This window comes from Massilia sp. Masssp93, from assembly GCF_059491295.1.
In genome coordinates, this window is the sequence record NZ_CP168502.1 from 3,499,922 (window position 1) to 3,556,379 (window position 56,458).

Below are 56,458 nucleotides of genomic sequence, written 5' to 3' on the forward strand. Positions count from 1 at the left end.
ATGAGGCGGTGGGGCTTCAATCGTCGGCCTTCGGGTCGAGATCGGGGAACATCACTTCGGTGAAGCCGAAGCGGGAAAAATCGCGGATGCGCATGGGGTACAGGATGCCGAGCAGATGGTCGACCTCGTGCTGCACGACGCGCGCATGGAAACCGTCGACGTCGCGGCTGATCGGCCGGCCGTACTGGTCGACGCCCTCGTAGTGCAGGCGCGTGTAGCGCGGCACGCTGCCGCGCAGGCCCGGCACCGACAGGCAGCCTTCGAAGCCCTCTTCCATCTCGTCCGACAAGGGCTTCAGCACAGGGTTGATCAGCACCGTCTCCGGCACGGCCGGCGCGTCCGGATAGCGCTGGTTCTTGCCGAAGCCGAAGATCACGAGCTGCAGGTTGACGCCGATCTGCGGCGCGGCGAGGCCCGCGCCGTTCACGGCGTGCATCGTCTCGAACATGTCGGCGACGAGCGCGTGCAGCTCGGGCGTGTCGAAGTCGCGCACGGGTTCGGCCACGCGCAGCAGGCGCGGGTCGCCCATCTTGAGGATATCGCGGATCGTCATGTCGGCAGGCCCGCGCACAACTGCGTCAGGAATTCGCGGTAGCCTTCGGCCGTCTCCGGGTGCTTCATGCCGATGGCGGCGGTGGCCTTCAGGTAGCCGAGCTTGGAGCCGCAGTCGTAGCGGGTGCCGGCATAGCGGTACGCGAGCACGCGTTCGCGCGTCATCAAGGAGGCGATGCCGTCGGTCAGCTGGATCTCGCCGCCGGCGCCCGTGCCCAGGTTTTCCAGGTGCTCGAAGATCGCGCCCGACAGCACGTAGCGTCCCACGACGGCCAGGGTCGACGGCGCGTCCTCGGGCTTCGGCTTCTCGACGATGCCGGAGACGAGCTCCAGGTCCGGCCGGTAGGCGCTCGCGCTGACGACGCCGTACTGGCGCGTGTTCGCGCGCGGCACGTCCTGCACCGCGAGCACGCTGCATTTCTCGTAGCCGTACAGGTCCGTCATCTGCGCCAGCACGGGCTTGTGGCCCTCGGCCGTGTCCATGAAGTCGTCGGCCAGCAGCACGGCGAACGGCTCGTTGCCGATCACGGGACGCGCGCACAGCACGGCGTGGCCCAGGCCCAGCGCGGCCGGCTGGCGGATGTAGATGCAGTTGACGTTCTTCGGGATCACCTGCTGCACGAGCTTCAGCAATTCATTCTTGCCGGCCGCTTCCAGCTCGGATTCCAGTTCGTAGGCCTTGTCGAAATGGTCTTCGATGGCGCGCTTGTTCCGGCCCGTGATGAACACCAGTTCCGTGACGCCGGCGGCGACCGCCTCCTCGACCGCGTACTGGATCAGCGGCTTGTCGACGATGGGCAGCATTTCCTTCGGCTGCGCCTTGGTGGCCGGCAGGAAGCGGCTGCCGAGGCCTGCGACCGGGAATACGGCTTTCTTGATTACGGTCATTCGTGCTCCGTCAAATTGATTGGGTTGAATTCTGTGCGCCGCCCAGCAGCGCGAGCAATCCGGCTTCGTCCAGCACGGTCACCCCGAGCGCCTCGGCCTTTTCCAGCTTGCTGCCCGCCTCCGCGCCCGCGACGACGTACGACGTCTTCTTCGACACGGAACCGGACACCTTGCCGCCCGCCTGTTCGATCAGCGCGCCCGCCGCGTCGCGCGACATCGTCGGCAACGTCCCCGTCAGCACGAACGTCTTGCCTGCCAGCGGGCCGGCCGCATCGGCGGCCTCCTGAGGCAGCAGCGCGAGCAGCTCGGTGCGCAGGCTGGCTATCGCGGCCAGCAGGTCGCGGTTGGCGGGCAGCGCCATCCATTGTTCGAGCGCCGTCACCACGGTGTCCGGCAGGCCGAACACGCTGAAGATCTTCAGGTGCGCGAGGTCGTCCAGGGTGCGGCCGTCGGCCAGCAGCTGGCGCGCGCGCGGCTCCGTCAGTTTCGGGATCGCGAGTGCCGTCAACAGGCCCACGTCGTCGAGTTTTTCGCGCAGTTGCGCGCGCGGCGCGTGTTCGCCCTGCGGCGCGACGCCGGCCGCCAGCAGGTCGTTCAACGCCTGCTGGTTCTTCGGCTCCGCGAAGAAGTCGGCGATGGCTTCCGCGACCGTGCCGCCGATGTCGGGCAGCACGCGCAGCAGCGCGGCCGGCGCGCGGCGCACGAGGGCCAGGCTGCCGAGCCAGTCGGCCAGCGTCTTCGCCGTCGATTCGCCCACGTGGCGGATGCCCAGTGCGAACAGCAGGCGTTCCAGCGGCGGGTTCTTGCTCGCGGCGATGGCGGCGAGCAGGTTGTCGGCCCACTTGGTCGCGACCTTGCCCTGCTTGACCGTCTCCGGCGTCGTGCCGTCGCGTTCATCCGCCAGGCGCTTCATCTTGAGAAGGTCGTCCAGCGTGAGGCGGTACAGGTCGGCCACGCCGTGAATCAGGTCGCATTCGACGAGGCTGTCGATGTAGCGGTCGCCCAGGCCTTCGATGTCCATCATGCGGCGGCCCGCGAAGTGGCGGATCGCTTCCTTGCGCTGCGCGGCGCATGTCAGGCCGCCGGAGCAGCGCGCGATGGCCTCGCCCTCTTCGCGCACCACGTGCGAGCCGCACACCGGACACGTCTTCGGCAGCACGTACACGGCGGGTTCCGGCGCCGGACGGCGTTCCAGCACGACGGACAGCACTTCCGGGATCACGTCGCCGGCGCGGCGCACGACCACCGTGTCGCCCACGCGCACGTCCTTGCGGCGCACTTCGTCCTCGTTGTGCAGGGTCGCATTCGTGACGGTGACGCCGCCGACGGAGACGGGCACGAGGCGCGCCACCGGCGTGATCGCACCCGTGCGGCCCACCTGCACGTCGATGGCGGACACCGTCGTCAGCGCTTCCTCGGCCGGGAATTTATGGGCCAGCGCGAAGCGCGGCGCGCGCGACACGAACCCCAGTTCGCGCTGGTCCGCGAGGCGGTCGACCTTGTAGACGACGCCGTCGATTTCGTACGGCAGCGATTTGCGGCGCGCGCCGATGTCGCGGAAATAACCCAGCATGCCTTCGCACCCGGTCACCACGGCCCGTTCCTTCGACACGGGCAGGCCGAGCCTGTCCAGCCAGTCGAGCGCCTTCGAATGCGACTCGGGCAGCGCCGCGCCCTCCAGGAGGCCGATGCCGTAGGCGAAGAAGCGCAGCCGGCGCTGCGCCGTGATGCGCGCGTCGAGCTGGCGCAGGCTGCCCGCGGCCGCGTTGCGCGGGTTCGCGAATTCCTTCTGGCCAGCGTCGCGCTGGCGCTGGTTCAGGCGTTCGAAGTCTTCCTTGAACATCAGGACCTCGCCGCGCACTTCCAGCACGTCCGGCACCTCCTCGCCACGCAAGCGCAGCGGGATCACGCGCACCGTGCGGATGTTCGCCGTGACGTCCTCGCCCGTGTAGCCGTCGCCGCGCGTGGCGGCCTGCACGAACACGCCGTTCTCGTACCGCAGGCTCATCGCGAGACCATCGAATTTCAGTTCGGCCGCATAGGCGACGTGCGCGTGGCCCAGGCCGTCGCGCACGCGGCGGTCGAAGTTGTCGATGTCGTCGTCGCTAAAGCCGTTGTTCAGCGAGAGCATCGGCACGGCGTGCGTGACCTGCTTGAATTCCGGGATCGGCGCGGCGCCCACGCGCGACGTCGGCGAGTCCACCGACACGGCCTGCGGATGCTGCGCTTCCAGCTCCTGCAGCTCGCGGAACAGGCGGTCGTACTCGGCGTCCGGGATCGTCGGCGCGTCCAGCACGTGGTAGTTGTAGATGTGGTGGTTCAGTTCCTTGACCAGCCACGCCATCCGTTCCAGCGCATTGTCCAAATCGCCCATCGTCACCTCAGCTGAACAGGCGCAGCGCGCGCGTGGAACCGGCCGCGATGTCGGCCGCGTCCATCTCCTGGTAGAACTCGCGCACCTGGCCCGCGATCTCTTCCAGCGCCTCGTCCGTCAGCGGCTGGTCGAAATCGTCGACGACGGCGGCGTCCAGGCGCTGCACGAGGTCTTTCGCACAGGCGACCATCTTGCCGAAGCCGTCGCGGGCCGGGGCCACGCACGGCACGTCCAGCAGCAGGGTGAGGCGCGAGGTGGTGTCGGCGCCCAGCGTCACGTTGGTCGACAGCGTGAACAGGGTGCCGCTGCCCTCCTCCTTGTCCGCCATGACGAACTTGCCGTCCGGGCGCACGTCGAAACCCGCGTTTTCCAGCGCGCCGATGAGGGTCGCCATCGCCCACGGCGCGCCTTTCGACGCCAGGTTCACGCCCAGCTGGGCGTCGTGGCCGGCGACGAAGCGGTGCAGCGTCTTCGCCTCGCTCATCACTTCGATCATGTCCGGCACTTCCGGCTCGGCGCCAATCTCGTCGGCGACGGCGCGCAGGCGCGTGACCATTTCCGAGTATTCCAGTTCGTTCAGGGCCGTCGTGCGCGTGGCCAGCTGGACGCCGGCCTGCAGCTTCGTGTACACGCCGCCGTGCACGATCGGTTCCCAGTCGCCGTTCACGGCCAGGCCGACGAAGTGCACCGGCTTGTTGCCCACGCGGCGCAGTTGCAGCAGCGCCGGCAGGATGCGGTCGCCGCGCAGCGGGCCTTCCGAATTCAGCGGGATGAGGCAATCGATCAGCGGATCGACGAGGTTCTCGGCCAGTTGCGCGGGCGGCGTGTCCGGTTTCACGGCCGGCAGCTCGGCGACGGGGTCCAGCGCGGCGGCCGCCGCCGGCACCGGCGCGGCGGCCGGCGCGGGGCCCGGCGCCGCATGCTGCAGCGGCTCCGCGTAAATCGCCGGTTCGGTCAGCACGTCGTGACTCGGTTCCGGCGCGCCGTCCAGCACAGGCTCCTGGCGCAGGGCGTCCGGCGAAAAATCGCGCTCGGGCGCGGCGCCGCCTTTCATCAGCACGTCGTCGTGGTCGTGCGCGAACGCGCGCTCGACGCTCTTGCGGGCCTTGTATTCCTGCCACTTGTTGTAACTAATGACGCCGACGACGAAGACGCCGCCGGCCGCGATCAGGCTCATTTGAAAGTCTGTCATGCTGCTTGTGCCTCAGTAGCGAAATTCGCGGCGGACTCCATGTCCACCGCCACGATGCGCGACACGCCCTGCTCCTGCATCGTCACACCGATCAGTTGGTTGGCCATCTCCATCGCGATCTTGTTGTGCGAGATGAAGAGGAATTGGGTATGGTCCGACATGCGCTTGACCATGCGGCAGAAGCGCTCGGTATTGGCGTCGTCCAGCGGCGCGTCGACCTCGTCGAGGAGGCAGAACGGCGCCGGGTTCAGGCGGAACATCGAGAACACGAGCGCGGTCGCCGTCAGCGCCTTTTCGCCGCCGGACAGCAGGTGGATCGTCGCGTTCTTCTTGCCCGGCGGCTGGGCCATCACCTGCACGCCGGCGTCGAGGATCTCTTCGCCCGTCATCACGAGCTTCGCCGTGCCGCCGCCGAACAGGATCGGGAACAGTTCGGAGAAGTTCGCGTTGACGCGGTCGAACGTATCCTGCAGCAGGTCGCGCGATTCGCGGTCGATGCGGCCGATCGCGCCTTCCAGCGTGGCGATCGCCTCCTGCAGGTCGTTGTTCTGGGCGTCGAGGAAGCGTTTCCGCTCCGTCGCCTGCGCCAGTTCCTCGACCGCGGCCAGGTTGACCGCGCCCAGCGCCGCGATGGCGTTCGTCAGGCGCGTCACCTCGCCCTGCAGGTACGACGGCTTCATTTCGGGATCGAGCTTTTCCGCCAGCACCGCCTCGTCGGCGCCGGTGGCGGACAGCGCTTCCGCGAACTGTTCCTGGTTCAGGCGCGCGGCCTGCTCCTTGAGCTGCATCTCGGTGATGCGCTCGCGCTGCGGCTGCAGGCCGCGCTCCGCCTGCATGCGGGCTTCTTCCGCCGCGCGCAGTTGCTGCGTGAGCTGGTCCAGTTCGTGGCGCGCATCGGCCAGGGCCTTTTCCTGTTCGGTGCGGCGCGCCAGCAGGCCCTGCAGGCCCTCGGCGGCCGCGCCGGATTCCAGCGCTTCCAGTTCCAGCTTGCCGGCGCCGATGCTCTCCAGGACCTGCGCCGCCTGCTGCTGCGCCGTGGCGATCGTGCGGCGCAATTCCTCGATGCGCGTGCGCTGCGTCTTTTCCGCGAACACGGCTTCCTGCGCGGCGCGCTCCAGGTCGCGCAGGCGCTGGCGCGCTTCGGCCAGCACGCGCTCCTGTTCCTGGAACTCGACCTGGCCATCCTCGTGGGCGCCCTGCAGCTCGGCCAGTTCCATGTCCAGCTCTTCGAACTGCGCTTCCGCTTCCGCCTTGGCCTGGCGCTGCTCCGCTTCCTGCGCGGCGATCTCGTCGAGGTCCGCCGCGATCTGGCCGCTGCGCTGGTTGAAGCGCGCCTCGACCTCGGCCTGTTTCACCACCTCGATCTGCAGCGCATGCACTTCGCGCTGCAACGTCGCGACCTTCTGGCGGCCGTCCTGCAGGCGGCGCTGCAGATCGCTCACGGCAGCGTCGGCGCGGGTGGCGCGGGTGCGGGCCTCGTCCAGCAGCAGCACCTGCGCGCGCAACTGTTTGCCGATGTTGTCGATCTCGTGCTGGCGCGCGAGCACGCCGTCCTGCTCGGCGTCGGCCGCGTAGAAGCGCACGCTGCCGCTCGTGACCATGTGGCCTTGCGGCGTGACGAAGCAAGCGCCCGCCGGCAGCTTGCCGCGCTGGGCGAGCGCCGTGCCGGGATCGTCGGCCGCGTAGACGCCGAACAGCCAGTCGTCCAGCAGGCCGCGCAGGCCCGGGTCGTTCAGCTTCAGCAGGCTCGCGAACGGCTTCAGGCCGTGGTGGTCGACCGCCGCGCCGCTGCCCGCGGCCGGCGAATACAGCGCGAGGCGGGCCGGCGGCGCATCGCCGAAGAAGCCGCGCGCCCAGTCGAGGTTCGACACTTCCAGCGCGCCCGTGCGCTCGCGCAGCACGGATTCCAGCGCGGTCTCCCAGCCCGTCTCGATGTCGAGCTTCTGCCACAGGCGCGGCAGCTTGTCCAGTTCGTGCTTCTGCAGCCACGGCTGGACCTTGCCCTGCGTCTGCACGCGTTCCTGCAACTGGCGCAGCGCGGACAGCCGCGCTTCCAGCTTCGCGTTCGATGCCGACTCCTGCTGGACCTGCGCATGCGCGTCGCGCCGTTCCTGCTCGACGGCTTCCTGGCGGCTCGCCGCCTCTTCCAGCATCAGGTTCTGCTCTTCCAGCGCCAGCTGCTTTTCTTCGAACTGCAAGCGCAGGTTGTCGAGGTGGCCGGCGTCCGGCAGATTCAGGCCGCCGCGTTCCTGCTGCAGGCGCTCGCGCCGGGTGGCGAGGTTCGCGAGGATGTTCGACGCGTTGCGCTGGTGCGCGGACGACAGTTCGATGCGCTGCTGGATCTGCATGATGCGGGCACGCGATTCGGTCGACTTGTTCTGCGCCTCGCGCCACGCGGCTTCCAGGTCGGGCAGGCGTTCGTTCTGGGTTTCAGACGCGATCTGCGCGCCTTCCACGCGCGCGGCCAGTTCTTCGAGGCGGAATTCCGCTTCCTCGATCTGTTCCTGCGTTTCGTTGGCCTGGTTCAGCCACTGCTCGCGCTGGGCGGTCAGGGTGCCGATCTGGTTCTGCAGGCGCGTGCGCGACTCGACGACGAACTTGATCTGCGCTTCCAGGCTGCCGATCTCGGAATTGGTCTGGTACAGCGCGCCCTGCGCCACGTGCAGGCGGTCGCCCGTGTCGAAGTGCGCCTGGCGCATGCGCTCGAGGTCCAGCTCCAGGCTGCGCATCTTCGCGTTCTGCTCTTCCAGCCCGGTCTGCGCCTGCTCCATCTCGAGGAACCAGCGCGTCTGCTCCGCCTTCGCCTCGTTGCGGCGCAGGAGCCATAAGAGTTTCTGCTTTTCTTCCTGGTCGGCCTGCAGCTGGTGGAAGCGGTTGGCGACGGCCGCCTGCGCTTCCAGCTTGTCCAGGTTGGCGTTCAGCTCGCGCAGGATGTCTTCGACGCGCAGCAGGTTCTCGCGCGTGTCGGACAGGCGGTTCTCGGTCTCGCGCCGGCGCTCCTTGTATTTCGACACGCCGGCCGCCTCCTCGAGGAACACGCGCAGCTCTTCCGGGCGCGATTCGATGATGCGCGAGATCATCCCCTGGCCGATGATGGCGTAGGCGCGCGGTCCCAGGCCCGTGCCGAGGAAGATGTCCTGGATGTCGCGCCGGCGCACGGGCTGGCCGTTGATGTAGTACGTCGACGTGCCGTCGCGGGTCAATGTGCGCTTGACGGCGATCTCGGCGTACTGGCTCCACTGGCCGGCCGCCTTGCCGGCGCTGTTGTCGAACACGAGTTCGACGGACGCGCGGCCGGCCGGCTTGCGGTTGGTGGAGCCGTTGAAGATCACGTCCTGCATCGACTCCCCGCGCAGCTCGGACGCTTTCGATTCGCCCAGCACCCACCGTACGGCATCGATGATGTTCGATTTGCCGCATCCGTTCGGGCCGACCACGCCGACCAGCTGCCCCGGCACCTGGAAATTGGTGGGATCGACGAAAGACTTAAATCCCGACAATTTGATGGAGGATAGACGCACGTTCGCTTACGGTAAGGGGGAAGTCGATAAAGGCTGCATCATACCATCTGTGCCTTGCTTTTCGGCCAAGTTTTGGCCGTCGCGCGCGCGGCTTCAGGTGCAGAGGACGGCGAAGCGCACCCGGTCCGGCGCGCACGGCGGCACATACGGCCCCTGCGCCGGTTGCCAGTCGTTGCGCAGGTACACCCGGTCGCGCCCGGACAGCGCCAGCGCGGCGGCCGTCAGCCACTGGTGGGAATAGGCCGGGTCGGCGCGCGGCAGCAGGATCGTCGCCGCGAGCAGCCCCAGCAGCAGCGGCCTGGGCGAGCAGTCCTGCGCGGCGCGGGCGCGCGCGAGGAACAGCGCGGCCGCACCCAGCCCGAGCATGCAGCCGGACAACGCCTCGCTGGGCGCATGGGCGCCCACCCGGACACGCGCCAGCGCGACGGCCGCCGCCAGCAGGCCGCCCGCCGCCACGGCCGCCACCCGCACCCGCCGCGGCTGGCGCTCGACGAGCAGGAACAGCGCGACGGGAAACACGGCGGCGGCCCGCGCGGCGTGGCCGGAGAAGCCGGTGAACGACAGCGCGCGCACGCCGATTCCCCAGCCGATGAACGCCACCTGGCTCGCGGCCGCGACGAGCATGGCGCCGGCGAACACGAGGCACCAGGCGAGCGCCAGGCGCCAGCAGCGCGCGGCGACGAGCCAGGCCGTCACGCCGGCGGCGAGCAATGAGGTGACGTTGAGTCCGCCCAGCGCGGAGAGATGGGACCACCAGAGCATGATACGTGGGACGAGGGATGCGACGGCTCGACTATAACCCGGCAGCCGGATGAGCACCAACACGCGCGGACGGCGCGATCGACGCGTCGTTGACGGCTCCCTGCGCCATCGCTTCGGACAATACCTGCCCCACGACGCCGTCGATCGCCAGCACCCGCGCGCTGCCGTCGTCGAGCGCCGCGGCCAGCTTGTCGGTCGCCAGCGAAAACGCTTCGCGCCGGCCCGCGCCCGAGAAAATGAACAAGGTCCGCAGCGGACTCACCCATGCCAGCTTGACCTTGCGCACGCCTTCGCCCAGGCGGAATTCCAGCCACATGCCGCGCTCCAGGCCGTCGACGGCGGACACCTCGGCCGCCCGCGCCGCGGCCTGCAGGGCGGCCGCATTTTCCAGCTCGACGCGGCGCAGCGCATCCTGCTGGGCCGCCTCCACCGCCAGTTCCAGCTGGCGCTCGGGCGCCAGCTCGATGGGCGCGCGCACGATGGACGCGTGGTATTCGGCCAGGCGCGCGAAGAATTGCAGGCGCTCCGCGTCCTGCCATTTGATGGCATCGAGCCATTTGTTCAGCGTCGCGAGCAGGCGCGGCAGGCGGGCGATCAGGGCCTTGCGCTGCTCCGGCGTGGCCTTGGGCTTGACGCTCCAGATCAGGTCATCCATGGCACGGGTGGCGTTGCCGACGGCGCCCGGGCGCGCATCCTCGATCGTGTGGGCGAAGGTCAGCACGGTCGTCCAGCGCTGCTCCAGGAAACCGCTGACGACGTCGATGACGTCGCCCGCCCGCACGCGCAGCGCCACGGCGTCGCGCGCGTGGCGGCCCGCGACCTCGTGTTGTTCCTGCTTGATGGCCGTCGCGACGGGGGCGGCCAGCGCCGCCTCTTGCGCGGATTCGTCGGCCGCGATACCCGCCTCCAGCTCGGCGACGGCGCTGGCGAAGGCATCCGGCTTGGCTTCACCGGCACGCGCGACGCTGCGCTGCATGGCCTGGAACAGCGGGTCGTTCACGTTCTGGCGCTGTTCCCAGCCGACGCGCGACACGAGGTCGACGAGGCGGCGCGCCGGGTGCGCTTCCTCGAAGAAGAAATTCTTGTCGAGCAGCGCCGCCTTGAGCACCGGGACCTGCAGCAGTTGCAGCAGTTCGCGCGTACGCGGCGGGATGCCGTCGTCCAGCAGTACGGTCTCGAACACGCGCGACAGCAGGTCCAGCGTGTGCTCGTCGCCGCGCGGCAGGCTGCCCTGGGGCAGGCTCTGCTTCAGGCGCGGCAGGTAGAACACGTTGTGCGGCTGGGCGCCGGACGCGCCCGTGTGCGGCGCCTGCGCCAGCGCCGGCTCGATGCGGGCCAGCAGGTCCAGCAGCGGCGCCGCGCCGCCGTACTGCGCCAGCGTGCCGTGCAGGGCGGCCGACCAGCCGGCCGGCGCGGGGTCGCCGGCCCCCATCGGCACGCCCGGCCCGGCTTGTGCGGTGGACGGCGCGAAGCCGGCGGCGGGATGCGCAGCGCCCGTCACCGCCTGCGCCAGCGCGGCGCCGGCAGCGCCATGGGCGGGAGCCATCGAAGCGCCGTGGACGGCGGGAGTCGGCACGCCATGGGCGGCAGATGCCGTCGCGCCGTGAGCGGCGGATGCCGTCGCGCCATCGGCGGCGGCCACCGGCGCGCCCTGCGCCGCCGGCGGCAGCGCGGTGCCGGGCGGCGCCGCAAACGCGCCCGCCCCGCTGGGCCGCCAGCCGCCGCCGCTGGACGGCAGGTCGGGCAGATCGGGAATCAGCGGCACGCCATCGTCGCCGCCGTCGTCGCCGAACAGCTTGCGCAACTGGTCGGCGAGGGCCGCGCGCTGGCCGGCGCGGGCCGCCTTCGCGGCGGCCGCGTCATCCGTCTTCTGGATGCGGTAGGCGTCGACGGAGCCCGGCTGGCCGCCCTTGCGCAGCGCGCCGATGAGCGCGTCGAACAGGGGCGCGAAATCGAACACGATGTCCGGACGCAGCAGGGGCAGGACGAGGCCGTGGGCATCGGCTTCCGGCTCGAATTCGCGCCACGCCGCCTCGATCGCGCCGAGGAAGACGTCGGGACGGAAGGGATTGCTGTCGGCGCGCAGCACGCCGCGCCCGAGCAGCATGCCGAGGCGCACGGCGAGGGTCGCGAGGGCGTCGGAATGGGCAATGTCGAAGGGTCGCGCGAGCGCGCCCAGGGCGAGCCGGCTGTCGATTTCCTCGAGCGGGACGAGGCTCAGCGCGGCGGCCGGCGTGCGCTTCGCAGCGGCCTCCGGCGCCAGGCGCCCGAGTTCGCGGCGCAGCGCCAGGTCGATCGCGCCCGATGCGACGTGGAAGAAGGCGTAGGCGTTGTCCTTCAGCAGCCGGGCCGCCTTCACGCGCCGGTAGATGTCCTGCGGGTCGCCCTGCTGCTGGCCGACGTCGCCCAGCGCCGCGGCCATGCGCGCCGTCATCGCGGTGAGCTGTTCCTTGACGTAGTCGCCGGCGATACCGGCGAGCGCATCCAGCGTCGCCTGCTGCGGCGACGCGGCCTTGCTGGCGGCCGGCATCTGGACTTGGCTGGAGGACATGATGGCAATGGAAACGAATGCCACGTATTGTGGCACATAATTTCCAACTGGCAATGAAAATCGATTCGCTCTTCCGTTTCGCCACATGGACGCGCCGCCGCCAGTGCCGGCGAAAGGAAAATGCTTATGCTATTGACGAGCCATCTCGACAGCGTAAAACGCTATGCTGCGCCGCAAAATACGCTTGCCGACGAATAAGAATATGCGAATGCCCCGCAAGCGGAGAAGATTATTGCTCTCGAAATGCGTCCAGTCCTACAAACGCTCAAGGGGTGATCCGATACCCGTTTAATTGCCGGGCTCGCATCATTGCGATACCGAAATCGCTACCAAATATCAATGTTTGGATGCAACTATCGGCAAGCAAGACATCTCCACTATCGAAAGGAATGATCATGGCTTCGAACAAAAAATCGCGCTCGGGCAAGCAGGGCGGCACCCACGAACAACACGTCAAGGCCGGCCAGCAAAGCCACAAGAACGACGGCAACCTGCAGTCGTCGTCGCAGTCGTCCGGCAACCAGCAGTCGGGCTCGCAGTCCGGCTCGCGCTCGGGCGGTTCGGGCGGCAGCCGCGGCGGCACCCCGGAGCAACATGCCGAGGCTGGCCGTCAAAGCCACAAGAACGACAACAAGCGCTGATCGCAGCGCACGCCGGGCGGCGCCGGTTTCCGGGCGCGGCCGCGAACGGTAGCGGCACAGGAAGTACGAACAGAGCCTGGGGCGGGAAGACCGCTGCGGGCTCTGTCTGTTTTTGCGGGCGCGCGACGGATCAGATATTGCGCAGGTACGCGCCCTTGGGCGGCGCGAAATCGACGACGTCGTCGACCATGCCTGCCGCCTTCGCGTCGCGCGCGTTCAGGTGCAGGTCGCCGTACTGGTGGATGCCCCACTGCTCCGGGGTCAGCTCGATGTGCTTGCGCAGGATCGACTCCGTGCGCGCATCGTCGGCGCGCAAGCCTTCGACGATGATGTTGAGCGCATCCGGACGCGACCCCGGCGACGCCGTCGCATGCGATTTGTGGATCATGAAGCGTGCCGTCTCGCTCGCATAGCGCTGCTTGCCCGACAGGAACAGGATCACCGCGATCGACGCCACGGCGCCGCCGTTGTACATGATGCAGTCGACGGGGGCGTTGGCCAGGAAGTTGTACAGGCACAGGCCGTCGCTCACGTAGCCGCCGTTCGACTGCAGGAGGATGTGCGCCGTCTCGATCCCGTCGTCGTTCATGCCGGCCACCGCCTCGAAGACGCGATGCACCATGTCGCTGTTCACGTCGCCGGACAGGGTGAAGTACCCCTCCTTCTGTTTTGCTTGATCTTCGCTCATAGTGGGTCTCTTCTGTCACAAGGGGGTCGTGAGGCAAGTGTAACAAAACACGTCCGCAGGCCCATGTAGCCTTGCCGCAATCGTGTGCGCACCCTCTTCCGCACCCGGACCGGCAGGCCTTCGGATTGACTTCCCGTCACCACTGACATAGACTTCGCACTCTTGATCGGGAGAGCGCAGCACAGGCTGCCGCCGAAGGGGCATCACCCAAAAACTCTCAGGCAACCGGACCGGTCGGGGGCTGCCGCGCATGGCGCGGCGGACCAACTCTGGAGAGCGGCCGTATGGCCCACCGAAGGGGCAGGCGGAACGCAACCAGAATGCGCCGCTATCTCTCAGGTACCGAGGACAGAGGGGTGTGAGAGCATGCGGGCATCCGCATGCGCGACCCCATTTTCTGCCGAGGATCCACCCATGACGCTCAAAGCGACCCCGCTCAATTCCGTACACCGTGCCCTCGGGGCCAAGATGGTCGACTTCGGCGGCTGGGACATGCCCGTCAACTACGGTTCCCAGATCGAAGAACACAATGCCGTACGCGGCGACGCCGGCATGTTCGACGTGTCCCACATGTGCGTGGTCGACTTGCGCGGCGCGAACGTGCGCGCATTCCTGCGCGGCCTGCTCGCGAACAACGTCGACAAGCTGCAGGCGCCGGGCAAGGCCCTGTACTCGTGCATGCTCAACCACCAAGGCGGCGTCATCGACGACCTGATCGTCTACTACTTTGCCGAAGACTGGTTCCGCCTCGTCGTCAACGCGGGCACGGCCGAAAAGGACATCGCTTGGATCCGCCAGCAGAACGACGCCACCGCCAGCGGGCTCACGATCACGCCGCGCCGCGCCGACCTGAGCGATGACGGCATCGCCCTCGTCGCCGTGCAGGGGCCGAACGCCCGCGCGAAAGTCTGGCAGGTCGTGCCGCAGACGCAGGCGCCGTCGGAAGGTCTGAAGCCATTCAATGCGGTCATCGTGAACGACACGCCGTTCGGCGAACTGATGGTCGCGCGCACCGGCTACACGGGCGAAGACGGCTTCGAGATCGGCGTGCCGGCCGCCCAGGTCGCCGCGCTGTGGAACGCCCTCGCCGCCGCCGGCGTCAAGCCGGCCGGCCTCGGCGCGCGCGACACGCTGCGCCTGGAAGCGGGCATGAACCTGTATGGCCAGGACATGGACGACAACGTCTCGCCGCTGGACGCCGGCCTCGCCTGGACAGTGGACCTCGTGTCCGAGCGCGCCGGTGCCCCGGACGGCTTCATCGGCAAGGCGGCCCTGCAGCAAGCCGGCCAGACGCAGCAGTTCGTCGGCCTGATCCTGCGCGAAAAAGGCGGCATCCTGCGCGCCCACCAGAAGGTCGTAGCAAGCTCGGGCAATGCCGGCGAGATCACCAGCGGCACCTTCAGCCCCTCGATGCAGCAGGCGATCGCGCTCGCGCGCGTGCCGCTGGACGTGGCCGTCGGCGACACCGTCCACGTCGAAATCCGCGACAAGAAACTGGCCGCGTCGGTCGTCAAACTGCCGTTCGTGCGTAACGGCAAGATCCTGGCATCCTGATCGAACAACACTATACTTACCGCACCATCCATCACTACGGAGTTACGCACATGAACATCCCAGCCGACCTGAAGTACACCGAGTCCCACGAGTGGATCCGCCAGGAGGCCGACGGCACCCTGACCGTGGGCATCACCGAATACGCGCAGGACGCCCTGGGCGACATCGTGTTCGTCGAACTGCCGCAGGTCGGCAAGGCCTTCACCGCCGGCGATGACGCCGCCGTCGTGGAATCCGTCAAGGCAGCCAGCGACATCTATGCGCCGGTGTCGGGCACCGTGACCGCCGTGAACCAGGCGACCGCCGACGCGCCGGATTCGATCAACGCGGATGCGTATGCCGCCTGGCTGTTCAAGCTGCAGCCGTCGGATCCTGCCGCCTTCAACAACCTGCTCGACGCGGCTGCGTACGGCAAGGCCACTGAAGGTTGATCTGATTGAACGTCATTCCCGGACTGGCCGTCCGCCTTGCCGGGAATCCAATTTCGGGCTGCCGCGCACGCTGAACTTGGGCCCCCGCCTGCGCGGGGGCGACGGTAAGTAACGCTTATCAGTAGCTCTTCACGCTGACTCTCTTTTTTGGCTTCTACCATGACCCGCACCAGCCTGACCCAACTCGAAGCACGCGATGGCTTCATCCCGCGCCACATCGGCCCGTCCGCATCCGAAGAGGCGGCCATGCTGTCCGCCCTCGGCTACGCCACGCGCGCCGCGCTGATCGACGCCGTCGTTCCCGCCAACATCCGCCGCAAGGACAAGCTGGACCTGGGCCAGTTCTTCGAGCCGCTGCCCGAGCAGGCCGCGCTCGCGAAGCTGAAAGGCATCGCGGCGCAGAACAAGGTCATGAAGTCGCTGATCGGCCAGGGCTACTACGGCACGCACACGCCGCCCGTCATCCTGCGCAACATCTTCGAAAACCCGGCCTGGTACACGGCGTACACGCCGTACCAGCCGGAGATCTCGCAGGGCCGCCTGGAAGCCATCCTGAACTTCCAGCAGGTCATCACCGACCTGACCGGCATGGGCATCGCCAACGCATCGATGCTGGACGAAGGCACGGCCGCGGCCGAAGCGATGACCTTGATCCAGCGCGTCGGCAAGTCGTCGTCGAAAGTATTCTACGTGGCCGACGACGTGCTGCCGCAGACGCTGGAAGTCATCCAGACCCGCGCCCTGCCGATCGGCGTCGAAGTGCGCACCGTCGCGGCAAGCGACATCGAGAACCTGACCGAATCGTGCTTCGGCGTGCTGCTGCAATACCCGGGCGTGAACGGCGACGTGCGCGACTACCGCGCGGCGTGCGAGAAGCTGCATGCGGCGGGCGCCATGGTCGTCGTCGCGGCCGACCTGCTGTCGCTGGCCGTGCTCACGCCGCCGGGCGAATGGGGTGCGGACGTCGTCGTCGGCAACAGCCAGCGCTTCGGCGTGCCGCTGGGCTTCGGCGGCCCGCACGCGGGCTACCTGGCGACGCGCGACGAGTACAAGCGCAGCATGGCCGGCCGCCTGGCCGGCGTCACGATCGACGCCCAGGGCAACCCGGCCTTCCGCCTCGCGCTGCAGACGCGCGAACAGCACATCCGCCGCGAAAAAGCGACCTCCAACATCTGTACGGCGCAGGTGCTGCTGGCCGTGATGGCGTCGATGTACGCCGTCTACCACGGCCCGCGGGGGCTGGAACAGATCGCGCGCCGCGTGCACCGCTACACCGGCATCCTGGCGGCCGCGCTCCAGCAGCTGGGCTTCCAGCTGGCCAACGACACCTACTTCGATACCATCACCGTCATCGCCGACAACGCCGACGACATCCACCGCGCGGCCAATGACAACGGCGTCAACCTGCGCCGAATCGACGCGCGCCACGTGGGCATCTCGCTGGACGAGACCATCACCCGCGACGACATCGCGCTGCTGGTAAGGATCTTCGGCGGCGCCGACGTCGACGTCGACACGCTGGACAAGGATGCCGCCGACGCCTGGCCGTCCGCCCTGTCCCGCACGAGCGCCTACCTGACGCACCCGACGTTCAACCGCTACCACGCCGAGCACGAGATGCTGCGCTACCTGCGCGCGCTGGCCGACAAGGACCTGGCCCTCGACCGCACGATGATCCCGCTCGGTTCGTGCACGATGAAGCTGAACGCGACGTCCGAGATGATCCCGGTGACCTGGCCCGAGTTCTCGAACATCCACCCGTTCGCGCCCGACGAGCAGACCGTCGGCTACCGCGAGATGATCGGCCAGCTGGAAGCGATGCTGTGCGCCGTGACGGGTTACGCGGGCGTGTCGCTGCAGCCGAACGCCGGCTCGCAGGGCGAATATGCCGGCCTCCTGATCATCCAGAAGTATCACCAGTCGCGCGGCGAAGGCCACCGCAACATCTGCCTGATCCCGTCGTCGGCGCACGGCACGAACCCGGCGTCCGCGAACATGGTCGGCATGAAGGTCGTCGTGACCGCGTGCGACGCCAACGGCAACGTGGACCTCGCGGACCTCAAGAAGAAAGCAGAGGAACACAGCGCCAACCTGGCCTGCGTGATGGTCACCTACCCGTCCACGCACGGCGTGTTCGAGGAAGGCATCAAGGAACTGTGCGAGATCGTGCATGCGCACGGCGGCCAGGTATATGTCGACGGCGCCAACATGAACGCGCTGGTCGGCGTGGCCGGTCCGGGCCTGTTCGGCGGCGACGTCAGCCACCTGAACCTGCACAAGACCTTCTGCATCCCGCACGGCGGCGGCGGCCCGGGCGTCGGTCCGGTGGCCGTGGCCGAACACCTCGTGCCGTTCCTGCCGAACCAGGCGTCGACCGGCTACCGACGCGGCGAGCAGGGCATCGGCGCGGTCAGTTCGGCCGCCTACGGCTCGGCGTCGATCCTGCCGATCTCGTGGATGTACATCGCGATGATGGGCGCGGACGGCCTGACCGCCGCGACGGAAATGGCGATCCTGAACGCCAACTACATCGCGCGCCGCCTGGCCCCGCACTACCCGGTGCTGTACACGGGCCACGACGGCCTCGTCGCGCACGAGTGCATCATCGACCTGCGCCCGCTGCAGGACGCCACGGGCATCAGCAACGAGGACGTGGCCAAGCGCCTGATGGACTTCGGCTTCCACGCCCCGACGATGAGCTTCCCGGTGCCGGGCACGTTGATGATCGAGCCGACCGAGTCGGAATCGAAGGCGGAGCTGGACCGCTTCATCGAGGCGATGATCTGCATCCACGCCGAGATCGTGAAGGTCGAGCGTGGCGAGTACGACCGCATGGACAACCCGCTCAAGGGCGCGCCGCACACGGCGGAAGTGGTCACGGCGGACGACTGGCAGCACACCTATTCGCGCGAAGTGGCCGCCTTCCCGGTGCCGTCGCTGCGCAAGAAGAAGTACTGGCCGCCGGTCGGCCGCGCAGACAACGCGTATGGCGACCGCAACCTGTTCTGCGGCTGCGCCCCGATCGAGGACTACGAGTAAAAGCGTTCGCGTAGCGCCGGCGTCACGCGTGGGCGGAGGCCGCCCACCCTACGGCAAGGTCGGCACCCCGTGTCCACGCGTAACGCCACGTGCCACGTCGGGTGGCGTGCCATGCCACGCGTGACGCCACGAATCCGGTAGGGTGGGCACCCCGTGCCCACGCGTGACGCCACGTGTCACGTCGGGCGGCGTGCCGTGCCACGCGTGACGCCACGAATCCGGTAGGGTGGGCACCCCGTGCCCACGCGTGACGCCGCGAGTAATCAGCGATTCTTGCCCCGGCTGGACGCCAGCCGGAGGTAGGGACGCCCGGCCCTGCCGGGACGCAGCGCATGCGTCCCCGGCGGGGCCGTTTCGTGTGCGCCCTGCACGGCTTCGTCGAGCCGGAACGCGGCCACCGTGCGTGCCAGGGCGAGCGCCTGCTGTTGCAGCGCGCGCGCGGCCAGCGCCGCCTCTTCGACCATGCGCGAACCCTGCTGCGTGAGTTCGTCCATGCGCACGATCGCCTGGGTGGCGTCGGCCAGGTCGTGCGCCCGTTTGCTGCCTTCGTTGCCCATGCCGTCGACGATGTGGGCCATGTCTTCCACCGCGCCCGCCAGGCCCGCCATCGAGGCGCCGGCGTCGAGCGCACAGGCGCCGCCGTCGTCGATCGCGGCCACGGTCTCGCGCGCGAGCGTGCGCGCCTCGCGCGCGGCGTGATACGCGCGCCGGGCCAGCGCGCGCGCTTCCCGCGCGCCGCCGTCCACATCCGAAGCAGCGCTGCCGGCCCGCGCCAGCGTGCCCTCGATCGCGGCGCCGATGCGCTCCATGCGCACGGCCGCGCGCCGCACCTGCTCCATCGTCGTCACGACGCGATGCACCATGCCGCTGCCCTCTTCCGCCACCACACCGGCGCGCGCGGCCAGGGCGTCGGCCCTGCGCGCGCCGGCGGCACCGTCGCCGAGCGCGTCCGCCAGCGCCTGCATCGACGCCGTCACGCGTTCCATCGCCTCGCGCACGTGCGCGCGCGGCGGCATGCCGGCCCGGCCCAGCGTGATCTCGCGCGACGCCGCGCCGATCGAACGGGCCGAGTCCAGCACGGTGCGCAGCTGGCCGTTCAGGCCCCGGATGCCGGCGTCGAGCTGCCGCGCCGCCTGGGCGATTTCATCGTCGCCGTAGGCGCGCGCGCGGATCGTCAGGTCGCCGCTGGCCAGGCCGCTGGCGGCCGCGCCGATCGCGCCGATATCGGCCAGCAGCGCGCGCCGCACCGCCATCGTGATGGCCAGCGAGGCCGCGATCGACAGCGCGATCACCACCGGCATCAGGATCGCGACCAGGCGGAAATCGTCGGCCGCGTCCGCGGAGGCCTGTTCGGACAGCGCCTGCTCGCGCCGCGCCAGTTCCGCCAGGCGCTGGGCGACGACGGCGAACGCGCGCTCCGCCTTGACCATGGCGTTGGCGCTGATCGACTGGTCGATCCGGGCGATCTCGATGACGTCGCGCACGGCCGGCACGTATTGCGCCCATGCCGCGCGGGCCTGGTCGACGTAGCGCTGCTCGTCCGGACTGTCGGCCGTCTGGCGCGCCAGCTGGGCGAGGCCGCGGTCGACGGCCGCGTGCTGGGCCTGCAGGTCCTGCGCGAGGGGATCGACGCGGAAACGGGGAAAACTGCCGCTGATCCAGGTCAGGACCTGGTAGGCCTGGGCGTTGGCCGTCCGTGCCGACGCCGACAGGTCGGCCGCGGCACGCATATTGGCGGCGCGGCGCTGCACGATGCTGTCGAGCGAGTCGTTCTGGCGTACCATCGCGTAATAGCTGCCCGCGGACAGCAGCACGAACAGCACCAGCACGACGCCGGGCGCCAGCAGCAGCTTGGGACCGATGCGCAGGCGGGCCAGCATGCTAGGACGCGGTCCGGTGGAGTGGGTCGAGGGAGAATGCTGGCGTCATGGTCTCCTCCTGGCTGAGCTATATTTCCGGCGTGCATTAAGTGAATGTACGCCGCCCCGCAGGTTGTCCCTTGTGATGGGTCAATCCTGTAATCGTGACAAGGAGATTGGATGAGACGTAAAAGCGTGGGCGCGTTGCTGTCGGCCCTGGTATTTCCCGGCGCGGGCCAGTACTACCTGGGGCGGCGCACGCGCGCCCTGCTGTTCCTGGCGCCGGCCGTCGTGGCCGCGATCGTGTATTTCAATTTCGCGCTCGACGCGGCGAATACGATGGCGGACCAGCTATTGAGCGGCAAGCTGGCGGCCGACCCGGCCGCGATCGAGGCGCAGCTGGCAAGCGCGCCGACGCCGGTCAGCGCCACGCTGGCCGAAATCGTGTTCGTGCTGTGTTACGTGGGGAGTATCGTGGAGGCGCTGGTCGTCAAGCCGCGGGGGTGACGGAAGCGCATGCATGGTGGGCACGCGCTTCGGACACGCGCGGTGCGCATGCGCTGCGGACACGCGCGGTGGGCACGGGGTGCCCACCCTACGGCCGTGTTTTGCGTAGGGTGGGCTCCCCGAGCCCACCATGCATGCCGACCGCGTTAATCCAGCTTCGCCGCGTGCTCGCGCGTCGCGTGGAACTGCAGCTTCGGCCAGCGTTCCTGCGTGAGGCGCAGGTTGACGCCCGACGTGGCGAGATAGGCGAGATTTCCGGCCGCATCGTAGGCGACGTTGTGCGCCAGCTGCGTCTCGAAGTCGGACAATGCCTTCTTGTCGTCGCTCGACACCCAGCGCGCGCTGCTGGTGCTGGTGCCCTCGAACACGGCATCGACGCCGTATTCGTTGAGCAGGCGGCTCGCCACGACCTCGAACTGCAGCACGCCGACGGCACCGAGAATCAGGTCGCTGCCCATCACCGGCTTGAACACCTGCACGGCACCCTCTTCGCCCAGTTGCTGCAGGCCTTTGTGGAGCTGCTTGGTCTTGAGCGGATTGCGGATGCGCACCGTGCGGAACAGCTCCGGCGCGAAGTACGGGATGCCGGTGAACGTCAGCATCTCGCCTTCCGAGAAGCTGTCGCCGATCTGCATGTTGCCGTGGTTCGGCAGGCCGATGATGTCGCCCGCGTACGCCTCTTCGACCTGCTCGCGGCTCGACGCCATGAACGTCACGACGGACGACAGCTTGACGTCGCGGCCCAGGCGCAGGTGCTTGACCTTCATGCCCTTTTCGAAACGGCCCGAGCACACGCGCAGGAAAGCGATGCGGTCGCGGTGGGCCGGGTCCATATTGGCCTGGATCTTGAAGACGAAGCCGGAGAACGGCTGCTCGTCCGGGCGCACGGCGCGCACGGTGGCGTCGCGCTCGCGCGGGGCCGGGGCCCAGTCGATCAGCGCCGACAGGATCTCGCGCACGCCGAAGTTGTTGATGGCGGAGCCGAAGAACACGGGGGTCTGCACGCCCGCCAGGAAGCGCTCCAGGTCGAACGGATGCGACGCGCCGTGCACCAGCTCCACTTCCATCTTGAGCTGGTCCATCTCGAGCGGGAACATCTCGGCCAGGCGCGGATTGTCGATGCCCTTGATGATCTCGTAGGCGCCGTCGGCCTTTTCCTCGCCGGCCTTGAACAGCATGACTTCGTCGTTCAGCAGGTGATACACGCCGCGGAAGTTCTTGCCCATGCCGATCGGCCACGTGACGGGCGCGCACTCGATCTTGAGCACGGATTCCACCTCGTCGAGCAGTTCGAGCGGGTCGCGGGTTTCGCGGTCGAGCTTGTTCATGAAGGTGACGATCGGCGTGTCGCGCATGCGGCAGACGTCGAGCAGCTTGATCGTCTGTTCTTCCACGCCCTTGGCCGCGTCGATCACCATCAGCGCGGAGTCGACGGCCGTCAGCACGCGGTACGTGTCTTCCGAAAAGTCCTGGTGGCCCGGGGTGTCGAGCAGGTTGATCACGTGGTCGCGGAATTCGAACTGCATCACCGACGACGCCACCGAGATGCCGCGCTGCTTTTCGATGTCCATCCAGTCCGACGTCGCATGGCGGCCGCTCTTGCGGCCCTTGACCGTGCCGGCCAGCTGGATCGCGCCCGAGAACAGCAGCAGTTTTTCGGTCAACGTCGTCTTGCCGGCGTCGGGGTGGGAAATGATGCCGAAGGTGCGGCGGCGCGCGACTTCGCGCGCGATCGTGGCGGCGGGCTTGCTGGTGGCACCAGCGTCTTGGCCGTCCTGGAGGTCGGTGGTGGTTGCGTCGATTTCGTTGGACATGGTCTCGCCGTGGGGCGCTTGCAAAACTCTCGATTTTACCGGGTCCGGCGTACCTTGTGTGAACCAATTCCTGGCGCACCGGAGCGGGCTTCGTGTAGGAGCATTCGGGCGCGGGATGTGCGGATGGGCAAGTTCGGCGGGACGAAACGCAATGGCGGCGGCCGCATCGAGCGTATGGATGTGGCCGAAATGGCGGGAACGGCCGGGCATTCAAACGTTTTAGTGCCGCCAAACCATTATTGAAGTGACAAAAGAAGGGCTCAACCGAAAGTTTCTCTCTAGTAGGACTGGACTGACAAAACATCATGCATGGAACCTACATGGGGGCGACAGCTAGTCTTATGTTCGGCAAGAGACTATGGCATTAATGTACACACATCGCGATGAGGAAACCCATCCAAGCAATCGCCCCAGTGATGTATGTCAGAGATAACGAGGAAAATATGAATAACGCCCAACTCGGTAACGCCGCTCAGAAGAAAGCGCAATCGGTGAATCAGATCCCCTCGACCAGCGAAGAAATCAAACTGGCCGCCCGACCGGTTGTGAGCTACAGCGGCACCCAACAAAACGAGTTGCTCGCGGCCCTGCCGCGCCAAGACCTGGAAAGCCTGTTTGAGCACCTGGAACTCGTTCCCCTGCCCTTCGGCAAGGAACTGTTCGAATACGGCAGCAAGCTGGAATACGTCTACTTCCCCACCACCGCCATCGTCTCCCTGCTGTACGTGATGGAAGACGGCGCGACGACGGAAATCGCCGTGGTCGGCCACGAAGGCGCCGTCGGCGTGTCGCTGTTCATGGGCGAGCGCGCCACCTGCAGCGCCGTCGTCCAGAGCGCCGGCTACGGCTACCGCCTGAAAACGCAATACCTGCGCGACGCCTTCAACAAGGGCGGCGCCCTGCCCCAGCTCCTGATGCGCTACACGAACGCCCTGTTCGCCCAGATGGCCCAGAACGCCGTCGGCGGCCGCCACAGCTCGATCGAACAGAAACTGTGCCGCTGGCTGCTGGACCGCCTGGACCGCTCGCCGAGCAACGAACTGAAAGTCACGCAGGAACTCATCTCGATCATGCTGGGCGTGCGCCGCGAAAGCATCACGGCCGCAGCCGGCAAGCTGCAGGACGAAGGCCTGATCCAGTACCGCCGCGGCAATATCACCGTGCTGAACCGCCAGGGCCTGGAAGACTATGCGGGAGAGTGCTACAAGGTCGCTAAAAGCGAGTACGACCGTCTGCTGATGGATGTATCGCGCGCATGAGCGTGGCGGCATCCCTGCCTGCCGTCACGAGCGGCGACTGGGCCTGGGCTGCCCGCAAGTGTTGATGTAATTGATGGTCGGTCACGTCGGTATGTTCCGGTCCGGTATCGCTTGCCGGCGCCTCCGATCCAGCCACGGACAGCGCCGCAATATCCAGGGCACCGCCTGACGCGGACCCACCGGAGTCGAAGCCCGGCGCGACCACGGGAACGCAGGCGTGGACAGCGGTTCCGATCCCGTTCACGCCGCGATCCACCCGCAGCGTCCCTCCCAACAGCAGCGCCCGTTCACGCATCCCCAGCAGACCATGCGACTTGGGACGGCGCATCGCATCCGGCGGGATGCCGACGCCATCGTCGCTGACTTCCAGCGTGAACGCCTCGCCTTCGCGCGCCAGGTGCACCACGACGTGGCGGGCCTGGGCATATTTGGCGATATTGTTCAGCGATTCCTGCGTGATGCGGAACAGCGCGATCGCCTGCGTGGGACCGGCGCCGTCGACGTCGCCCTCGATGAGCGCCTCGCAATCGACGCCCGTCGTGCGGCCGAAATCCTCGCAATAACTTTGCAGCGCGGCGGACAGGCCGAGGTTGTCGAGCAGGCTCGGGCGCAGGTCTTCGACGATGCGGCGCTTCAGCTCGACCGTCTCGATCAGCGTGGCGCGGGCACGGGCCAGCGTGGCGGCCTGGGCCGGATGCGTGATCTTCAACTGGTCGCCCACCGTCGCCAGGTGCAGGCCGATGGCCGTCAGGTTGGCGCCCATCTCGTCGTGCAGTTCGCGCGCCAGTTTGGCCTTTTCTTCTTCCGACACACGGATCAGGTGGCGCGACAGTACGGACAGCTGCTCCGTGCGCTCCGCCACCAGCAATTCGAGGTGGTCGTTGGTCTGCTGCAGGGCGCGTTCGGCGTTCAGGCGCGCGCGGAAGCCGCGCCGGATCAGGTTATAGAACAGCACGAGCACGACCAGCGCCGCCACGTTGATGCCGAGCCCGCGCAGCGCGGCCAGCCGGTAGCGGTCGTAGAACACGGCGCTGCGCGCCGCCAGCAATTCGTTCTGTTCGCCCGTCATGATCACCACCTGCAGGCGGATCTCGTCCATGTGGGTCTTGTCTTCCTGGGTCTGGGCGATGGCGACGATGTCGCTCAGGCCGCCGTGGCGATACACGTCGAGGCCCTGGTTCATCAGGTTGATGCGGCGGGTGACGAGTGTTTGCAGCTGGGCCAGGTTCTTCAGCTGCGACGGGCTGTCGGCCAGTTGGGCCTTGAGACTGTCGAACTGGCCGTCCAGCTCACGTTCGGCCGTACGCAGCGGACCGAGATAGGTTTCCGACCCCGAAAGGTAATAGCCGCGCAGACCGCTTTCCGCATCGGTCACGAGCAGGTTCAGGTATTGCAGCTTGGCCGTCACGCGATCGGCCTGGGCCTGGCGCGCGTTGGCAGTCTTCAGCCCGTCCAGGTTGCGGACCAGGCTGACGCCGTTGAGGACCAGGATCAGGACACACACGACACACAGCAGGGTCTGGTACAACGGAAGGCTGCGAACCGGCCTGAACTTGGGGTCGGTGGTAAAAAACATCCTCGGTCGTTCCTTTCGCGCAGCTTGGCCTGTCCGAGTCATTATAGACTGGGAAAAGTTGCCATGGAGTTCGATTAGGCGTGCGGACGAGAAAATGTGGCGGGATGACGACGCGCAATTAACAATCCTGCACAGCAAATGACAAATTGCTAATACAGTTGCAGGCGCATGGGCAGCCACGCGCGGGCGCGCGGCTGCCGCCTGCCTGCCCTGCTCAGTCGAGCAGGTTGTTTTTCATGGCGTAGTACGTCAGGTCGCTGTTCGACTGCAGCCCCATCTTTTCCATGATGCGAGTACGATAAGTCGAGACCGTCTTGATCGACAGCGACAGAGCATTGCCGATGTCGGACACGGTCGCCCCCTTCGCCAGGCGGAGGAACACCTGGAATTCGCGGTCCGACAATTCCGTGTGCAGCGCGGTGTTCGGATCGCGATCGAAACTCTGGGCCAGCAGTTCGCCGACCTGCGAGCTGACGTAACGGCGGCCCTGGTACACGGTACGGACGGCCGTCTTGAGCTCGTCGGCATCGCATTCCTTGTTCAGGTAGCCGTTGGCCCCCATCTTGAACAGGTTCAGCGCGTATTGCTGGGCTGGATAGCCGGACAGGATCAGGACCGGCAGATTGGGCTGGCCCTGGCGAATGGTGCGCAGGATATCGATGCCGCTCTGATCCGGCATGGCGATATCCAGCAGAAGCACGTCGCAAATCTCGCGGCGTGCGATATCGAGGGCTTCGCGTCCTGTCGCGCCTTCGGCAACGACTTCGAACTCGCCCGACGACGAAAAAATCTGTTTGAAACCTGCTCGAACTATCTGGTGATCGTCACAAATGGCAACGCGTATCATTGTCTTCCCTTAAGTTTTCCCGATACAGGAAAGAGCCGAGGCTGACACCTCACGCCTCCGGTCAGGTCATGCGTTTGAGTCAGCAAACTGCAAGTGACATTTTAGCACCTCCGGGGTGCAGAACAATAGGAGCGCACGCCTGAGCTGGCTGCGTCGACCGCTGCGCGTCGGCGAGCCGGTCAGGCTGGCGGCGAGCCGTGCTTGAGCAGGGAGAGAATCGCGTGCAGCTCGGCACGCAACGCTTCCGGCTCGATGGTCGGCACGGCCGGCGGTGGTGGTTCCGGCAATGCTTCGGCGTCGTGCTGGCTCCGCCCGTCCAGGCGATTGCGCGCACCGCTGATGGTGAAGCCCTGCTCGTACAGCAATTCTCGGATGCGCCGGATCAGCAGCACTTCGTGGTGCTGGTAATAGCGGCGGTTTCCACGGCGTTTGACCGGTTTTAGCTGGGTAAATTCCTGCTCCCAGTAGCGGAGCACGTGCGGCTTGACCCCGCACAACTCGCTGACTTCACCAATCGTGAAATAGCGCTTGGCCGGGATCGGCGGCAGCACGGTCGGGTCCATCTTGTTCGGTCGGTCGTTCATCGCTCACAAGCCTTGACGGCTTTATCAGGCGGCCCGCGCCAGGGAAGGACGACCCGGGCTCCCCGGATTACCCGGGTTCGCCTCTTCGACCATGCCCTTGAGTTTCTGGCTGGCGTGGAACGTCACGACGCGGCGCGCCGTGATGGGGATTTCTTCCCCGGTTTTCGGATTGCGGCCGGGGCGCTGCGGCTTGTCGCGCAACTGGAAGTTGCCGAAACCGGACAGCTTGACCGCCTCGCCGCGCTCGAGCGCGTTGCGGATTTCGTCAAAGAACGTCTCGACCATGTCCTTGGCCTCGCGCTTGTTCAGGCCGACCTGCTCGAACAGCAGTTCAGCCAGCTCCGCCTTGGTCAGGGTCGGCAACGCCTTTTCCGCTTCCTGCCGTACCCGGGCCACCTGCATCGCACGATGCAGATCGGCGGCCAGCGCTTCCTGGAGCACGGCGGAATCAACGTCGTTGTTGTTAATTTTAAGCCCTACCTTGTTCTGGATTTGTGATGGGGGCTCGAGAAACCGAGGCGGTTTCCCGATGCCCCTGTCAGGCATGTCGCCCTTATTACGAACGCAACTTTGCGCCGTGTTTTTGTTGCGCCGAGGCTGCGAGCGCGGCCATGATGGCCTCGACCGCATCGTCCTGCAGCGTCGATTGAGTATCTTGCAAGCCAAAGCGGAAAGCAAGACTTTTTTCATCTTGTTCCAGACCCTTGCCGCGGTATTCATCAAACAAAACAACGGCTTGCACGAGTTTGCCGAGCGGGTTCGACGCCAGTTCCGACTGGAAAGCGTCGAGCAGCGCCTGGGCCGGCACGTCCTGTTTGACGACCAGCGCCAGGTCGCGCGTGGCACCCGGGAACTTCGAGATTTCGGCGTAGCGCGGCACGTCGCGCGCGCGCAAGGCGTCGGCGTCGATCTCGAACAGTACGGGCGCCTGCGGCAGGTCGTACTTCTGCAACCAGCGCGGATGCAGCTCGCCGACGATGCCGACGACCTTGCCGTCCACCGCGACGGACGCGCAGCGGCCCGGATGCAGCGCCGGGTGCTCGGCCTTGCTGAATCGCACGGCGCGCGGCGCGAACAGCGCTTCCACGTCGGCCTTGACGTCGAAGAAGTCGACGGCGCGGGTCGGCTGCCCCCACTGCTCGTCCGCGGCGGGACCGTAGGCGATGGCGGCGACGCGCTTGGGCTGGTCGAAACCGGCCACGGCCAGCGGGCCGTCCTGCGCCTGCGGGTTGCGCAGGAAGACGCCGCCCACTTCGAACACGCGCACGCGGCCGGCCTTGCGGTTCAGGTTGTAGCGAACGTTGGCGACGAGGCTGCCGATCAGGGTCGAGCGCATCACGCTCATCTGGCTCGCGATCGGGTTCTGCAGGCGGATCGGATCGGTGTTGCTGGCGAAATCGGTCTCCCACTGCTGCTCGACGAAGCTCATGTTCACCACTTCCTGGTAGCCGAGGTCGGCCAGCTGGTGGCGGATGGCGAACAGCGAACGGGTGCTTTCCGGCTCGATCAGCATCGCCGACGGCGCCACGGGCGGCAGCGTCGGGATGTTTTCGAAGCCGTACACGCGGGCCACTTCCTCGATCAGGTCTTCCTCGATCTCGATGTCGAAGCGGTACGACGGCGCCGTCACGTGGAACAGGCCGTCCTCGCGTTCGAACGGCAGGTGCAGGCGCGTGAAGATGTCGGCCACCATCTCGTCCGTGACGGGCACGCCGATGACTTTCGCGGCGCGCGCCGTGCGCAGGGTGACCGGCTTGCGCTGCGGCAGGTTCGGCGCCTGGTCGTCGACCGGGCCGATCTTGGTCTCGGGCGTGCCGCAGATCTCGACGATCAGCGACGTGATGCGCTCGAGGTGCTCGACCGTCGTCGCGTAGTCGACGCCGCGCTCGAAGCGGTGCGCGGCATCCGTCGAGAAGTTGTAACGGCGGGCGCGGCCCTGGATGGCGTTCGGCCACCAGAATGCCGCTTCCAGATAGATATTCGTCGTGTCGAGGGAAACGGCCGTCGAATCGCCGCCCATGATGCCGGCCAGCGACTCGATCTCTTTCTCGTCGGAGATCACGCCGACCCAGTCGTCGACGTCGACCGTGTTGCCGTTCAAGAGCTTCAGGGATTCACCCTTGCGGCCCCAGCGCACATCCAGGCTGCCGTGGATCTTGTCCAGGTCAAACACGTGCGACGGACGGCCGACTTCCAGCATCACATAGTTCGAGATGTCGACGAGGGCCGACACCGAGCGCTGGCCGCTGCGCTCGAGGCGGCGCTTCATCCATTCGGGCGTCGCCGCCTTCGCGTTCAGGCCGCGGATGACGCGGCCCGAGAAACGGCCGCACAGGTCCGGCGCGGAAATTTTCACGGGCAGGACTTCGTCCGTGTTCACTTGCGCGGGGCGGAATTGCGGCAGCACCATCGGCACGCCGGTCAGGGCCGACACTTCGCGCGCCACGCCCAGCACGGACAGGCAGTCGGCCTTGTTCGGCGTGAGCTTGATCGTGAATTTCAGGTCGTTCAGGCCGAGATAGTCGCGGATGTTCTGGCCGACGGGCGCGTCCGCCGGCAGCTCCATCAGGCCGTTGCTCTCTTCCGAGATTTTCAGTTCCTTCGCCGAGCACATCATGCCCTGTGATTCCACGCCGCGCAGCTTGCCGACCTTGATCTCGAACGGCTTGCCATCCGCACCCGGCGGCAGCACGGCGCCGGCTTGCGCGCAGATCGCTTTCATGCCCGCGCGCACGTTCGGCGCGCCGCAGACGATGTTCAGCAAGGTGCCGGTGCCCACGTCGACCTGGCACACGTTCAGGCGGTCCGCGTTCGGGTGCTTGGCCACTTCCTTGACCTGGGCCACGACGACGTTGGAGAACGGCGGCGCGACCGGTTCGACCTCTTCCACTTCCAGGCCGAACATCGTGAGCAGGTGCGCGAGTTCGTCCGAATTCATCTTCGGATCGACCATGGAACGGAGCCAGTTTTCAGAGAATTGCATATTCGTTTGCCTTGGTGTTTATCGGACGTGTGCTGCTTAGTTGAATTGCTTCAGGAAGCGAAGATCGCCTTCATAAAACAGGCGCAAATCGTTGATCCCGTAGCGCAGCATGGTCAGGCGCTCCAGGCCCGAACCGAACGCGAAGCCGATGAATTTTTCCGGATCGAGTCCGAAATTGCGGACGACCGTCGGGTGCACCTGGCCGGCGCCCGACACTTCCAGCCAACGGCCCTTGAGCGGACCGGAACCGAAGGCGATGTCGATCTCGGCCGACGGTTCCGTGAACGGGAAGTACGACGGGCGGAAGCGCACCTGCAGGTCGTCCGTCTCGAAGAATGCCTTCACAAAATTGAGATACACGCCTTTCAGGTCGGCAAAGCTGATGTCTTCGCCGATCCACAGGCCTTCGACCTGGTGGAACATCGGCGAGTGCGTGGCGTCGCTGTCGACGCGGTACGTGCGGCCCGGTGCGATCACCTTGATCGGCGGGGTGTGCGTGCGCGCATAGCGCACCTGCATCGGGCTCGTATGGGTGCGCAGCAGCAGCGGCTTGCCGGTGCTGTCGTTGCCTTCGATGTAGAACGTGTCCTGCATCGAGCGGGCCGGGTGGTTTTCCGGGCTGTTCAGCGCCGTGAAATTGGTCCAGTCCGTTTCGATCTCGGGGCCGTCGGCCACGTCGAAACCGATCGAGCGGAAAATCTGTTCGACCCGCTCCCAGGTCCGCATGACAGGGTGGATGCCGCCCGTCGCACGGCCGCGGCCCGGCAGGGTGACGTCGATGGCTTCCGCGTTCAAGCGGGCGAGCAGTTGCGCATTGGCGAGATCCTCGCGGCGGGCCGTCAACGCCTGTTCGATTTTTTCTTTGGCGGCGTTGATCAGGGCACCTTGCGCCTTGCGCTGATCGGGGTCGAGCTTGCCGAGGCCCTTCATCAGTTCGGTCACCTGGCCGGTCTTGCCCAGGTATTTCGCTTTTGCGTTTTCCAGCGCGGCAGCGTCTTGTGCGGCGCCAAAGTCGGACTGGGCCGACGTAACGAGTTGTTCCAGCGCGAGGTTTGCGAGATCCATGCGTGTTCTTTTCCTATTGATGGCGGGAGGCGCCAGAAACAAAAACAGGGCATCGGTCGTGAAACCTTTGCCCCGTCCTTTGCGCATCGGCCACCCCGGGGCGGCGCGATGCTGGTCTTGCGTTCGCTGTCTGAATTAAGCAGCCAGCTTTGCCTTGACGGTGTTCACGATAGCGGCAAAAGCCGGCTTGTCGTTGACAGCCATGTCGGCCAGGACTTTACGGTCCAGTTCAATCGCGGCTTTCTTCAGGCCGTTCATGAATGCGCTGTAGGTCATGCCGTGCGAACGCGAAGCTGCGTTGATACGGGTGATCCACAGTGCGCGGAAAACGCGCTTCTTGTTGCGGCGGTCGCGGTATGCGTACTGGCCAGCGCGCATGACGGCTTGCTTGGCAATACGGAATACTTTGCTGCGGCGGCCACGGTAGCCTTTGGCAAGCGCAAGAACCTTCTTGTGACGGGCACGTGCAGTAACCCCACGTTTTACTCGAGGCATATTAGCTCCTTAGTGTGATGTGAGATTAAGCAGACGGCATCATGCGGTAGACGCTCTGGACGTCGGACGCATTGATGTTGCGGGTGCCACGCAGCTGGCGCTTGTTCTTGGTGGTCTTCTTGGTCAGGATGTGACGCTTGAACGCCATACCCGATTTGACGGTACCACCCGGGCGCACGCGAAAACGCTTTTTCGCGGAGCTTTTGGTTTTCATTTTCGGCATAGTCTTCTGCCCTCTTACAGGCAGCCTCATATGTGACAGGATTGCAGGTGGCAGCAACGCTGCTCTTGGATGCCTGCTTTCACTTGTCTCTGCAGCGGAAGCGGGTCCACTACAGTCTTGCTTCCCGTGCCGTTGAGCATGGGAACCGCAGATTCTAGCACAGTTTTATTGGCCTGGTGGGTTCGGGGAGCCCACCCTACGGCAATTTCAATCCCGCGACGACGTCAAAATGGAATAGGCCAGGCCCGGGCCGCGGGCGAACCCGGGCCCGGGCCTGGCCCGGCTTGACTGTCACGGCGAGATCGAACCCGCGGCGAAGCGGCGAAGAATTATTTCTTCTTCTTGGGCGCAACCACCATGATCATCTGGCGGCCTTCCAGTTTCGGAAACTGCTCGACCTGGCCATACGGCTCGAGGTCGCCGCGCAGGCGCTCCAGCATGCGCTGACCAATATCCTGGTGAGCCATCTCGCGGCCACGGAAGCGCAGCGTGATCTTGGTCTTGTCGCCTTCTTCCAGGAACTTGATCAGGTTACGCAGCTTGATGCTGTAGTCACCCTCGTCCGTACCCGGACGGAACTTGATTTCCTTGACCTGGATGATTTTCTGCTTCAGCTTCGCTTCGTGCGCTTTCTTCTGCTCCGAATACTTGAACTTGCCATAGTCCATCAGGCGGCAGACCGGGGGAACCGCGTTCGGCGCGATTTCCACCAGATCCACGTTCGCCTCTTCAGCCAGACGAAACGCGTCGGCCAGGCTCACAATGCCCAGCGGTTCGTTGTCTATCCCGTTCAAACGCATTTCCGGATAGTTGATTTCGCCATTGATGCGATGTCCCGACTTGTCAGTAGCTATGTTGTTTCCTTTGAAAGTAAGATGGATAGTGCCGTCTCAAGGCGTCAGCTTGATCACTTTGCCTTGGATGCTACCTCGCCTTGGAGGCGTTCCAGCAGCGCATCGACCGACATGACGCCAAGGTCGACATTGCCGCGAGCGCGAACGGCCACAGTGTTGGCATCCCGCTCTTTATCGCCGACAACTAGGATGTACGGCAGTTTTTGGACGGAATGCTCCCGAATTTTATAGGTAATCTTCTCGTTCCGCAAATCAGCGTGAACACGCAGGCCGGCCGCCTTCAGCTTCGCTTCGACTTGTTTGACGTAGTCGGCCTGCGCATCCGAGATGTTCAGGATGGCAACCTGGACCGGCGCCAGCCACAGCGGCAGCGCGCCGGCGTAGTTCTCGATCAGGATGCCGATGAAGCGCTCCATCGAGCCGACGATCGCGCGGTGCAGCATCACGGGCACTTTGCGGGAATTGTCTTCCGCGACATATTCAGCGCCGAGACGGCCCGGCATCGAGAAGTCGACCTGCATCGTGCCGACCTGCCACGGACGGCCCAGGCTGTCCTTCAGGTGGTACTCGATCTTGGGACCGTAGAACGCACCCTCGCCCGGCAGCTCGGTCCAGGTCACGCCGCAGCCGCGCAGCGCGGAACGCAGCGCTTCCTCGGCCTGGTCCCACACCTCGTCGGAACCGATGCGGTTGTCCGGGCGCAGCGCGATCTTGACGTCGATGTTCTCGAAACCGAAGTCCTCGTACACCTTCATCGCCTGGGCGTGGAAGGCAACCACTTCGGGCGCGATCTGCGCTTCGGTACAGAACACGTGGCCGTCGTCCTGGGTGAAGCCGCGCACGCGCATCAGGCCGTGCAGCGCGCCCGACGATTCGTTGCGGTGGCACTGGCCGAATTCGCCGTAGCGCAGCGGCAGGTCGCGATAGGAACGCAGGCCCGCGTTGTAGATCTGCACGTGGCCCGGGCAGTTCATCGGCTTGAGCGCATAGGTGCGGTTTTCCGACTCGGTCGTGAACATGTTTTCACGATAATTGTCCCAGTGACCGGTCTTCTGCCACAGGGTGACGTCGATGATCTGCGGCGCCTTGACTTCGTTGTAGCCGGTGACCTGGTAGGTCTTGCGCATGTATTGCTCGATCTGCTGCCAGATGGTCCAGCCTTTCGGATGCCAGAAGATCAGGCCCGGCGCCTCGTCCTGGAAGTGGAAGAAGTCCAGCTGCTTGCCCAGCTTGCGGTGATCGCGCTTCTCGGCCTCTTCCAGCATGTGCAGGTATTGTTCCTGGTCTTCCTTCTTGGTCCAGGCGGTGCCGTAGACGCGCTGCAGCATCTCGTTCTTCGAATCGCCGCGCCAGTACGCGCCGGCCAGCTTCATCAGCTTGAACACCTTCAGCTTGCCGGTCGAGGGCACGTGCGGGCCGCGGCACAGGTCGGTGAACTTGCCTTCGGTGTACAGCGACACGTCCTCGTTCGCCGGAATCGACGCGATGATCTCGGCCTTGTAGTCTTCGCCGATCGATTTGAAGTACGCCACGGCTTCGTCGCGCGGCAGCACCTTGCGCGTGACCGGCTCGTCCTTCTTGGCGAGCTCGGCCATTTTCTTCTCGATGGCCTGCAGGTCGTCCGGGGTGAACGGACGCTTGTACGAAAAGTCGTAGTAGAAGCCGTTGTCGATCACGGGGCCGATCGTGACCTGCGCTTCCGGGAACAACTCCTTGACGGCATAGGCCAGCAGGTGGGCGGTCGAGTGGCGGATCACGTCCAGGCCTTCCGGGTCCTTGTCCGTGACGATGGCCAGGTCGGCATCGTTCTCGATCAGGAACGAGGTGTCGACGACCTTGCCGTCGACCTTGCCGGCCAGCGCGGCCTTGGCCAGGCTCGGCGCGATGCTGGACGCCACCTGGGCGACCGTCACCGGACCTTCGAATTGACGGCTCGAGCCGTCCGGGAGGCGAACATTCAACATTGTGAGCTCCATCGGCGCCATGCGCCCGTTGCGTTTATTAAGTTTGATACTGGAAAATTCTGGACGAAAAAAAACGCGCACCAGGCGCGTTTTTTCAGTGTCGTCGAGCTCCGGTCGTTTTCCGGACAAAAGCACACCCTACCGCGTCTAGCGATTCCCCCACAACGTCGTTGTAGTTCGCGGTGTCATAACCGTTTGTGCCTTTCTCGCTCTTACTGACGACAAGAGCGGAAAACCGAAGTTCCCCGCATTGTCTTTTGTGTTCTGGTGGGCGGTGCAGAATTCGAATCTGCGACCCCTTGGATGTCGACCAAGTATTCTAACCAGCTGAACTAACCGCCCGTATGCCGCCATTATAAGGAGTCGGCCGGATATGCGCAAGGTGGGGACGGCGCGGGCGCCGTACCGGTATACTCCCGCCTGTTTCCTTTCATTCCATCCTACATGTCCGACCAGTCCGGCTCCTCCGCCCACCTCCACGCCCACCTCGACGGCGACGCCCGCCATGCCCACACGATCGAAGGCCGCAGCCAGAAAGCGATGGCCATCGCGCTCGGGCTGACCTTGCTGTATGCGGTGGTCGAGGTCGTCAGCGGTTTCATGTCGAACTCACTCGCGCTGATCTCGGACGCCGGCCACATGGTGACGGACGCCGCCGCCCTCGGCCTCGCGCTGCTGGCGCAATTGATTGCGCGCCGGCCGCCGTCGGCGCGCCATTCGTTCGGCTTCGTGCGCGCGGAAGCGCTGGCCGCCTTCGTCAACAGCCTCGCGATGCTCCTGCTCGTGGGCTGGATCGTGTACGAGGCCGCGCAGCGTCTCGCGCACCCGGAATACGTGGCCGGCAAGACCGTGCTGATCGTGGCCGGCATCGGCGCCTGCATCAATATGTCCGTCGCGTGGGTGCTGTCGCGCGACGAGCAGAGCATCAACACCCGCGCGGCCCTCGTCAACGTGCTGGGCGACCTGCTGGGTTCGATCGCCGCCATCGCGGCCGGCGCCGTCATCCATTTCACGGGCTGGGTGCGCATCGACCCGATCCTGTCGATCTTCGTGTCGCTGCTGATCCTCAAGTCGACGGTCGGCATCCTGCGCGAGTCCTACCACTTCCTGATGGAAGGCGTGCCGCACCACATCGACTACCTGCAGATCGGCGCCGACATGGCCGCCATCGCCGGCGTGCGCTCCGTGCACGACCTGCACGTATGGGACATGTCGCCCGGCGAGCCCGCGCTCATCGGCCACCTGGAAATCGACGACCTGAACGCCTGGCCCGCCATCCTGCGCGCCGTGAAGGAGATGCTGCGCGACAAGCACGGCATCGAGCACGTCACGCTGCAGCCCGAGGCCGTGCACTAGTCCGACGTCCTGTAAGCCGCTTCCGACCCGGCCTCGGGGCACACGCCGATAGCCCAGCCGCACGCACCATGTGGATAATCGGCCCATGCCTACCCCATCCGATCTCGCCACCGCCAAGGTTTACGACACCCTGATCGTCGGCGGCGGCCCGGGCGGCCTCACCGCCGCCATCTACCTGCGCCGCTTCACGCGCAACGTCGCCCTCGTCGACAAGGGCAACAGCCGCCTGCGACTGATCCCCGTCTCGCACAACTATCCCGGCTTTCCGGAAGGCGTGCCCGGCCACATCCTGCTGGGCAACCTCACGACGCAGCTGGCGCGCTACGGCGGCAGCGTGATGCCGGGCGAAATCAACGGGCTGCGCATCGAGGACGGCCTGTTCGCGGCCGACTACGTGCCCGAAGGCGGGGACGACGCCGTCACGATCCGCGCCCACACGGTGGTGCTGGCGACGGGCGTCACCGACACCGGCCTGCCGGTCGAGAACTGGCGCGAAGCCATCGCGTTCGGGTCCGTGCGCCTGTGCCCCGTATGCGACGGCTTCGACGTGATCGACAAGCGCATCGCCGTCGCGACGGCGGCCGTGAACCCGGTCGGCCACGCGCTGTTCATGCGCACGTTCAGCGCCGACGTGACCCTGTTCGAACGCGGCTCGCCGTCGATGCTGAGCGCCGACGACCGCCGCCGCCTGATTGCTGCCGGCGTGCGCTACGTCGATTCCCCGCTGCTGTCCGTCACGCTCGATGCGGCGATGAAGCCCGTGCTGCACACCGACGACGGCCGGGCCCACGAGGCGGACGTGTTCTATCCGATGCTGGGCGAGACCGCGCGCTCGGGCCTCGCCGCGGCGCTGGGCGCACGCACGGCGCAATGCGAGGAGATCGTCGTGGGCGAGCATCAGGAGACGACGGTGCCCGGCCTGTACGCGATCGGCGACGTCGTCGTGGGATTGAACCAGATCGCGGTCGCGACGGGCCAGGCCGCGCGCGCGGCCGTGCGCATCCACAACCAGCTGCCGCCCGCGCTGCGGCCGCCGGCGCAAGGTCCGGCCGCCCTGCGGACCACGTCGTGATCCGCCCGCGGGCGCCGCGGACGGCTCATGCGGACGCCGCGCGCCGGACCGCCAGCAGGTCGCGGATGATTTCCGTGAGCCGCTCGACCGACATCGGCTTGCCGACGTGCGCATCGAAGCCGGCCGCGCGGGCCCGTGCAATGTCGGACGGGCGCGCGAGCCCGCTCACGGCAATCGCGGGCAGCGCGGCATGGCGCGGCATCTCCCGCACAGCCTTCAGCAGCGCATAGCCATCCATCCCCGGCATGGAAATATCCGACATCAGCAGGTCGACGTCGCTGTCCGCGAGGATCTCGAGCGCCTGCGGTCCGCTGGTCGCACCCGTCACGAACGCACCGTGCATCTCGAGCAGGGCCTTGCACGTCACGACCACGTCCTCGGCGTCGTCGACGAGCAGGATGCGCACGCCTGCGATACCCGCGGCGACCGTGCCTTTCCCGGCCAGCGGGAGGCCGCCGTCGCGGCCCAGCAGCGGCAGCCAGACGGAGAAACGCGCCCCTTTGCCGACGCCCTCCGAAAACGCTTCGACGCGGCCGCCATGCAGCGTGGTGATCTCGCGCACCAGCGCGAGCCCGATGCCAAGCCCGCCCTTGGCGCGCGTGGTCACGGAGCCGGGCTGGGCGAACATTTCGAAGACCTGCGGCAGAAAACCCGGCGCGATGCCCTGCCCGGTGTCGCTGACGTCGATCCTGGCCAGGCCGTCCTCGCGGCCGAGACGCACGGACACGCTGCCGCCCGGCGGCGTGAACTTGACGGCGTTGCTCAGCAAATTCATCACGACCTGTTCGATCCGTACGCTGTCGGCCATCACGCCCAGGCCGGGATCGTCCGCCTCCAGGTCGATCGCCAGCCGGCCGGCGACGGGATCGGCGCGCACCGCGTCGACGGCGCCCTGCACCAGCGGCAGCAGCTGCACCGGCGCCATCTGCATCGTCAGCTTGCCGGTACGCACACGCGACATGTCGAGCAGGTCGTCGATCAGCTTTGCCTGGCTCAGCACCGCGTGGCGGATCACGCCGGTGGCGCGCGCGACGACCGGCAAGCCGCGCAGGTCGGGCAGGCGCGACAGCAGCTCGACGTTGATGTGGATGAGATTCAGCGGGTGGCGCAGCTCGTGCGCCATGATCGCCAGGAACTCGTCCTTCAGCCCCAGCGCCAGTTCCGCGTCGGTACGGTTGCGCTGCTCCGCGGTCAGGGTCTGTTCCCGCTCCTGCTCCTGGCGCACGCGCTCGGTCTCGTCGCGCGCGATCATCGCATAGCCCTGGAACTCGACGTTCCGGATCTGGATGATCTCGCTCCGGCAAAACAGCGTGCCGCCGTTCTTGCGCAGGTACCAGCGCTCGTCGATGGCGCGGCCGTCGCGGCGCACGCGCTCGATCTCGTCGGCCGGGGCGCCGTGTCCGCGTTCCTCGGGCGTGGACAGGAAGTCCAGCTCGAGCCCCATCACCTCGCTCTCGCGATAGCCGAACATGCGCTCGGCGCCGCGGTTCCAGCTCGTCACGCGGCCATCCTGGTCCATCGTGACGATCGCATAATCCTCCGTGCTCGCGGCCACCAGGCGCATGCGCGCCTCGCCCGCGCGCAGCTTTTCCTCCGCTTCGCGCCGGCCCGTGATGTCGATGAAGGTCATCACCGCGCCTTCGATGCGATCCTCGGTGGTGCGGTACGGCTGCACGCGCACGATGTAGTAGCGGCCTTCCTGGCTGCGCACCTCGCGCTCGACCATGCGCAGCGTGTTGAAGGTCAGCGCCACGTCGTCGGCCAGCTCGGGATAGTCGAGGCGGTGCGTGAGGTCCAGCAGCGACCTCCCGCCGTCGGTCGGGATGACCGAGAAGATGTCGGCGGCGCGCGGCGTGAAGCGCTTGATGCGCAGGCCGCTGTCGACGAAGATCGTGGCGATGTCGGTGGCGGCGATCAGGTTGTTCAGGTCGTCGTTGGCCTTGCCGGTCTCCTCGACCTTGAGCTTGAGCTCGTAATTGACGGTGACGAGTTCCTCGTTGACCGACTGCAGCTCTTCCTTGCTGGTTTCCAGCTCTTCCGTGGCCGAGCGCAGCTCCTCGTTGATCGCCTGCAGTTCCTCGTTGGCGGCGCGCAGCTCCTCGTTCGAGACCTCGGCATGCTCGATGGTTTCCTGCAGCTGCTGCTTCTTGCGCTGGAGTTCGGCCTCCAGCTGCGACAGCACCGCTTCGTCGCCATGGTCCTTGCCGTCGTTCCGGTCCTGGTCGGACTCCCGCTCGACGTCCGCGAACGTCACCAGCAGGAAGTCCTGCGCGGCCTCGTCGTCGTGGAACGGCCGCACCGACATGCTGACCACGCACTGGTGCCCCGCACGCGCCATCGACACCTGGCGCCCCTCCACGGCCGCGCCGGTGTGCTGCACCTGGTACAGGGCGCTGCGCAGGTCGATGCGCAATTCCGGCAGCACCAGCGTGAGGATGTCGCGCGACGGCTCGCCGCCGACCATGCGCATGTAGCGGGCGGCGTGCCCGGACATGTGGACGATGTTGTGGTCGGTGTCGACGATCACGCTGGGCGGCGCGAACTGGGCCAGCGCGCGCCGGTGCACCGCGGCGGGGGGCGCCAGCCGGCGCGCCGTCGACACCAGCGTGCGCGGCTCGGGCAAGTGCAGGTGCAGTGGCGCGCCGGGTTGCGCCCGGTGTTGCGGCAACGTGCGCACGGCGGCCCGCGCGCGGTAGATGCGGTTCTTCTTGTCCACCGGGACGAACAGTTCGTCCAGCGCCTCCGCCGACTCCGACGAGCCGAGGAACAGGTAGCCGCCCGGCTTGAGCGCGAAGTGGAAGGTCTCCAGCACGCGCTGCTGGATGTCGCGGTTCAGGTAGATCAGCAGGTTGCGGCAGGTGACGAGGTCGATGCGCGAGAACGGCGGATCGCGCAGCAGGTTGTGCTCGGCGAACAGGATGCGGTCGCGCACCGGCTTGCGGATGTGGTAGCGGCCGTCCTCGCGCGTGAAATGCTGGCGCAGGCGGCCGGGTGGCACGTCGGTCACGATCGAGACCGGATACAGCCCGGCGCGCGCGACGGCGATCGCGTTCGCATCGATGTCCGAGGCGAAGACCTGGTAGGCGGGCGGATTCGTCATCAGCGCCGCCTGGTCGGCCAGCAGCATCGCCACCGAATACGCTTCCTCCCCGGTGGCGCAACCGGCCACCCAGGCGCGCACCTCGTCGCCGGCCTTGCGGTCGCGGAAGACGGCGGGGATCACGTCGCGCTCCAGCGCCTCGAACGCCTCGCGGTCGCGGAAGAAATTCGTCACCCCGATCAGCAGGTCGTTGAGCAGCAGCTTGTGCTCGCTCGCGTCGGCTTCCAGCAGGCGCAGGTAGTCCGGCAGCGACCGCGTCGCGCGCACCTGCATGCGGCGTTCGAGGCGGCGCAGGATGGTCGCGCGCTTGTACTGGCGGAAGTCGTGCCCGGTCTGCATGCGCAGCAATCCGAGGATGCGCTGCAGCGCCTGCTCCGAAGCGGCGCCGTCGTCGACGATGACCAGTGCCGGACCTTCGCCGCCTTCCGCCGGCGGCAATTCGATGACGCTCGCATTGCGCCATAAATCGATCAGCTTCTGCGGCATCTCGGCGACCGGCAGGATGAAGTCGACCTGCCCGGTACTGATCGCCGCCAGCGGCATGCCGTCGTGTTCCGCGTCCGCCGGGCTCTGGACGATGATCACGCCGCCCATTTCCTTGACCCGCCCGATGCCGGTCGCGCCGTCGCCGCCGGTGCCCGACAGCAGGAGCACGATCGCGCGCTCCTTCTGCGCCTCGGCCAGGGTGCGAAAGAATGCATCGATGGCGATGTGCTGCCCGCGCGGCCGCCGCATCTCGCTGACGACGAGGTTGCCGTCCGACATGCTCAATTGCTTGCTCGGCGCGATCACGTAGACATGGTTGGGCTCGATCTTGACCGCTTCCGTGACCTGGAGGACCGGCATGCGGGTGACGCGCTGCAGGACCTGGTCGGCGCTGCTCTCGTGCTTCGGCGACAGGTGCAGGATCACCACGAATGCCATGCCGTTGTCGGCGGGCATGTGGCCGAACAAGGTGAGGAGTGCCGGCAGGCCGCCCGCCGATGCGCCGATGCCGACGACCGGAAAGGTCAGGTGCGGTGCAATACCGACGGCGGCGACGTTGGGCATCTCGGTCATGGGGTTCATTCTCGGTAGAGGAACTGCGAGTCTAAGCGATAGTGGCACGTTTGGATGGCCGGCGCCGTGGCGACGAGAAAATATTTTGCCGCTGCCCACCATGCATTGCCGGACCTGGCCGACCCGCCCTTGCACAGCGAACGCGGCCGCGTTGACTTATCAGCCCTGCCCCGCCAGTTCGATGCGGCGCCGGATGCGTTCCACCGCCGCCGTATCGCCGGCCGCACGGGCACGCTGTTCCTGCACGCCCAGCCAGGCCAGCAGCGGCCGGCGCCAGCCCTGGTTTGACGCCGTGTCCACGGCCGTCGCGATGTCGGCCGGCGTGATGCGGCCCGCCTTCAGCAGCGCGCCGGCCGCGACGAGGCGCGCGAGCGGATCGGCGACCCCGGCCAGCGAACCGCTCGTCACGACGGCGCGGTGCTGCTCCGGCAGCAGGGCCGCGTCCAGGCCTTGCCAGCGGCCGTCCAGGTAGGCAGCGTACGCGCGCTGGGCCGGCGTGGCGTCGGACGCCAGCGCCGCGAAACCGGCGCAGTCATAGTCGAGCGCCGCCGCCTTGACGCCGCAGCGCACCAGCTCGGCCTGGGCGACGACGTCGAAGCGCCCCGTGCTGGCGCTCGCGCGGCGGGCGCGCGCGAACTCGGCGTCGGCGGCGGGCGAGTCGCCGCGCAGCCAGTCGTCCGTGAAGCCGTCGAGCGAACTCCTGGCCTCGCCTTCCCACGCGGGCGGCTGCGTCTTGCTGGCGCAGCCGGCCAGCGCGGCGGCGGCGATCATCATGATGAGCGGCTTGACGGTCATGGCAGCTTGATCTCCGTGTCGTGCTTGAACGGCCATTTGCGGTTGATCTCGTCGACGAGGCGGTTCACCTTGCGCAGGCTCGCATCGACTTCGCCGCGCAGCCGGCCCAGGTCCTCGGTGGCGGCGTGCGCGTTCTTGCCGACGGCCTGGGCCTCGGCCAGCACGGCGTCCGCCTTCTGCAAGGTGCCGCGCGCGTCCGCCAGAAGGCCGTTCAGTTCGCGGATGGCGCCCTGCGTATCGTCCATCACGCCGTCCTTGCCGAACACGCGCTGGTCCGTCTTGGCCAGCAGCGTGTCCACGCGGTGCAGGGTCTGCAGCAGTTTTTCCGCCTCGGCGTCGCCGCCCAGTGCCGTGCCCAGCACGCCGTAGCGGCCCGACAGGCGGCCGGACAGCGCGTCGACGTTGGCGAGCGTGTTGCCGATGTGGGAGTCGGAGCGCGTCATGGTCTCCAGGTTTTCCAGCAGCGTGCGCGCCGTCGCCAGCAGGCGCGGAATCTCGGCCGCGGCGTCGCCCCGCAGCACGGGACGGCGGGCGTGGTCGGGCAGCGGCGGATCGGTCAGCACGCCGCTGTACGCGCGCAGCCGGGTCTCGCCGACGACGCTGCGCTCGAGCGTGAACACGCTGGTCGTGCGCAGCCATTTCGCATCGTCCTTCGGGATGTCGACGATGACGTCGACCTTGCCGTCCCGGCCCAGCCGGACCTGGCGCACGCGCCCGATGGGGAAGCCGGCGAAGCTCATGTCCATGCCCGGGATCACGCCCTCGGAATCGTCGGCCACGAGCACCAGTTCCTGCGTCTGTTCGAACACGCCTCGCGCGTACATCACGTACAGGAAGAAGGCGGCGATCAGCGCGCCGATCACGACCAGCAGGATCAGGGCCTTGGCTTCCACGTGCTTCGGTTCGTCCGGCGGGGCGTCCGCCATGCGGTCTTTGTCGTTATCGGTCATGGGTCGTCATCAGATGTATTTCACGGCCAGCGAACTGGCCTCGATCAGCAGCAGCACGAACAGCAGCCGCAGCGCGCCCGGTTGCACGTTCGTGCGCAGGCGGCGCGGGCGGCGCAGCAGTTCCAGGATGGCGGCGCTCGGAATCACCGCCACCGCGAGCCCGAACAGCACCGTCTTGAGCACGAAGCCGAGGGTCACGGTCGGGTCGAACACGCGGCCCACCGTGCGCGTGTAGTCCGGCAGGCCCCACGGCGACAGGCCGTACACGTTCAGGTAGGCCAGCACGAGGACGATGGTGCTCGACACCATCGCGAGGCTCAGCACGGAAAACGCGTTGGCGATCACCTGCGGCACGAGGTCGCGGCGCAGGCGGCGCAGCGTCTCGGCCGTCGCCTCCCCGGCCGGCACGCCGCTGCGCGCGAGGCCCATGGCGCCGGCGTCGAACGCCATGCCGGCGCGCAGCGCGGCGAACATCGCGGCCGACAGCGGCAGCAGTTCGAGCACGAGCACCCGCACGACCATCTCCAGCGCGTAGCGCGACAGGCCATAGCTCTGCGCCGTGACGAGCACGATGCGGATGATGACGAGGCTCACGAGGGCCGTGAGCAGCGTGAACCAGGGCAGCACCTGCCACGTGCTCGCGTAGATGTAGCGCGACGTCGCGAGGCGGTTGGCGCGGTGGTACGTCGACGGCGTCAGCGCCATCACGAGCGCCACGGCGCCCAGGTGCAGCATGGCCCACCAGCTGGCGGCGTAGCGCGCGGCCATGACGCCCCACAGGCGCGGTTTGATGTACAAGAGCGAAGTCATCGACATGTCTGCATTGTTGGGTGGGCGGCCCCCGCCCACGCGTAACGCGAACGGACCCCATACGTCACGCGTGGGCACGGGGTGCCCACCCTACGTCCTCCTGGCCTCGTGCACACCCTTCACCTCGCCGATCGCGGCGAGGGCTTTCTGCAACTGGCCGGTGGAGCTGATCTCCGCCGTGAACACCATCCGCGCGAACCCCTTGCTGCTCTGGGTGTTCACGCCGGTCACGTTGATCTTCGAGATGGCCAGCACTTCCGAGATGTCGCGCAGCAGGCCCTGGCGGTCGCTCGCGTGGATGAAGATATCGACCGGGAACACCGTCTCCTGGCCCGTCGCGCCCCATTCCGTCTCGAGCACGCGCTCCGGATTGCGCGACGCCATCTCGGCGAAGTTCTTGCAGCTGGCGCGGTGGATCGACACGCCCTTGCCGCGCGTGACGAAGCCCACGATCGGGTCCGGCGGCGCCGGCTTGCAGCAGCGCGCCAGCTGCGTCATCAGGCCTTCGGTGCCGACCACCAGCACGCCCGACTTGGCGCCCTGCTCCACGCTCGATGCGCGGCTCTTGTTGACGACCGCCTCGTCGGCGACGGGCGCCGCCGGCGCGCCCGTGTCGTGCAGCGCCGCTTCCACGTGGCGCAGGCTGAATTTTTCCTTGCCGACGGCGATGAACAGGTCGTCGACCTTCGCGAATCCCAGCTTGTGCGCCAGCGCGTCCAGGTTGACCGCGGTCTTGCCTTCGCGCTGCAGCGATTTCTCGACGAGCGCGCGGCCGTGCCCCAGCGTCTCGGCCAGTTCCAGCGCGTGGAACCAGGCGCGGATCTTCGAGCGCGTGCGGCTGCTGACCGTATAGCCGGGGCTGAGCCAGTCGCGCGACGGCCCCTGGCTGCCGGCCGGGCCTTTCGCCGTGATGACTTCACAGGTCTGGCCGTTCTTCAGCGGCGTGTTCAGCGGGACCATCACGCCGTCGACCTTGGCGCCGCGGCAGCGGTGCCCCACCTCGCTGTGCAGGTGGTAGGCGAAGTCGATCGGGGTCGCGCCGACCGGCAGCTCGAGCACGCGCGCCTGCGGCGTCAGCACGAAGATGCGGTCGTCCAGCGTCGTGGATTTCAGCTTCTCGACCCATTCGCGCTGCAGCTCTTCCTGGCCGGTGACGGCGCTCGCGACCTCGGTCTTCCACGCCAGCAGCTGGCGCAGCCACGCGATCTTGGCGTCGTATTCCTGGCTCTTGAAGTTGGAGCCGCCTTCTTCCTTGTAGCGCCAGTGCGCGGCCACGCCGTATTCGGCGAAGTTGTGCATCTCGTGGGTGCGGATCTGCACTTCCAGCGGCCGCCCGTCCTCGGCGGTGACGACCGTGTGCAGCGACTGGTAGCCGTTCGCTTTCGGGCGCGAGATGTAGTCGTCGAATTCCTTCGGGATCGGCGTCCAGATGTTGTGGACGACGCCCAGCACGGTGTAGCAGGTCTTGATGTCGTCGACGATCACGCGGAACGCGCGCACGTCGTACAGCTCGGAGAAGTCGAGCTCCTTGCCGCGCATCTTCTTCCAGATGCTGTAGATGTGCTTGGGCCGGCCGAAGACCTCGGCCTTGATGCCGGCCGCCGCGAGCTCTGTCTGCAAGCGCTCGATGGACGACTGCACGAAGCTCTCGCGCAGCATGCGCTTCTCTTCGAGCATCTTGGCGATGCGTTTATACGTGTCCGGCTCCATCATCCGGAACGACAGGTCTTCCAGTTCCCATTTCAGCTGGAAGATGCCGAGCCGGTTGGCCAGCGGCGCGTACAGGTCCAGCACTTCGCGGCCGTAGTTGCGCGTGACGTCGTCGAAGCGCTTGTGCTCCGCGAAGAAGCGCAGCGCGATCACGCACGACGCGAGGCGGATCAGCACGACACGCATGTCGCTGGCCATCGCCAGCAGCATCTTGCGCAGGGTCTCGACCTGGGCCATGGCCTCCTGCGCCGCATTCTTGCCGCGCCCGACGGGGGCCTGGGCCGCCGTCAGGTCGCGCAGGCGGATCAGCTGGTGCACGCCGCGCACCATGTCCGCCACTTCCTTGCCGAAGCGCTCCTCGAGCGCCTCGGCCACGCCCGGCTCCACGATGGCCAGCTCGAACAGCAGGCCGGCCATGCGGGTCTCGGCATCGCTGCCGAGCAATGCAAGCGTACCGCCCACCCCCAGCGAAAACTCGAACGCGCTCTGGCCCGTTGCGGCCGTGCGTTCGCCATACGACGCGGCGGCGAAATCCAGCGCGCCCGTTACGCGCGCGCAGTCGTCGGGGCCGAGTCCGTGGACCAGCTGGGTGGTGGCGTCGCCGAGCGCGACAATCGATACCATCGACGGTCTTTACGCCTGGGCGGCAACGATGACGAATTCGATCAGGCAGGCCGGATCGGCCAGCTTGGCTTCGACGGTCGCGCGCGGCGGGGTGGCGCCCGGCACGACCCATGCTTCCCACACGGTGTTCATGGCCGGGAAGTTGGCCATGTCGGTGATGTAGATCCGGGTGGAGAGGATGCGCGACTTGTCGCTGCCGGCCTCGGCCAGCAGGCGGTCGACGTGGCCCAGCACTTCGCGCGTCTGGCCGATGATGTCCTGCGTGGTGTCGCTCGCGATCTGGCCGGCCAGGTACACCGTACCGTTGTGGATGGCGACTTCGGACAGTCGTTTGCCTACGTGCAGTCGTTTGATTTCCATGCTTTTCTCTAAATGTAAAACGTGGCCTTGCGGCCGTTTCGCCCGGCCGTGGAGCCGAACACCTCCGGCTTGCATCAGCCGGTCAAAAATTCCCTTGCGATCGCGATCTGCGCCGGCTGCAGGAACGTGGGGGCGTGCCCCACGCCTGCGATTTCCCTAAGGCGCGGCTGCGGCCCGCGCCGCGTCATCTCTTCCGCCGTCGCGCGCGACAGCAGGTCGGACAGTTCTCCCCGCACCAGCAGGGTCGGGCAGCGGATCGCGTCGTACGCGGCCCACAGCTGCGCCTCGTCCCTGGCCACCGTCTCCGGCGTCAGCGCCTTGAACGGCGCCGCCAGGCCGGGATCGTAGTGGAGTATCCACTGGCCGTCCGGCTGCTGGACGAGCACGTCGCGCGCCAGCTTGTCCCATTCGGCATCGCTGTGCGGACCGAACGGCGTCGACACCGCCCGCACGAACGCGGCCCCTTCCCCGAAGGTGCGGAAGCGGAGGGCCTGGCCGATATAGTCGCCGATGCGCGCCATCGCCGCCGGGTCCAGCACGGGGCCGATATCGTTCAGCACCATGCGGCGGATCGGGCTGCCTTCCAGCGACGCCAGGCCGATGCCGATCAGGCCGCCCATCGACGTGCCGAACCACTCGACGCCTTCGTCGTCCGCGCCCGCCGTGACGCGCGCGATCAGGGTCACCATGTCGGCCACGTATTGCGGTATGACGTACAGCGCCGGATCGCGCAGCCGGCCGGAACGCCCGCGCCCCACGACGTCCGGGCACACGACGCGGTAACGGTCGGACAGCGCCCGCGCCAGCGCGTCGAAATCGTCGGCCACGCGCGTCACGCCGTGCACGCAGACGAGCACCTTCGTATTGCCGGGGTCGCCCCACTCCTTGTACGCCATGCGGTGCAGGCCGGCGGGCGAACTGCACAGCACGGATTTCATCCTCGGTTCGCTCATTTTCCAGTCCCGACGTTCACCATGCATCCGCCCGGAACATATCAACGTCCCGGGGGGCCGCCAACATTTTACCCGGCGGACCGATTAGAATTCTACCAAGTCTGGCCCGGGACCACCCGGCACTTCATAGAAACTGTCCACGAGAAAGAGGATCGAATGAAATCCACCATGTTAAGCGGCAAGACTGCGCTCGTCACCGGCTCGACCTCGGGCATCGGTCTCGGCATCGCACGCGCGCTGGCCGAGCAAGGCGCCAACATCGTCTTCAACGGCTTCGGCGACGCGCAGCAGATCGAAAAGCTGTACACCGACGTCGGCCAGGAATTCGGCGTGCAGACCGCTTACCACAACGCCGACATGTCGCAGCCGGACCAGATCGCGGCCATGATGGCGTTCGCGGGCGAAAAATTCGGCGGCGTCGACATCCTCGTCAACAACGCCGGCATCCAGTACGTCGCGAACGTGGAGGATTTCCCCGTCGAGAAATGGGACGCGATCATCGCCATCAACCTCAGCTCGGCCTTCCACACGAGCCGCCTGGCCCTGCCCTACATGAAGCGGAAGAACTGGGGCCGCATCATCAACCTGGCGTCGGCCCACGGCCTCGTCGCATCGGCGCAGAAATCGGCATATGTCGCCGCCAAGCACGGCCTCGTCGGCCTGACCAAATCGACGGCGCTGGAAACGGCCCCGACCGGCGTCACCTGCAACGCGATCTGCCCGGGCTGGGTCTTGACGCCGCTCGTGCAGAAGCAGGTCGACGACCGCGCCGCGCGCGAAGGCGTCAGCAACGAACAGGCCAAGAGAAACCTGCTGCTCGAGAAGCAGCCGTCGGGCGAATTCGTCACGCCGGAAGAGCTGGGTGCGCTGGCCGTGTTCTTCTGCAGCCCTGCCGCCAACCAGGTGCGCGGCGTCGCGTGGAACATGGACGGCGGCTGGGTCGCGCAATAAATGGATGAGTCCATCGACGGGTCAGACTTCGACATCGCCGGCCTGCACGACGCCTGCCTGGAACTCGCCCACGTCGTGCTGGCCTCGAGCCAGCCGCAAGTGTCGCGCGACATCCTCGAAACGCTGGCCGACCGCTTCGAACGCGAAGCGGCCGACTTCGCCCTGGTCGTCGGCAACGCCGGGCGCGACACGGCGCTGCTGGCCCGCGCCGTGCACTACCTCGCCGACGCCCACGCGCTGCCGCTGATGGGCACGGACATGGAATGGTTCCGCCAGGCCCTCGCCTGCCTCGTCGAACTGGCCGTGCCCGGCATCGCGCTGTCGCCGAAGGGCGCGGCGTTTCTTCACGACGTCGAGACCGGCATCGCGCAGTCGCTGCACGACCTGGACTGAGCCGGACGTTCAGCGCGCCCGACCGGATGCCGTTTGCGGCTCGGTCCGGTGCAGATCGTCGATCGCCCTCCCGTATTCCCGCGACGCCTTCAGCCGGTCCAGGTAGCGGATCGCGCGGCGCTTGTCCATGCCGATCGAATACTCGAGCGCGCCGCGCGCGCCGCAATAGGCCCGGCAGCTTGCGGGGGCATCGGGCGCCGCCCGGTCCGTGATCGTCAACTTGCCGTGCTCGACACTCACCTTCAGCGCGCACTGCGGATCCTGCGGCAGCGGCGACGGCGCGGGATCGTGGTACACGAACGCGCCCTGTTCGTAGCGCGCCATGCCGGCGATGTCGCACATGTGGCCGTTGTAGAAATCGAGATGGGCGCGCACGTACACATGGCCGGCGTCGTAGGGCACGATCTCGATGACGTCTTCGGCCTGGTAGGGCACGTCCGCTTCGCCGGGCCCCTTGCCGGGCGTGATCGTCGCGCTCATGAAGCGTTGCTTGTAGACGCCCGCCATCTTGTCCATCAGTTGCGCGGGTTCCTGTGCGGCCGCGGTGCACGCACACAGCCCCGCCAGCAGCGGGACGAGGGATCGCAATGTCATCGGATCGGCCTTTGTTGTCGGGATGCCGGCCATGATAAGCCATCCGCCCGCGCCCGTCCCCCACCGCATGGCGCCTCGGCTATGATCGCGTCTTCATCATCGAGACATCGAGGACGACCGATGCGCACCTGGACGACGACCTTCATCGCCGCGCTGTCCCTGCTGGCCTGCGCCGTGCCCGGCGCGCACGCGGCCGACCAGCGCCCCATGCTGCTCACGCCGGACAAGGTCTGGACCGGCGACGGTGCCCCGCACGTGGGCTGGAGCGTGCTCGTCGCACAGGGCCGTATCCAGGGCGTGGGGCCGGCCGCCAGCCTGCCGGTCCCGGCCGACGTCGACCGCATCTCTCTACCCGGCAAGACCCTGATCCCGGGCTTGATCGACCTGCATTCGCACGTGCTGCTGCATCCGTACAACGAAACGACGTGGGACGACCAGGTAATCAAGGAAGCCCCGGCCTACCGCATCGCGCTGGCCGTGCGCCACGCGGCCGACACCCTGCAGGCCGGCTTCACCACGCTGCGCGACCTCGGCACGGAGGGCGCCGGCTATGCCGACGTCGGCATCAAGCGCGCCATCGACGAAGGCCAGGTGCCGGGCCCGCGCCTGTTCGTCGCCACCCGCGCCATCGTCGCGACGGCCAGCTACGGCCCCGCGGAGCGGACCTACCGGCCGGACATGGACATCCCCTACGGCGCCCAGCAGGCGACCGGCGCCGACGAGGCGACCAGGGCCGTGCGCGAACAGGCCGCCCACGGCGCCGACTGGATCAAGTTCTATGCCGACTACCGCACGGGCCCGGACGGCAGCACCCGGCCCACCTTCACGCTCGACGAAATGAAGGCGATCGTCGCGGCGGCGCACGTGAGCGGCCGCAAAGTCGCCGCGCACGCCAGCAGCGACGACGCGATCCGGCTGGCCGTGCTGGCCGGCGTCGACACCATCGAGCACGGCTACGGCGCCAGCGAGGCCACGTTCCGGCTGATGCTGGAACACAAGACCGCATATGTCCCGACGTTGACCGCGCCGGAAGCCATCGGCGAATACTTCCAGCACCACGTGCGCGGCGGCACGCCCACGCCGGCGATGCAGCAGGCCGAGCGCGCCTTCCGCCTGGCCCGCAAGCTGGGCGTGACCATCGGCAACGGCAGCGACGTCGGCGTGTTCGCCCACGGCACGAACGAGCGCGAACTGGAGTGGATGGTGCGCCTGGGCATGACCCCGACGGACGCCCTGCGTGCGGCCACGGTCGTCGCGGCAGGCATCCTCGACCGCAAGGACCTGGGCGCGATCGGCACCGGGATGCTGGCGGACATGGTGGCCGTCGACGGGGATCCAACGGGCGACATCGCGGTGCTGCGCAAGGTGGGGTTCGTCATGAAAGGCGGGACGGTGTACCGGAATCAGTAGAGACCGGCGCGCCCGCCTCCCGTCGCCCCTGCGCAGGCAGGGGCCCAATGTCCGGACCGTTGACATGATTCCCGACCGCGCACAGGACTTGGGTCGCCGCCTTCGCGGGAACGACGTTGGCTTACTGGCCCCGGCCCGTTATTCAGCAAGCCGAGGTCCGGATATCTGTCCCGCCGTTGCGGTTTTCCACAATAGCCGACCCAGATATTTTGCGTAATGATGACGGTGTTACTAATAACGCATGAAGCCTCGTCATGAAAAAACCATTCTATAAAGTCCTTTATGTCCAGGTATTGTTTGCGATTATCGTGGGCGTCCTGCTGGGCATCTACGATCCGGGCGTCGCAACCGCGATGAAGCCGCTGGGAGACGGCTTCGTCAAACTGATCAAGATGATCATTGCCCCGGTCATTTTCTGCACCGTCGTCGCCGGTATCGCCGGCATGCAGGACATGAAGAAGGTCGGCCGCGTCGGCGGCAAGGCCCTGCTCTATTTCGAAGTCGTCTCGACCTTCGCGCTGGCCATCGGCCTGATCGTCGCCAACGTGATCAAGCCGGGCGCCGGCTTCAACGTCAACGCGGCCACGCTGGACACGCACTCGATCGCCCAGTACACCGACAAGACCAAGTCGCTGAACACCGTCGACTTCCTCATGAACATCATCCCGCACACGTTCGTGGATGCGTTCGCCAAAGGGGAAATCCTGCAGGTGCTGTTCATCGCCATCCTGTTCGGCTTCGCGCTGTCGATGATGGGTGAACGCGGCCGTCCGCTGACCCGCTTCATCGACGACATGTCGCACGCCATCTTCGGCGTCGTGAACATCATCATGAAAGCCGCCCCGATCGGTGCCTTCGGCGCCATGGCCTTCACCATCGGAAAATACGGCGTCAAGGCGCTGATCCCGCTGGCATCGCTCGTCGGTTCGTTCTACCTGACCTGCTTCCTGTTCGTCGTGATCGTGCTGGGCGCCATCGCCCGCCTGACCGGCTTCTCGATCTTCCGCTACCTCGCCTACATCAAGGAAGAGCTGCTGATCGTGCTGGGCACCAGCTCGTCGGAAAGCGCCCTGCCGGCCCTGATGCGCAAGCTGGAAAAGATGGGCTGCCCGAAATCCGTCGTGGGCCTCGTCGTCCCGACCGGCTACTCGTTCAACCTGGACGGCACCAACATCTACATGACGATGGCGGCCCTGTTCGTCGCCCAGGCCACGAACACCGACCTGACGCTGACGCAGGAACTCACGATCCTGTTCGTGGCGATGCTGACCTCGAAGGGCGCCTCGGGCATCACCGGCGCCGGCTTCATCACGCTGGCCGCGACCCTGGCCGTCGTGCCGACGATCCCGGTGGCCGGCATGACCCTGATCCTCGGCATCGACAAGTTCATGAGCGAATGCCGCGCCCTCACCAACATCATCGGCAACGGCGTCGCCTCGATCGTCGTGTCGAAATGGGAAGGTGAGCTGGACCAGGAACGCCTGACCGCCGAGCTCAAGAATCCGAGCCCGGACGACGCCGCCGCCGACCTGCACCCGGTCCGCGAAGCCGCATAAGCCGCACGCCACAACGACGATTCCTCGTTCAGACGCCGGGTTCTCCCGGCGTTTTTTTTAGCGCCGCGCATTCATGGCGGCGCGCCGGAACATCCCCTCGTGTCACCGTGCGTGCCTGGGCGCATTTTCCAGGCGGAAGATGACGTCGACGGGCTGGCGCAGCTTGAGCGCCGGGACCGCCAGCAGTTGTTCGCGGTCCACGTCCTGGGCGCGCGCATCGCCCGTGGTGCGCGCGTGGCGGAAATCGTCGCGCTCCAGGCCCATCGCCGTACCCAGGTTCTTCAGCATATCCGGCGTCGCCGCCATCACCCCGCCGACGCGTCGCCCGAATGCGGCCGCCATCACCTCGGCCCGGCGGCGCGCGTCCTGGATCGCCTGCGTCATGAGTTCGTCGTTGATACGGTCCATGTCGCTGCGGTCGAAGGCCGACGCGAAGCCGTCGAGGTTCGGCTTGCCGAGCAGGCCGCCGGCCAGCGGCGCCCAGTTGGCAAGGTTGCGCACGTTGATATGGACGTCGCAGCGCAGTTCGTACACGGGCGCGCCGTTCGCGGCCCGGTCGTCCTTGCGAACGCTCTGGCGCACTTCGCGGACGGCGGCGTCACTGTCCTCCATGCCCAGGCGCCCCATCAGGGCACGCACTTCTCCCACGCGCGTTTCGAGAACGGTTCGGGCCGCGGCCGGGTCGGCGTCCGTGGCCACGATTTCGAAGTCGAGACTGCCGATGTCGGGCACGACGGCCTGGAAGGCGCTGCCGGTGACATGCACGAACGGGTACGCGGGGACGGGCGTGGCGCGGGCCGCGCCGGTGGCCAGCAGGAGGACGAGAACGGCAATGCGCAGACGGGTTTTCAGCATGAAGGCTCCAACGGTGGATGGGCTCGGCGATATGTAGACAACCATGTCTATGTTAGTGCGCCAAGCAAGCCCATGGCAAGCGAAACGGCGGAAAATAAACTTGTAGACAAGTCGTTCTAGACAAGCTAGTCTAGATTTATCGACCACGTTCCGCAAGACTGCCATGACCACATCCCCCGCCCTGCCGAGGCCGACGCCGGCCGAACTCGACCTGTTGCAAGTGTTGTGGCCGCTCGGCTCGGCCACGGCGCGCCAGGTCCACGAGGACATCATCAAGGAACGCCCGGACGTCACGTACGCGACCGTGCTGCGCCTGATGCAGATCATGCACGCCAAAGGTTTATTGATCCGCGACGAGAGCGAACGGTCTCACGTCTACGCACCAGCCCAGGCGCAGGACGCGCTGCAGACGAATCTGCTCAAGGACCTGATGCAACGCGCCTTCGCCGGCTCGGCGAAAGCGCTCGTACTGGCCGCCCTCAAGAGCGGCATTTCGAAAAAGGAGCGCGATGAGATCGAACAACTGCTGAAAGACGAGGACGAGCAATGAGCGCCGGGTTTGCCCGTGGGCTGCTGACCATGCTGTTGCCCACGCATCTACTCGCGCCGCTGCACCTGCCCGCGCTAGCTCCCGCCTTCGTGGCGAGCCTCGGCTGGACGCTGCTGCACTTCGTCTGGCAAGGGACGCTGGTCGGCTGCGCGACGGCCGTGCTGCTCGTAGCGCTGCGCAACGCCCGGCCGGAAAGCCGCTATGCCCTGGGGTGCGGCGCGCTGCTGCTCTGCATCGCCTGGCCGGTGGCCGACCTCGTGCTGATGCTGCAGGACGGCCGCGATATCCCGGCGGCGCGCCTGCTGCCGCTGGTGCCCGCGCCGGACGCGGCACTGCCGGACGCGGCCGGCGTGTTCGGCTGGCTGCAGCGCCATCTCGACACGATCGTCGGCGCGTGGGCGGTCTGCGCGGCGGCATTCGTGCTGCGCATGGCCCTCGGGCTACTGTGGATCGGACATGGCGCGGGCGCGGACGACGACACGGCACGAGGCGACGCTTCGGAACGTCGCGATGGCGAACGCACCTGGCAGGCCCGCCTGTCGCAACTTGCCGCCCGTGCAGGCATGGTGCGCCACCTGCGCCTGCGCATCGTCGACAGGCTTGCGAGCCCGATCACGGCCGGTTGCTGGCGGCCCGTCGTTCTCGTGCCGGCCGCGCTCGTGACGGGCATGCCGCCCGCCCTGCTCGAGGCACTGCTGGTGCACGAACTGGGCCACGTGCGGCGCCACGACTACCTCGTCAACCTCGCGCAGAACGTGATCGAGGCCCTGCTGTTCTATCATCCGGCCGTGTGGTGGATCTCGCGGCGCATCCGCCACGAGCGCGAGCAGATTGCCGACGATTTCGCCGCGCGCCTGCTTGGCGAACCGCGCCGCCTGGCGCGGGCGCTGTCCGAGCTGGAGCGCCTGCAGTTCTCGCGCCACCACCTGGCCCAGGCCGCGACAGGTGGCGACCTCGCTTCGCGCATCCGCCGCCTGCTGCGTCCCGATCGGCAGGCGCTGGACTGGCATACCGCGCTGCCCGGGCTGAGCCTCGTGCTGGGTCTCGTGGTGGCCTGCGCCGCCGGTGCCCACGCGTTGTCATCGCGCAGCGGCACGGACCGCCCGGCAGCCGTCGCTGCGGCAGCCGTCGCTGCGCCAGCCATCGCGGCGCCAGCCATCGCGGCGGCCGACGTGTCGCGCCGTGCCATCATGGACTTCACCTCCTGCCGCAAGCCGCAATACCCGAAGGCCGACATCGCGGCCGGACACGAAGGCGCCGTCATCGTGGGATTCCGCGTCGACGCCGCCGGCGCCGTGATGGAGTCGAAGATCCTGCAGTCGAGCGGCTACGCCAGTATGGACGAGGCGGCGCGCGGCGCGCTGCATCGATGCCGGTTCAAGCCCGCACTGAGCCACGGCCGGCCCGTACCGACGTGGACACCCGTCAAGTACATCTGGACGCTCGCATGAGGCGGCGCCTTCCCGAACTGGAGGTCATCAGTTCCCATTCAACCGGGCCTCGGCCCAAAGGAGAATCCATGTTCAGCATCGTCCGCAGTGTCCGTTCCACCCTGGGCTGCCGGCCCGTCCCGGCATCGTTCTACGTGGCCGGCGTCGCGTTCGCCTGCGCTGCTGCGGCACAGGCCGCGTCGAGTCCGCCGGCCGACGACAGCGCCGTAACCGCCAGGGCGACACTCGAGTTTAGGAGCTGCGCCAAACCACAGTACCCAAAAGCCGACCTGCAGGGCCACCACGAGGGCGCGGTCACCCTGGGCTTTCTGGTGGACGAGAACGGCCGGGTGAAGGATTCGAAGGTCATGGAATCGAGCGGCTTTGCGACACTGGACGAGGCCGCGCGCACGGCGCTGGCGACATGCGGCTTTCGCCCCGCGCTCGACAACGGCAAGCCTGTGCAGCAATGGACCAGCGTGAAATACGTGTGGACCCTGCGCTGAACGGAAGCGTTTGGAAGAGAAACGGGCGGCGGCATTGCGGCGCCGCCCGCAGCGGCCTCAGACGGCCGAAACGTCCAGTTCCGCCGACGTGGCGGCCACGACGTCATCCTTGCTGACGCCCGGCGCCAGTTCGACCAGCTTGAGACCGGTATCCGTGACGTCGATGACGCCGAGGTCGGTAATGATGCGGTCGACGACACCGACGCCCGTCAGCGGCAGGTCGCATTTCTTGAGGATCTTGTGGCTGACCGAGCCGTCCTTGCTTGTGGCCACGTGTTCCATCACGACGACGACGCGCTTGACGCCGGCCACGAGGTCCATCGCGCCGCCCATGCCCTTGACCATCTTGCCCGGGATCATCCAGTTGGCCAGGTCGCCCTTGGCCGATACCTGCATCGCGCCGAGGATCGCCAGGTTGATCTTGCCGCCGCGGATCATGCCGAAGGAATCGGCCGAGCTGAAGTAGGCGGCGCCCGGCAGCGCGGTCACCGTCTGCTTGCCGGCGTTGATGAGGTCGGCGTCCACTTCAGCGTCGGTCGGGAACGGACCGATGCCCAGCAAGCCGTTTTCCGACTGCAGGAACACTTCGATGTCCTTGGGGACGTAGTTCGCCACCAGCGTGGGCAGGCCGATGCCCAGGTTCACGTAGAAACCGTCCTGCAGTTCCTTGGCCGCGCGCGCGGCCATTTCATCACGAGTCCATGCCATGTCTGTCTCCCTGGTCTTATGCTTGACGCACGGTGCGCTGTTCGATGCGCTTTTCCGGCGTCGGGTTGTGAACGATGCGGTGCACGAAGATGCTCGGGGTATGCACCTGGTCCGGATCGATTTCGCCGATCTCGACCAGCTGCTCGACTTCCGCGATGCAGACCTTGCCCGCGGTCGCCACGTTCGGGTTGAAGTTGCGTGCCGTCTTGCGGAACACGAGATTGCCGGCGCGGTCGGCCTTCCAGGCCTTGACGAGCGACACGTCGGGCACGAGCGAACGCTCCATCACGTACATCTCGCCGTCGAATTCGCGGGTCTCCTTGCCTTCCGCGACGATGGTGCCGTAGCCCGTCTTGGTGAAGAAAGCCGGGATGCCGGCGCCGCCGGCGCGCAGCTTCTCGGCCAGCGTGCCCTGCGGCGTGAATTCCAGTTCCAGTTCGCCGGCCAGGAACTGGCGTGCGAATTCCTTGTTCTCGCCCACGTACGAAGCGAT

Annotated in this window: 47 protein-coding genes, 1 tRNA gene and 2 riboswitches (2 of these 50 cut by a window edge); of the genes, 15 read left to right on the forward strand and 33 right to left on the reverse strand. The window is 66.9% G+C overall.

Features of this window, described 5'->3' with window-relative positions; translation table 11 throughout:
• The 8 genes from ACEN9Q_RS14105 to ACEN9Q_RS14140 form a co-directional block, all read right to left on the reverse strand.
• Positions 1–20, reverse strand: the start of a protein-coding gene (locus tag ACEN9Q_RS14105) for a hypothetical protein (RefSeq protein ID WP_495628895.1). The gene continues 469 nt to the left of window position 1, outside the view; 20 of the gene's 489 nt are visible here — the first part of the coding sequence; it begins with the start codon at positions 18–20; its stop codon lies off the left edge, out of view.
• On the reverse strand, positions 17–553 hold the full coding sequence (def, locus tag ACEN9Q_RS14110; RefSeq protein ID WP_056435627.1) for a peptide deformylase: 537 nt from the start codon (positions 551–553) through the stop codon (positions 17–19). Before def ends, ACEN9Q_RS14105 begins: the two co-directional genes overlap by 4 nt.
• Positions 550–1,440 (reverse strand): UTP--glucose-1-phosphate uridylyltransferase GalU, encoded by an 891-nt coding sequence (gene galU, locus ACEN9Q_RS14115; RefSeq protein ID WP_495628896.1) that lies wholly within the window; start codon positions 1,438–1,440, stop codon positions 550–552. The genes def and galU overlap by 4 nt, the downstream gene beginning before the upstream one ends.
• A 10-nt stretch (positions 1,441–1,450) precedes the next feature.
• Positions 1,451–3,814 carry an NAD-dependent DNA ligase LigA gene (gene ligA / locus ACEN9Q_RS14120; RefSeq protein WP_495625025.1) on the reverse strand — a complete coding sequence of 788 codons (2,364 nt, stop codon included), beginning with the start codon at positions 3,812–3,814 and terminating at the stop codon, positions 1,451–1,453.
• Positions 3,815–3,821: 7 nt separating this feature from the next.
• The gene (locus ACEN9Q_RS14125; RefSeq protein ID WP_056435636.1) at positions 3,822–5,006 is read right to left on the reverse strand and encodes a cell division protein ZipA C-terminal FtsZ-binding domain-containing protein; all 1,185 of its coding nucleotides are present in this window, start codon (positions 5,004–5,006) and stop codon (positions 3,822–3,824) included.
• A complete protein-coding gene (gene smc, locus ACEN9Q_RS14130) occupies positions 5,003–8,527 on the reverse strand; it encodes a chromosome segregation protein SMC (protein WP_495625026.1) in 3,525 nt (1,174 codons plus the stop codon). Before smc ends, ACEN9Q_RS14125 begins: the two co-directional genes overlap by 4 nt.
• A gap of 93 nt (positions 8,528–8,620) precedes the next feature.
• Positions 8,621–9,289 carry a phosphatase PAP2 family protein gene (locus tag ACEN9Q_RS14135; protein ID WP_495625027.1) on the reverse strand — a complete coding sequence of 223 codons (669 nt, stop codon included), beginning with the start codon at positions 9,287–9,289 and terminating at the stop codon, positions 8,621–8,623.
• 31 nt (positions 9,290–9,320) lie between these two features.
• On the reverse strand, positions 9,321–11,840 hold the full coding sequence (locus ACEN9Q_RS14140) for a DUF1631 family protein (protein ID WP_495625028.1): 2,520 nt from the start codon (positions 11,838–11,840) through the stop codon (positions 9,321–9,323).
• Positions 11,841–12,235: 395 nt separating this feature from the next.
• Between ACEN9Q_RS14140 and ACEN9Q_RS14145 the strand changes: the two genes are divergently transcribed.
• Positions 12,236–12,481, forward strand: coding sequence for a hypothetical protein (locus tag ACEN9Q_RS14145; protein ID WP_056436826.1), 246 nt, complete (start codon positions 12,236–12,238; stop codon positions 12,479–12,481).
• 130 nt (positions 12,482–12,611) lie between these two features.
• Here ACEN9Q_RS14145 and ACEN9Q_RS14150 read toward each other — a convergent pair whose 3' ends face one another.
• Positions 12,612–13,169, reverse strand: a complete 558-nt coding sequence (locus ACEN9Q_RS14150; RefSeq protein ID WP_056435642.1) for an ATP-dependent Clp protease proteolytic subunit — start codon at positions 13,167–13,169, stop codon at positions 12,612–12,614.
• Between the two features lie 157 nt (positions 13,170–13,326).
• A riboswitch (glycine riboswitch) is annotated at positions 13,327–13,412 on the forward strand.
• Positions 13,413–13,428: 16 nt separating this feature from the next.
• Positions 13,429–13,531: riboswitch (glycine riboswitch) on the forward strand.
• Between the two features lie 52 nt (positions 13,532–13,583).
• On the opposite strand from ACEN9Q_RS14150, the gene gcvT reads away from it, so the two are divergent.
• From gcvT to gcvP, 3 genes are all read left to right on the forward strand, one after another.
• On the forward strand, positions 13,584–14,723 hold the full coding sequence (gene gcvT / locus ACEN9Q_RS14155; protein ID WP_495625029.1) for a glycine cleavage system aminomethyltransferase GcvT: 1,140 nt from the start codon (positions 13,584–13,586) through the stop codon (positions 14,721–14,723).
• Positions 14,724–14,773: 50 nt separating this feature from the next.
• Positions 14,774–15,154: a glycine cleavage system protein GcvH gene (gene gcvH / locus ACEN9Q_RS14160; protein ID WP_056435649.1), complete on the forward strand. Its 381-nt coding sequence runs from the start codon at positions 14,774–14,776 to the stop codon at positions 15,152–15,154.
• A gap of 159 nt (positions 15,155–15,313) precedes the next feature.
• Positions 15,314–18,193 carry an aminomethyl-transferring glycine dehydrogenase gene (gene gcvP / locus ACEN9Q_RS14165; RefSeq protein WP_495625030.1) on the forward strand — a complete coding sequence of 960 codons (2,880 nt, stop codon included), beginning with the start codon at positions 15,314–15,316 and terminating at the stop codon, positions 18,191–18,193.
• Positions 18,194–18,456: 263 nt separating this feature from the next.
• On the opposite strand, the gene ACEN9Q_RS14170 is transcribed toward gcvP, so the two are convergent.
• Entirely contained in the window at positions 18,457–20,073 is a 1,617-nt protein-coding gene (locus tag ACEN9Q_RS14170; protein WP_495625031.1) for an MCP four helix bundle domain-containing protein, read from the reverse strand.
• Positions 20,074–20,232: 159 nt separating this feature from the next.
• Here ACEN9Q_RS14170 and ACEN9Q_RS14175 point away from each other — a divergent pair, with 159 nt between their 5' ends.
• Positions 20,233–20,559: a hypothetical protein gene (locus tag ACEN9Q_RS14175; RefSeq protein WP_495625032.1), complete on the forward strand. Its 327-nt coding sequence runs from the start codon at positions 20,233–20,235 to the stop codon at positions 20,557–20,559.
• Positions 20,560–20,705: 146 nt separating this feature from the next.
• On the opposite strand, the gene ACEN9Q_RS14180 is transcribed toward ACEN9Q_RS14175, so the two are convergent.
• Entirely contained in the window at positions 20,706–22,373 is a 1,668-nt protein-coding gene (locus ACEN9Q_RS14180; protein ID WP_495625033.1) for a peptide chain release factor 3, read from the reverse strand.
• Between the two features lie 443 nt (positions 22,374–22,816).
• On the opposite strand from ACEN9Q_RS14180, the gene ACEN9Q_RS14185 reads away from it, so the two are divergent.
• On the forward strand, positions 22,817–23,632 hold the full coding sequence (locus tag ACEN9Q_RS14185) for a Crp/Fnr family transcriptional regulator (protein WP_056435664.1): 816 nt from the start codon (positions 22,817–22,819) through the stop codon (positions 23,630–23,632).
• Here the strand turns inward: ACEN9Q_RS14185 and ACEN9Q_RS14190 are convergent.
• The 11 genes from ACEN9Q_RS14190 to ACEN9Q_RS14240 all read right to left on the reverse strand — a co-directional run bounded on the left by ACEN9Q_RS14190 (position 23,586) and on the right by ACEN9Q_RS14240 (position 34,565).
• Entirely contained in the window at positions 23,586–25,208 is a 1,623-nt protein-coding gene (locus tag ACEN9Q_RS14190) for a CHASE3 domain-containing protein (RefSeq protein WP_495625034.1), read from the reverse strand. The genes ACEN9Q_RS14185 and ACEN9Q_RS14190 overlap by 47 nt on opposite strands.
• Positions 25,209–25,422: 214 nt before the next feature.
• Positions 25,423–26,055: a response regulator gene (locus tag ACEN9Q_RS14195; protein ID WP_036228513.1), complete on the reverse strand. Its 633-nt coding sequence runs from the start codon at positions 26,053–26,055 to the stop codon at positions 25,423–25,425.
• A gap of 179 nt (positions 26,056–26,234) precedes the next feature.
• Complete coding sequence (locus tag ACEN9Q_RS14200; RefSeq protein WP_056435669.1) at positions 26,235–26,639, reverse strand: MerR family transcriptional regulator; 405 nt, start codon at positions 26,637–26,639, stop codon at positions 26,235–26,237.
• A 24-nt stretch (positions 26,640–26,663) separates the two neighbouring features.
• Positions 26,664–27,041 (reverse strand): integration host factor subunit alpha, encoded by a 378-nt coding sequence (locus ACEN9Q_RS14205; RefSeq protein WP_056435672.1) that lies wholly within the window; start codon positions 27,039–27,041, stop codon positions 26,664–26,666.
• A 154-nt stretch (positions 27,042–27,195) separates the two neighbouring features.
• Entirely contained in the window at positions 27,196–29,622 is a 2,427-nt protein-coding gene (pheT, locus tag ACEN9Q_RS14210) for a phenylalanine--tRNA ligase subunit beta (protein ID WP_495625035.1), read from the reverse strand.
• Between the two features lie 36 nt (positions 29,623–29,658).
• Positions 29,659–30,687: a phenylalanine--tRNA ligase subunit alpha gene (gene pheS, locus ACEN9Q_RS14215; RefSeq protein ID WP_056435678.1), complete on the reverse strand. Its 1,029-nt coding sequence runs from the start codon at positions 30,685–30,687 to the stop codon at positions 29,659–29,661.
• 135 nt (positions 30,688–30,822) lie between these two features.
• Entirely contained in the window at positions 30,823–31,182 is a 360-nt protein-coding gene (gene rplT / locus ACEN9Q_RS14220) for a 50S ribosomal protein L20 (protein WP_056135339.1), read from the reverse strand.
• 25 nt (positions 31,183–31,207) lie between these two features.
• Positions 31,208–31,405 carry a 50S ribosomal protein L35 gene (gene rpmI / locus ACEN9Q_RS14225; protein WP_056135342.1) on the reverse strand — a complete coding sequence of 66 codons (198 nt, stop codon included), beginning with the start codon at positions 31,403–31,405 and terminating at the stop codon, positions 31,208–31,210.
• Positions 31,406–31,734: 329 nt separating this feature from the next.
• Positions 31,735–32,286: a translation initiation factor IF-3 gene (infC, locus tag ACEN9Q_RS14230; protein ID WP_267874918.1), complete on the reverse strand. Its 552-nt coding sequence runs from the start codon at positions 32,284–32,286 to the stop codon at positions 31,735–31,737.
• 26 nt (positions 32,287–32,312) lie between these two features.
• Positions 32,313–34,223 carry a threonine--tRNA ligase gene (gene thrS / locus ACEN9Q_RS14235; RefSeq protein WP_056435684.1) on the reverse strand — a complete coding sequence of 637 codons (1,911 nt, stop codon included), beginning with the start codon at positions 34,221–34,223 and terminating at the stop codon, positions 32,313–32,315.
• A 265-nt stretch (positions 34,224–34,488) separates the two neighbouring features.
• Positions 34,489–34,565, reverse strand: a tRNA-Val gene (locus ACEN9Q_RS14240).
• A 102-nt stretch (positions 34,566–34,667) separates the two neighbouring features.
• Here ACEN9Q_RS14240 and ACEN9Q_RS14245 point away from each other — a divergent pair.
• Positions 34,668–35,579 (forward strand): cation diffusion facilitator family transporter, encoded by a 912-nt coding sequence (locus ACEN9Q_RS14245; RefSeq protein ID WP_056435686.1) that lies wholly within the window; start codon positions 34,668–34,670, stop codon positions 35,577–35,579.
• Between the two features lie 85 nt (positions 35,580–35,664).
• On the forward strand, positions 35,665–36,651 hold the full coding sequence (locus tag ACEN9Q_RS14250; protein ID WP_495625036.1) for an NAD(P)/FAD-dependent oxidoreductase: 987 nt from the start codon (positions 35,665–35,667) through the stop codon (positions 36,649–36,651).
• Positions 36,652–36,676: 25 nt separating this feature from the next.
• On the opposite strand, the gene ACEN9Q_RS14255 is transcribed toward ACEN9Q_RS14250, so the two are convergent.
• The 7 genes from ACEN9Q_RS14255 to ACEN9Q_RS14285 form a co-directional block, all read right to left on the reverse strand.
• Positions 36,677–40,810, reverse strand: a complete 4,134-nt coding sequence (locus ACEN9Q_RS14255; RefSeq protein WP_495625037.1) for a CheR family methyltransferase — start codon at positions 40,808–40,810, stop codon at positions 36,677–36,679.
• Positions 40,811–40,969: 159 nt separating this feature from the next.
• Positions 40,970–41,605 carry a hypothetical protein gene (locus tag ACEN9Q_RS14260; RefSeq protein ID WP_495625038.1) on the reverse strand — a complete coding sequence of 212 codons (636 nt, stop codon included), beginning with the start codon at positions 41,603–41,605 and terminating at the stop codon, positions 40,970–40,972.
• Positions 41,602–42,555: an MlaD family protein gene (locus ACEN9Q_RS14265; RefSeq protein ID WP_229412543.1), complete on the reverse strand. Its 954-nt coding sequence runs from the start codon at positions 42,553–42,555 to the stop codon at positions 41,602–41,604. Before ACEN9Q_RS14265 ends, ACEN9Q_RS14260 begins: the two co-directional genes overlap by 4 nt.
• Positions 42,556–42,564: 9 nt before the next feature.
• Complete coding sequence (locus ACEN9Q_RS14270) at positions 42,565–43,371, reverse strand: ABC transporter permease (protein ID WP_056435695.1); 807 nt, start codon at positions 43,369–43,371, stop codon at positions 42,565–42,567.
• A gap of 84 nt (positions 43,372–43,455) precedes the next feature.
• On the reverse strand, positions 43,456–45,699 hold the full coding sequence (locus ACEN9Q_RS14275; RefSeq protein ID WP_495625039.1) for a RelA/SpoT family protein: 2,244 nt from the start codon (positions 45,697–45,699) through the stop codon (positions 43,456–43,458).
• 9 nt (positions 45,700–45,708) lie between these two features.
• A complete protein-coding gene (locus ACEN9Q_RS14280; RefSeq protein ID WP_056435700.1) occupies positions 45,709–46,059 on the reverse strand; it encodes a RidA family protein in 351 nt (116 codons plus the stop codon).
• A gap of 74 nt (positions 46,060–46,133) precedes the next feature.
• Positions 46,134–47,012: an alpha/beta fold hydrolase gene (locus tag ACEN9Q_RS14285; RefSeq protein WP_495625040.1), complete on the reverse strand. Its 879-nt coding sequence runs from the start codon at positions 47,010–47,012 to the stop codon at positions 46,134–46,136.
• Positions 47,013–47,168: 156 nt separating this feature from the next.
• Between ACEN9Q_RS14285 and ACEN9Q_RS14290 the strand changes: the two genes are divergently transcribed.
• On the forward strand, positions 47,169–47,963 hold the full coding sequence (locus tag ACEN9Q_RS14290; protein ID WP_495625041.1) for a 3-hydroxybutyrate dehydrogenase: 795 nt from the start codon (positions 47,169–47,171) through the stop codon (positions 47,961–47,963).
• The gene (locus ACEN9Q_RS14295; protein WP_495625042.1) at positions 47,964–48,356 is read left to right on the forward strand and encodes a hypothetical protein; all 393 of its coding nucleotides are present in this window, start codon (positions 47,964–47,966) and stop codon (positions 48,354–48,356) included.
• Positions 48,357–48,365: 9 nt separating this feature from the next.
• Here the strand turns inward: ACEN9Q_RS14295 and ACEN9Q_RS14300 are convergent, their stop codons facing one another.
• Entirely contained in the window at positions 48,366–48,950 is a 585-nt protein-coding gene (locus ACEN9Q_RS14300; protein ID WP_495625043.1) for a hypothetical protein, read from the reverse strand.
• Positions 48,951–49,070: 120 nt separating this feature from the next.
• On the opposite strand from ACEN9Q_RS14300, the gene ACEN9Q_RS14305 reads away from it, so the two are divergent.
• Together ACEN9Q_RS14305 and ACEN9Q_RS14310 are read left to right on the forward strand one after the other, a co-directional pair.
• Positions 49,071–50,360, forward strand: coding sequence for a metal-dependent hydrolase family protein (locus ACEN9Q_RS14305; protein ID WP_495625044.1), 1,290 nt, complete (start codon positions 49,071–49,073; stop codon positions 50,358–50,360).
• Between the two features lie 254 nt (positions 50,361–50,614).
• Positions 50,615–51,916, forward strand: a complete 1,302-nt coding sequence (locus ACEN9Q_RS14310) for a dicarboxylate/amino acid:cation symporter (protein WP_495625045.1) — start codon at positions 50,615–50,617, stop codon at positions 51,914–51,916.
• 102 nt (positions 51,917–52,018) lie between these two features.
• On the opposite strand, the gene ACEN9Q_RS14315 is transcribed toward ACEN9Q_RS14310, so the two are convergent.
• Complete coding sequence (locus ACEN9Q_RS14315; protein WP_495625046.1) at positions 52,019–52,771, reverse strand: SIMPL domain-containing protein; 753 nt, start codon at positions 52,769–52,771, stop codon at positions 52,019–52,021.
• Between the two features lie 163 nt (positions 52,772–52,934).
• Here ACEN9Q_RS14315 and ACEN9Q_RS14320 point away from each other — a divergent pair, with 163 nt between their 5' ends.
• The 3 genes from ACEN9Q_RS14320 to ACEN9Q_RS14330 all read left to right on the forward strand — a co-directional run bounded on the left by ACEN9Q_RS14320 (position 52,935) and on the right by ACEN9Q_RS14330 (position 55,257).
• Positions 52,935–53,321 (forward strand): BlaI/MecI/CopY family transcriptional regulator, encoded by a 387-nt coding sequence (locus ACEN9Q_RS14320; protein ID WP_056435724.1) that lies wholly within the window; start codon positions 52,935–52,937, stop codon positions 53,319–53,321.
• On the forward strand, positions 53,318–54,772 hold the full coding sequence (locus ACEN9Q_RS14325; protein ID WP_495625047.1) for a TonB family protein: 1,455 nt from the start codon (positions 53,318–53,320) through the stop codon (positions 54,770–54,772). The genes ACEN9Q_RS14320 and ACEN9Q_RS14325 overlap by 4 nt, the downstream gene beginning before the upstream one ends.
• Before the next feature lie 68 nt (positions 54,773–54,840).
• Positions 54,841–55,257: an energy transducer TonB gene (locus tag ACEN9Q_RS14330; RefSeq protein WP_495625048.1), complete on the forward strand. Its 417-nt coding sequence runs from the start codon at positions 54,841–54,843 to the stop codon at positions 55,255–55,257.
• 57 nt (positions 55,258–55,314) lie between these two features.
• Here the strand turns inward: ACEN9Q_RS14330 and ACEN9Q_RS14335 are convergent, their stop codons facing one another.
• Positions 55,315–55,965, reverse strand: a complete 651-nt coding sequence (locus ACEN9Q_RS14335; RefSeq protein WP_495625049.1) for a 3-oxoacid CoA-transferase subunit B — start codon at positions 55,963–55,965, stop codon at positions 55,315–55,317.
• Positions 55,966–55,981: 16 nt separating this feature from the next.
• On the reverse strand, positions 55,982–56,458 hold the 3' portion of the coding sequence (locus ACEN9Q_RS14340) for a CoA transferase subunit A (RefSeq protein ID WP_056435737.1). It continues 222 nt past the right edge of the window; the window shows 477 of its 699 coding nt (coding positions 223–699); its start codon lies off the right edge, out of view; it ends in the stop codon at positions 55,982–55,984.

Excerpts from the sequence above, each read along its gene's own strand:
- def (WP_056435627.1), bottom strand. The coding sequence starts at position 553 with ATGACGATCCGCGATATCCTCAAGATGGGCGACCCGCGCCTGCTGCGC.
- galU (WP_495628896.1), bottom strand. The coding sequence starts at position 1,440 with ATGACCGTAATCAAGAAAGCCGTATTCCCGGTCGCAGGCCTCGGCAGC.
- ligA (WP_495625025.1), bottom strand. The coding sequence starts at position 3,814 with ATGGGCGATTTGGACAATGCGCTGGAACGGATGGCGTGGCTGGTCAAG.
- ACEN9Q_RS14125 (WP_056435636.1), bottom strand. The coding sequence starts at position 5,006 with ATGACAGACTTTCAAATGAGCCTGATCGCGGCCGGCGGCGTCTTCGTC.
- ACEN9Q_RS14135 (WP_495625027.1), bottom strand. The coding sequence starts at position 9,289 with ATGCTCTGGTGGTCCCATCTCTCCGCGCTGGGCGGACTCAACGTCACC.
- ACEN9Q_RS14140 (WP_495625028.1), bottom strand. The coding sequence starts at position 11,840 with ATGTCCTCCAGCCAAGTCCAGATGCCGGCCGCCAGCAAGGCCGCGTCG.
- ACEN9Q_RS14145 (WP_056436826.1), top strand. The coding sequence starts at position 12,236 with ATGGCTTCGAACAAAAAATCGCGCTCGGGCAAGCAGGGCGGCACCCAC.
- ACEN9Q_RS14150 (WP_056435642.1), bottom strand. The coding sequence starts at position 13,169 with ATGAGCGAAGATCAAGCAAAACAGAAGGAGGGGTACTTCACCCTGTCC.
- gcvT (WP_495625029.1), top strand. The coding sequence starts at position 13,584 with ATGACGCTCAAAGCGACCCCGCTCAATTCCGTACACCGTGCCCTCGGG.
- gcvH (WP_056435649.1), top strand. The coding sequence starts at position 14,774 with ATGAACATCCCAGCCGACCTGAAGTACACCGAGTCCCACGAGTGGATC.
- gcvP (WP_495625030.1), top strand. The coding sequence starts at position 15,314 with ATGACCCGCACCAGCCTGACCCAACTCGAAGCACGCGATGGCTTCATC.
- ACEN9Q_RS14170 (WP_495625031.1), bottom strand. The coding sequence starts at position 20,073 with ATGCTGGCCCGCCTGCGCATCGGTCCCAAGCTGCTGCTGGCGCCCGGC.
- ACEN9Q_RS14175 (WP_495625032.1), top strand. The coding sequence starts at position 20,233 with ATGAGACGTAAAAGCGTGGGCGCGTTGCTGTCGGCCCTGGTATTTCCC.
- ACEN9Q_RS14180 (WP_495625033.1), bottom strand. The coding sequence starts at position 22,373 with ATGTCCAACGAAATCGACGCAACCACCACCGACCTCCAGGACGGCCAA.
- ACEN9Q_RS14185 (WP_056435664.1), top strand. The coding sequence starts at position 22,817 with ATGAATAACGCCCAACTCGGTAACGCCGCTCAGAAGAAAGCGCAATCG.
- ACEN9Q_RS14190 (WP_495625034.1), bottom strand. The coding sequence starts at position 25,208 with ATGTTTTTTACCACCGACCCCAAGTTCAGGCCGGTTCGCAGCCTTCCG.
- ACEN9Q_RS14195 (WP_036228513.1), bottom strand. The coding sequence starts at position 26,055 with ATGATACGCGTTGCCATTTGTGACGATCACCAGATAGTTCGAGCAGGT.
- ACEN9Q_RS14200 (WP_056435669.1), bottom strand. The coding sequence starts at position 26,639 with ATGAACGACCGACCGAACAAGATGGACCCGACCGTGCTGCCGCCGATC.
- ACEN9Q_RS14205 (WP_056435672.1), bottom strand. The coding sequence starts at position 27,041 with ATGCAGGTGGCCCGGGTACGGCAGGAAGCGGAAAAGGCGTTGCCGACC.
- pheT (WP_495625035.1), bottom strand. The coding sequence starts at position 29,622 with ATGCAATTCTCTGAAAACTGGCTCCGTTCCATGGTCGATCCGAAGATG.
- pheS (WP_056435678.1), bottom strand. The coding sequence starts at position 30,687 with ATGGATCTCGCAAACCTCGCGCTGGAACAACTCGTTACGTCGGCCCAG.
- rplT (WP_056135339.1), bottom strand. The coding sequence starts at position 31,182 with ATGCCTCGAGTAAAACGTGGGGTTACTGCACGTGCCCGTCACAAGAAG.
- rpmI (WP_056135342.1), bottom strand. The coding sequence starts at position 31,405 with ATGCCGAAAATGAAAACCAAAAGCTCCGCGAAAAAGCGTTTTCGCGTG.
- thrS (WP_056435684.1), bottom strand. The coding sequence starts at position 34,223 with ATGTTGAATGTTCGCCTCCCGGACGGCTCGAGCCGTCAATTCGAAGGT.
- ACEN9Q_RS14245 (WP_056435686.1), top strand. The coding sequence starts at position 34,668 with ATGTCCGACCAGTCCGGCTCCTCCGCCCACCTCCACGCCCACCTCGAC.
- ACEN9Q_RS14250 (WP_495625036.1), top strand. The coding sequence starts at position 35,665 with ATGCCTACCCCATCCGATCTCGCCACCGCCAAGGTTTACGACACCCTG.
- ACEN9Q_RS14255 (WP_495625037.1), bottom strand. The coding sequence starts at position 40,810 with ATGACCGAGATGCCCAACGTCGCCGCCGTCGGTATTGCACCGCACCTG.
- ACEN9Q_RS14260 (WP_495625038.1), bottom strand. The coding sequence starts at position 41,605 with ATGACCGTCAAGCCGCTCATCATGATGATCGCCGCCGCCGCGCTGGCC.
- ACEN9Q_RS14265 (WP_229412543.1), bottom strand. The coding sequence starts at position 42,555 with ATGACCGATAACGACAAAGACCGCATGGCGGACGCCCCGCCGGACGAA.
- ACEN9Q_RS14270 (WP_056435695.1), bottom strand. The coding sequence starts at position 43,371 with ATGTCGATGACTTCGCTCTTGTACATCAAACCGCGCCTGTGGGGCGTC.
- ACEN9Q_RS14275 (WP_495625039.1), bottom strand. The coding sequence starts at position 45,699 with ATGGTATCGATTGTCGCGCTCGGCGACGCCACCACCCAGCTGGTCCAC.
- ACEN9Q_RS14280 (WP_056435700.1), bottom strand. The coding sequence starts at position 46,059 with ATGGAAATCAAACGACTGCACGTAGGCAAACGACTGTCCGAAGTCGCC.
- ACEN9Q_RS14285 (WP_495625040.1), bottom strand. The coding sequence starts at position 47,012 with ATGAGCGAACCGAGGATGAAATCCGTGCTGTGCAGTTCGCCCGCCGGC.
- ACEN9Q_RS14290 (WP_495625041.1), top strand. The coding sequence starts at position 47,169 with ATGAAATCCACCATGTTAAGCGGCAAGACTGCGCTCGTCACCGGCTCG.
- ACEN9Q_RS14295 (WP_495625042.1), top strand. The coding sequence starts at position 47,964 with ATGGATGAGTCCATCGACGGGTCAGACTTCGACATCGCCGGCCTGCAC.
- ACEN9Q_RS14300 (WP_495625043.1), bottom strand. The coding sequence starts at position 48,950 with ATGACATTGCGATCCCTCGTCCCGCTGCTGGCGGGGCTGTGTGCGTGC.
- ACEN9Q_RS14305 (WP_495625044.1), top strand. The coding sequence starts at position 49,071 with ATGCGCACCTGGACGACGACCTTCATCGCCGCGCTGTCCCTGCTGGCC.
- ACEN9Q_RS14310 (WP_495625045.1), top strand. The coding sequence starts at position 50,615 with ATGAAAAAACCATTCTATAAAGTCCTTTATGTCCAGGTATTGTTTGCG.
- ACEN9Q_RS14315 (WP_495625046.1), bottom strand. The coding sequence starts at position 52,771 with ATGCTGAAAACCCGTCTGCGCATTGCCGTTCTCGTCCTCCTGCTGGCC.
- ACEN9Q_RS14320 (WP_056435724.1), top strand. The coding sequence starts at position 52,935 with ATGACCACATCCCCCGCCCTGCCGAGGCCGACGCCGGCCGAACTCGAC.
- ACEN9Q_RS14325 (WP_495625047.1), top strand. The coding sequence starts at position 53,318 with ATGAGCGCCGGGTTTGCCCGTGGGCTGCTGACCATGCTGTTGCCCACG.
- ACEN9Q_RS14330 (WP_495625048.1), top strand. The coding sequence starts at position 54,841 with ATGTTCAGCATCGTCCGCAGTGTCCGTTCCACCCTGGGCTGCCGGCCC.
- ACEN9Q_RS14335 (WP_495625049.1), bottom strand. The coding sequence starts at position 55,965 with ATGGCATGGACTCGTGATGAAATGGCCGCGCGCGCGGCCAAGGAACTG.